Annotated in this window: 55 protein-coding genes and 6 pseudogenes; 48 read left to right on the top strand and 13 right to left on the bottom strand. The window is 59.0% G+C overall.

From position 1 onward, the window contains the following. Positions 1–60 precede the first annotated feature (60 nt). The 5 genes from NKJ23_RS28640 to NKJ23_RS28620 all read left to right on the top strand — a co-directional run bounded on the left by NKJ23_RS28640 (position 61) and on the right by NKJ23_RS28620 (position 2156). Positions 61–258, top strand: coding sequence for a hypothetical protein (locus NKJ23_RS28640; RefSeq protein WP_031257050.1), 198 nt, complete (start codon positions 61–63; stop codon positions 256–258). Then, positions 248–595 (top strand): hypothetical protein, encoded by a 348-nt coding sequence (locus NKJ23_RS28635; protein ID WP_352496145.1) that lies wholly within the window; start codon positions 248–250, stop codon positions 593–595. Before NKJ23_RS28640 ends, NKJ23_RS28635 begins: the two co-directional genes overlap by 11 nt. Further along, entirely contained in the window at positions 568–717 is a 150-nt protein-coding gene (locus NKJ23_RS28630; protein WP_352496144.1) for a recombinase family protein, read from the top strand. The genes NKJ23_RS28635 and NKJ23_RS28630 overlap by 28 nt, the downstream gene beginning before the upstream one ends. Positions 718–825: 108 nt before the next feature. Continuing rightward, positions 826–1731: a recombinase family protein gene (locus NKJ23_RS28625; RefSeq protein ID WP_352496143.1), complete on the top strand. Its 906-nt coding sequence runs from the start codon at positions 826–828 to the stop codon at positions 1729–1731. An 11-nt stretch (positions 1732–1742) separates the two neighbouring features. Then, positions 1743–2156, top strand: coding sequence for a hypothetical protein (locus tag NKJ23_RS28620; RefSeq protein WP_352496142.1), 414 nt, complete (start codon positions 1743–1745; stop codon positions 2154–2156). Here NKJ23_RS28620 and NKJ23_RS28615 read toward each other — a convergent pair. From NKJ23_RS28615 to NKJ23_RS28605, 3 genes and pseudogenes are all read right to left on the bottom strand, one after another. Beyond that, on the bottom strand, positions 2074–2685 hold the full coding sequence (locus NKJ23_RS28615; protein WP_352496141.1) for a MoeA family protein: 612 nt from the start codon (positions 2683–2685) through the stop codon (positions 2074–2076). The two genes, NKJ23_RS28620 and NKJ23_RS28615, sit on opposite strands and share 83 nt — an antisense overlap. 246 nt (positions 2686–2931) lie before the next feature. Beyond that, complete coding sequence (locus tag NKJ23_RS28610) at positions 2932–3282, bottom strand: c-type cytochrome (protein ID WP_352496153.1); 351 nt, start codon at positions 3280–3282, stop codon at positions 2932–2934. Between the two features lie 252 nt (positions 3283–3534). After that, positions 3535–3801 (bottom strand): annotated as a pseudogene (locus NKJ23_RS28605) (IS6 family transposase); the annotation flags it as partial. Here NKJ23_RS28605 and NKJ23_RS28600 point away from each other — a divergent pair. The 3 genes and pseudogenes from NKJ23_RS28600 to NKJ23_RS28590 all read left to right on the top strand — a co-directional run. Continuing rightward, positions 3784–3981, top strand: coding sequence for a hypothetical protein (locus NKJ23_RS28600; RefSeq protein ID WP_352517406.1), 198 nt, complete (start codon positions 3784–3786; stop codon positions 3979–3981). The pseudogene NKJ23_RS28605 and the gene NKJ23_RS28600 sit on opposite strands and share 18 nt — an antisense overlap. Before the next feature lie 7 nt (positions 3982–3988). After that, positions 3989–4453, top strand: a complete 465-nt coding sequence (locus NKJ23_RS28595) for a hypothetical protein (protein ID WP_352496139.1) — start codon at positions 3989–3991, stop codon at positions 4451–4453. An 80-nt stretch (positions 4454–4533) separates the two neighbouring features. Further along, positions 4534–5714 (top strand): annotated as a pseudogene (locus NKJ23_RS28590) (IS1380 family transposase); the annotation flags it as partial. Between the two features lie 297 nt (positions 5715–6011). Here the strand turns inward: NKJ23_RS28590 and NKJ23_RS28585 are convergent. Then, positions 6012–6536: a GNAT family N-acetyltransferase gene (locus NKJ23_RS28585; RefSeq protein WP_352496138.1), complete on the bottom strand. Its 525-nt coding sequence runs from the start codon at positions 6534–6536 to the stop codon at positions 6012–6014. After that, on the bottom strand, positions 6533–7315 hold the full coding sequence (locus NKJ23_RS28580; RefSeq protein WP_352496152.1) for a phosphotransferase: 783 nt from the start codon (positions 7313–7315) through the stop codon (positions 6533–6535). The genes NKJ23_RS28585 and NKJ23_RS28580 overlap by 4 nt, the downstream gene beginning before the upstream one ends. Positions 7316–7492: 177 nt before the next feature. Between NKJ23_RS28580 and NKJ23_RS28575 the strand changes: the two genes are divergently transcribed. The 18 genes and pseudogenes from NKJ23_RS28575 (at position 7493) to phnF (NKJ23_RS28490) (ending at position 27457) form a co-directional block, all read left to right on the top strand. After that, on the top strand, positions 7493–9094 hold the full coding sequence (locus NKJ23_RS28575; RefSeq protein ID WP_352496137.1) for a TnsB C-terminal domain-containing protein: 1602 nt from the start codon (positions 7493–7495) through the stop codon (positions 9092–9094). A 6-nt stretch (positions 9095–9100) separates the two neighbouring features. Next, entirely contained in the window at positions 9101–9982 is an 882-nt protein-coding gene (locus NKJ23_RS28570; protein WP_352496136.1) for a TniB family NTP-binding protein, read from the top strand. Between the two features lie 39 nt (positions 9983–10021). Further along, positions 10022–10864, top strand: coding sequence for a TniQ family protein (locus NKJ23_RS28565; protein WP_352496151.1), 843 nt, complete (start codon positions 10022–10024; stop codon positions 10862–10864). Positions 10865–10946: 82 nt separating this feature from the next. Beyond that, positions 10947–11090: pseudogene (trbK, locus tag NKJ23_RS28560) on the top strand (entry exclusion protein TrbK); the annotation flags it as partial. Beyond that, positions 11084–12295: a P-type conjugative transfer protein TrbL gene (gene trbL, locus NKJ23_RS28555; RefSeq protein WP_352496135.1), complete on the top strand. Its 1212-nt coding sequence runs from the start codon at positions 11084–11086 to the stop codon at positions 12293–12295. The pseudogene trbK and the gene trbL, both read left to right, overlap by 7 nt. Positions 12296–12310: 15 nt before the next feature. Beyond that, a complete protein-coding gene (locus NKJ23_RS28550; RefSeq protein WP_352496134.1) occupies positions 12311–12973 on the top strand; it encodes a conjugal transfer protein TrbF in 663 nt (220 codons plus the stop codon). A gap of 68 nt (positions 12974–13041) precedes the next feature. Beyond that, positions 13042–13839 carry a P-type conjugative transfer protein TrbG gene (gene trbG, locus NKJ23_RS28545; protein WP_502902581.1) on the top strand — a complete coding sequence of 266 codons (798 nt, stop codon included), beginning with the start codon at positions 13042–13044 and terminating at the stop codon, positions 13837–13839. After that, positions 13839–14294: a conjugal transfer protein TrbH gene (gene trbH / locus NKJ23_RS28540; RefSeq protein ID WP_502902578.1), complete on the top strand. Its 456-nt coding sequence runs from the start codon at positions 13839–13841 to the stop codon at positions 14292–14294. The genes trbG and trbH overlap by 1 nt, the downstream gene beginning before the upstream one ends. A gap of 9 nt (positions 14295–14303) precedes the next feature. Further along, the gene (gene trbI / locus NKJ23_RS28535; RefSeq protein WP_352496132.1) at positions 14304–15620 is read left to right on the top strand and encodes an IncP-type conjugal transfer protein TrbI; all 1317 of its coding nucleotides are present in this window, start codon (positions 14304–14306) and stop codon (positions 15618–15620) included. A gap of 596 nt (positions 15621–16216) precedes the next feature. Continuing rightward, the gene (gene aepX / locus NKJ23_RS28530) at positions 16217–17179 is read left to right on the top strand and encodes a phosphoenolpyruvate mutase (RefSeq protein ID WP_352496131.1); all 963 of its coding nucleotides are present in this window, start codon (positions 16217–16219) and stop codon (positions 17177–17179) included. A 51-nt stretch (positions 17180–17230) separates the two neighbouring features. Then, the gene (locus tag NKJ23_RS28525) at positions 17231–18421 is read left to right on the top strand and encodes an aminotransferase class I/II-fold pyridoxal phosphate-dependent enzyme (RefSeq protein ID WP_352496130.1); all 1191 of its coding nucleotides are present in this window, start codon (positions 17231–17233) and stop codon (positions 18419–18421) included. Between the two features lie 36 nt (positions 18422–18457). After that, positions 18458–19270, top strand: a complete 813-nt coding sequence (locus NKJ23_RS28520; RefSeq protein ID WP_352496129.1) for a phosphocholine cytidylyltransferase family protein — start codon at positions 18458–18460, stop codon at positions 19268–19270. Positions 19271–19274: 4 nt separating this feature from the next. Then, a complete protein-coding gene (locus NKJ23_RS28515; RefSeq protein ID WP_352496128.1) occupies positions 19275–19874 on the top strand; it encodes a CDP-alcohol phosphatidyltransferase family protein in 600 nt (199 codons plus the stop codon). A 29-nt stretch (positions 19875–19903) separates the two neighbouring features. After that, a complete protein-coding gene (locus NKJ23_RS28510; protein ID WP_352496127.1) occupies positions 19904–20818 on the top strand; it encodes a class I SAM-dependent methyltransferase in 915 nt (304 codons plus the stop codon). Between the two features lie 32 nt (positions 20819–20850). Then, the gene (gene asnB / locus NKJ23_RS28505; RefSeq protein ID WP_352496126.1) at positions 20851–22740 is read left to right on the top strand and encodes an asparagine synthase (glutamine-hydrolyzing); all 1890 of its coding nucleotides are present in this window, start codon (positions 20851–20853) and stop codon (positions 22738–22740) included. A 564-nt stretch (positions 22741–23304) separates the two neighbouring features. Further along, complete coding sequence (locus tag NKJ23_RS28500) at positions 23305–25008, top strand: pyridoxal phosphate-dependent aminotransferase (RefSeq protein ID WP_352496125.1); 1704 nt, start codon at positions 23305–23307, stop codon at positions 25006–25008. Between the two features lie 399 nt (positions 25009–25407). After that, complete coding sequence (locus NKJ23_RS28495) at positions 25408–26184, top strand: class I SAM-dependent DNA methyltransferase (protein WP_352496124.1); 777 nt, start codon at positions 25408–25410, stop codon at positions 26182–26184. 571 nt (positions 26185–26755) lie between these two features. Next, positions 26756–27457 carry a phosphonate metabolism transcriptional regulator PhnF gene (phnF, locus tag NKJ23_RS28490; protein ID WP_352496123.1) on the top strand — a complete coding sequence of 234 codons (702 nt, stop codon included), beginning with the start codon at positions 26756–26758 and terminating at the stop codon, positions 27455–27457. A 92-nt stretch (positions 27458–27549) separates the two neighbouring features. Here the strand turns inward: phnF (NKJ23_RS28490) and tnpC (NKJ23_RS28485) are convergent, their stop codons facing one another. The 4 genes from tnpC (NKJ23_RS28485) to NKJ23_RS28470 all read right to left on the bottom strand — a co-directional run bounded on the left by tnpC (NKJ23_RS28485) (position 27550) and on the right by NKJ23_RS28470 (position 30447). Beyond that, positions 27550–29247 carry an IS66 family transposase gene (gene tnpC / locus NKJ23_RS28485; protein ID WP_352496122.1) on the bottom strand — a complete coding sequence of 566 codons (1698 nt, stop codon included), beginning with the start codon at positions 29245–29247 and terminating at the stop codon, positions 27550–27552. 45 nt (positions 29248–29292) lie between these two features. Next, positions 29293–29628, bottom strand: coding sequence for an IS66 family insertion sequence element accessory protein TnpB (gene tnpB, locus NKJ23_RS28480; protein WP_352496121.1), 336 nt, complete (start codon positions 29626–29628; stop codon positions 29293–29295). Beyond that, entirely contained in the window at positions 29625–30017 is a 393-nt protein-coding gene (gene tnpA / locus NKJ23_RS28475) for an IS66-like element accessory protein TnpA (protein ID WP_352496120.1), read from the bottom strand. The genes tnpB (NKJ23_RS28480) and tnpA overlap by 4 nt, the downstream gene beginning before the upstream one ends. A 145-nt stretch (positions 30018–30162) precedes the next feature. Beyond that, positions 30163–30447 (bottom strand): LexA family protein, encoded by a 285-nt coding sequence (locus NKJ23_RS28470; RefSeq protein ID WP_352496149.1) that lies wholly within the window; start codon positions 30445–30447, stop codon positions 30163–30165. A gap of 28 nt (positions 30448–30475) precedes the next feature. On the opposite strand from NKJ23_RS28470, the pseudogene NKJ23_RS28465 reads away from it, so the two are divergent. Next, a pseudogene (locus tag NKJ23_RS28465) lies at positions 30476–30862 on the top strand (helix-turn-helix domain-containing protein); the annotation flags it as partial. A gap of 7 nt (positions 30863–30869) precedes the next feature. Here the strand turns inward: NKJ23_RS28465 and tnpC (NKJ23_RS28460) are convergent. Then, entirely contained in the window at positions 30870–32453 is a 1584-nt protein-coding gene (gene tnpC / locus NKJ23_RS28460) for an IS66 family transposase (RefSeq protein WP_352496119.1), read from the bottom strand. Between the two features lie 256 nt (positions 32454–32709). Between tnpC (NKJ23_RS28460) and NKJ23_RS28455 the strand changes: the two genes are divergently transcribed. The 3 genes from NKJ23_RS28455 (at position 32710) to NKJ23_RS28445 (ending at position 36007) form a co-directional block, all read left to right on the top strand. Next, positions 32710–32985, top strand: a complete 276-nt coding sequence (locus NKJ23_RS28455; protein WP_352496118.1) for a DUF5372 family protein — start codon at positions 32710–32712, stop codon at positions 32983–32985. 177 nt (positions 32986–33162) lie between these two features. Continuing rightward, entirely contained in the window at positions 33163–33615 is a 453-nt protein-coding gene (locus tag NKJ23_RS28450; RefSeq protein WP_352496117.1) for a helix-turn-helix domain-containing protein, read from the top strand. 295 nt (positions 33616–33910) lie between these two features. Continuing rightward, positions 33911–36007, top strand: a complete 2097-nt coding sequence (locus NKJ23_RS28445) for a recombinase family protein (protein ID WP_352458900.1) — start codon at positions 33911–33913, stop codon at positions 36005–36007. On the opposite strand, the gene tnpB (NKJ23_RS28440) is transcribed toward NKJ23_RS28445, so the two are convergent. Further along, a complete protein-coding gene (gene tnpB / locus NKJ23_RS28440; RefSeq protein ID WP_352496116.1) occupies positions 36000–36236 on the bottom strand; it encodes an IS66 family insertion sequence element accessory protein TnpB in 237 nt (78 codons plus the stop codon). The two genes, NKJ23_RS28445 and tnpB (NKJ23_RS28440), sit on opposite strands and share 8 nt — an antisense overlap. Further along, positions 36184–36612 carry a transposase gene (locus NKJ23_RS28435; protein WP_352496115.1) on the bottom strand — a complete coding sequence of 143 codons (429 nt, stop codon included), beginning with the start codon at positions 36610–36612 and terminating at the stop codon, positions 36184–36186. The genes tnpB (NKJ23_RS28440) and NKJ23_RS28435 overlap by 53 nt, the downstream gene beginning before the upstream one ends. A gap of 113 nt (positions 36613–36725) precedes the next feature. Here NKJ23_RS28435 and NKJ23_RS28430 point away from each other — a divergent pair. From NKJ23_RS28430 to NKJ23_RS28355, 16 genes and pseudogenes are all read left to right on the top strand, one after another. Beyond that, positions 36726–37475: pseudogene (locus NKJ23_RS28430) on the top strand (IS630 family transposase); the annotation flags it as partial. Between the two features lie 673 nt (positions 37476–38148). Then, on the top strand, positions 38149–39060 hold the full coding sequence (locus NKJ23_RS28425; protein WP_352496114.1) for an ABC transporter permease: 912 nt from the start codon (positions 38149–38151) through the stop codon (positions 39058–39060). A 2-nt stretch (positions 39061–39062) separates the two neighbouring features. Further along, positions 39063–39968 carry an ABC transporter permease gene (locus NKJ23_RS28420; RefSeq protein ID WP_352496113.1) on the top strand — a complete coding sequence of 302 codons (906 nt, stop codon included), beginning with the start codon at positions 39063–39065 and terminating at the stop codon, positions 39966–39968. 93 nt (positions 39969–40061) lie between these two features. Then, the gene (locus NKJ23_RS28415) at positions 40062–41549 is read left to right on the top strand and encodes an ABC transporter substrate-binding protein (protein ID WP_352496112.1); all 1488 of its coding nucleotides are present in this window, start codon (positions 40062–40064) and stop codon (positions 41547–41549) included. 34 nt (positions 41550–41583) lie between these two features. After that, the gene (locus NKJ23_RS28410; RefSeq protein WP_352496111.1) at positions 41584–42600 is read left to right on the top strand and encodes an ABC transporter ATP-binding protein; all 1017 of its coding nucleotides are present in this window, start codon (positions 41584–41586) and stop codon (positions 42598–42600) included. A 53-nt stretch (positions 42601–42653) separates the two neighbouring features. After that, the gene (locus NKJ23_RS28405; RefSeq protein ID WP_502902580.1) at positions 42654–43625 is read left to right on the top strand and encodes an ABC transporter ATP-binding protein; all 972 of its coding nucleotides are present in this window, start codon (positions 42654–42656) and stop codon (positions 43623–43625) included. Between the two features lie 25 nt (positions 43626–43650). Next, entirely contained in the window at positions 43651–44889 is a 1239-nt protein-coding gene (locus tag NKJ23_RS28400; protein ID WP_352496109.1) for an alkaline phosphatase family protein, read from the top strand. Positions 44890–44947: 58 nt separating this feature from the next. Continuing rightward, positions 44948–45649, top strand: coding sequence for a phosphonate metabolism transcriptional regulator PhnF (phnF, locus tag NKJ23_RS28395; RefSeq protein ID WP_352496108.1), 702 nt, complete (start codon positions 44948–44950; stop codon positions 45647–45649). A gap of 238 nt (positions 45650–45887) precedes the next feature. Next, positions 45888–46310, top strand: coding sequence for a phosphonate C-P lyase system protein PhnG (gene phnG, locus NKJ23_RS28390; RefSeq protein ID WP_502902577.1), 423 nt, complete (start codon positions 45888–45890; stop codon positions 46308–46310). After that, positions 46307–46912 (top strand): phosphonate C-P lyase system protein PhnH, encoded by a 606-nt coding sequence (gene phnH, locus NKJ23_RS28385; protein WP_352683914.1) that lies wholly within the window; start codon positions 46307–46309, stop codon positions 46910–46912. The genes phnG and phnH overlap by 4 nt, the downstream gene beginning before the upstream one ends. Then, the gene (locus tag NKJ23_RS28380) at positions 46913–48019 is read left to right on the top strand and encodes a carbon-phosphorus lyase complex subunit (RefSeq protein WP_352496106.1); all 1107 of its coding nucleotides are present in this window, start codon (positions 46913–46915) and stop codon (positions 48017–48019) included. It begins immediately after the preceding gene. After that, positions 48016–48957 carry an alpha-D-ribose 1-methylphosphonate 5-phosphate C-P-lyase PhnJ gene (locus tag NKJ23_RS28375; RefSeq protein ID WP_352496105.1) on the top strand — a complete coding sequence of 314 codons (942 nt, stop codon included), beginning with the start codon at positions 48016–48018 and terminating at the stop codon, positions 48955–48957. The genes NKJ23_RS28380 and NKJ23_RS28375 overlap by 4 nt, the downstream gene beginning before the upstream one ends. Beyond that, the gene (gene phnK, locus NKJ23_RS28370; RefSeq protein ID WP_502902579.1) at positions 48957–49754 is read left to right on the top strand and encodes a phosphonate C-P lyase system protein PhnK; all 798 of its coding nucleotides are present in this window, start codon (positions 48957–48959) and stop codon (positions 49752–49754) included. The genes NKJ23_RS28375 and phnK overlap by 1 nt, the downstream gene beginning before the upstream one ends. Then, the gene (gene phnM, locus NKJ23_RS28365; RefSeq protein ID WP_352496104.1) at positions 49754–50959 is read left to right on the top strand and encodes a phosphonate metabolism protein PhnM; all 1206 of its coding nucleotides are present in this window, start codon (positions 49754–49756) and stop codon (positions 50957–50959) included. Before phnK ends, phnM begins: the two co-directional genes overlap by 1 nt. A gap of 38 nt (positions 50960–50997) precedes the next feature. Then, positions 50998–51765 carry a phosphonate C-P lyase system protein PhnL gene (gene phnL, locus NKJ23_RS28360; protein WP_352496103.1) on the top strand — a complete coding sequence of 256 codons (768 nt, stop codon included), beginning with the start codon at positions 50998–51000 and terminating at the stop codon, positions 51763–51765. A 380-nt stretch (positions 51766–52145) separates the two neighbouring features. Next, a pseudogene (locus tag NKJ23_RS28355) lies at positions 52146–52424 on the top strand (transposase); the annotation flags it as partial. A 215-nt stretch (positions 52425–52639) separates the two neighbouring features. Here NKJ23_RS28355 and NKJ23_RS28350 read toward each other — a convergent pair. Then, positions 52640–53185: a VOC family protein gene (locus NKJ23_RS28350; RefSeq protein ID WP_352496102.1), complete on the bottom strand. Its 546-nt coding sequence runs from the start codon at positions 53183–53185 to the stop codon at positions 52640–52642. Between the two features lie 1214 nt (positions 53186–54399). On the opposite strand from NKJ23_RS28350, the gene NKJ23_RS28345 reads away from it, so the two are divergent. Both NKJ23_RS28345 and NKJ23_RS28340 read left to right on the top strand, forming a co-directional pair. Beyond that, complete coding sequence (locus NKJ23_RS28345) at positions 54400–55668, top strand: aminotransferase-like domain-containing protein (protein ID WP_352496101.1); 1269 nt, start codon at positions 54400–54402, stop codon at positions 55666–55668. A 257-nt stretch (positions 55669–55925) separates the two neighbouring features. Continuing rightward, a partial coding sequence (locus NKJ23_RS28340) for a formyltransferase family protein (protein WP_352683910.1) occupies positions 55926–56739 on the top strand: 814 nt, incomplete at its 3' end.

The following is a 56739-nucleotide window of genomic DNA, read 5'->3' as shown; positions in this document are numbered from 1 at the left end:
CGCAATCTGCGGTAATGGGCGCAGCATTGGTCTCTCACGAAACGAGTCGGAGAGATGTCCATGCCTCGCCAGTCCATGACATACCAGTTCGATCTGTTTTCGGCTCCGCAGAGGGGGATGACCGCAGGCATGCCGCAATGGCCGGAGTTGCCGGAGGAAACCCGCCAGGCGCTGACGGTTCTCATCGTGCGGCTGTTCGTCGATCACGCAAACTGCGGGCGCGCCTCCCAGCAGAAGGAGGCCGGTCATGATGCATGAAAAGATCGGGCCGCACCATCTGCAGCGGAAGGCTATTCTCTATGTTCGGCAGTCCTCGGCTCACCAGGTTCTGCACAATCGCGAAAGCAGTACCCTTCAATACGCCATGCGCGATCGCCTGACAGCACTTGGTTGGTCGCGCATTGAGACGGTGGATGACGATCTTGGTCGTTCGGCCGCCGGTGGTGTAACCCGCGCTGGTTTTGACCGGATGGTCGCCGAGGTCTGCCTTGGCAAGGTGGGGGCGGTAGCGGCACGCGAGTATCGCGTTTTGCCCGCAACAGCCGCGATTGGCAGCAGCTCATCGAGATGTGCCGCGTCGTTGATACCGTTCTGATCGACCAGGAAGCGGTCTACGCACCACGCCAGGGCAATGACCGGCTGCTCTTGGGTTTGAAGGGCAGCCTCAACGAGTATGAGCTCGATCTCTTACGTCAGCGTTCCCTTTCCGCCCGGTAAGAGAAGGCACGCCGCGGAGAGCTTGTCGTCACGGTCCCGGTCGGCTTTTTTAAGGTCGGTGACAGGATCGAGAAAGATCCCGACCGGCGCATCCAGGACGCCATTGCGTTGGTCTTCAACAAAGTCGCCGAACTTGGCAGTGCACGGCAGGCGCTCCTATGGTTCCTCGAACACGGGTTGGAGTTGCCGGTCAGGCGCGCGGACGGTGATGTCATCTGGCGCAGACCCAACTATGCAACCATACACCGGATGATTGCGAACCCGATCTACGGCGGCGCTTATGCTTATGGTAAGAGTCGCTCCGTACCGGGATACGGTGGCCGATCTGGAATTCGCCGCAAGGCGCGTGATGAATGGTTGGCGCTGATCCCGGATGCACCCGAAGGTTATGTCAGTTGGGAACGGGCGGAGGAGATCCGCAAGATGGTCAGCGACAATGTACCGGCCAGTCGCCATCATGGAGCGCCGAAGCATGGCGACGCTCTGCTTGCCGGCCTTTTCCGCTGCAAAAGGTGCGGCCGGAAGCTGACGGTTCGTTACACAGGAGCCAACCATAACATCCCGCGCTATTCCTGTTGGCGAGGGTTGCTCGACAACGGCGAACCACGTTCCATCGCCTTCGGCGGTCTGCGGGTCGATGATGCGATCGAGGAGGCGCTGCTCGGGGTGGTCGAACCAGGAGCCATTGCCGCCGCCATCGAGGCGGAACGCCGCATGGCCAACCAACGCGACCAGGTTCAGGATGCCCTGCTGCGCGACCTCGAGGCAGCGCGCTATGCCGCCGACCGGGCATTCCGGCAATACGACGCGGCTGATCCGGAGAACAGGCTGGTGACGTCGCAGCTCGAAGCACGCTGGAACAAGGCGCTCGCTCGCGCCGGCGAGATCGAAGCCAAGATTGCCAAACATCTGACGGTTGCGCCGCAGCCGATCCCCATGTCCGCATCCCAGGTAACCGCACTTGCGGGGAACTCCGCGCCGTCTGGACGGCGCCGACAACCGATGCAAGGCTGAAGAAGCGGATCGTGCGAACGCTCATCAATGAAGTGGTTGCCGATCTCGATGATGGAACCTCCGAGATCGTCCTCGTCATCCATTGGGTTGGTGGTGTCCACACCGAGCTGCGCCTGCCGAAGCGGCGCCGCGGGCAAAGAAACGCGACGCCTGACGATATTGTCGACGCCGTACGACAGCTCGTCCTTATCGCCAATGACGATGTGATTGCCGGTGTCCTCAATCGCAACGGACTGACGACCGGCAATGGCAATCGGTGGACACGGGAGCGGGTCACCGCACTGAGGTCATATCGCAAGATTCCGGTCTTCCGTCCCCAGGTCGACGGGGTCGAGCCGTGGCTTAATCTGTCTTCCCCGCTTGCCGAGACCCCGCCTGTGGTAACCAGGGCATCACAGGACGTAACGGCGCGAAAACGTCTGTAAGGAGACCCAGGCTGTCAGGGACCATACCGAAGTCGACGATCTCCGCCCAAGGACAAGCCGCCAGCAACGAGCTCAGCATGATCTGATTGGAGTTGTAAATCTGACCGTGTTCGAGGGGTTCACCCGGTTCTTTTAACTCGGTTCCGGTGAAGAGCAGTCCTATCCGGATCTTTCGAAGCACCTGGACGTTGACGATCCCCACCGCTGCCAACAAGGTTTGATCCATGGCGGACAGGCCCTTGCCCCGCCTTACAAGTTCCGTGCCGGCGCTGACGTCCTCGCCAGCAAAACGGATGTGACGACCACGACGGGGCCGCTCGTCAATCGCGACGGTGTCGCCAATTCGCTCGCAGCGCTCTTGCATGACCACGGCATCGAAGCTCCACGGGACGGGTGCTCCCGTCAACATCCTGAGTGCAGTTCGTGGGTCGAGGTTCTCAAGAGCGCGCACATCGCCGGCGACCACTCGTTCAGCCAGACAAGGCCCTTCCCCGTCGAAATCCGCCGTTCGAACGGCAAACCTGTGCATGGCCGAATTATCGAACGCAGGCAGCGAAATAGGCGAGCATATATCGGCAGCGAAACCCTCCTTAATGCACCGACGAGTGAGACTGTTCCCTATGTCAAACAGGTTTGGCGAGCGCGATGGCTTTGGCTGCCGCCGTCTCGAACGGGATAGTTTCGCCGCTCTGCCCGGCAGAACAGTCGGCTTTCAAAACGTGAAACACAGTCAGTCCTCCCTTGCGTTGTTCTCGAAACGCCAAGGCCAAAGGTTCTAACCTGACACACTCTTGAGATAGGCGATGACGTTTTTGGCGTCGTCGGGATTCTTGAGGCCAGGGAACCCCATTTTGTTCGCCGGCACTTTCGCCTTGGGATCTGCCAGATATTCCATCAGGTTCGGCTCATCCCACACGAGGCCCACAGCGCCTACATCCTTCATGGCTTTCGAATAAGAATAGCCAAGGACGGTCCCCGCTGTCCGGCCCACGACGCCTTTCAAGGATGGCCCGACTCTGTTTGCTTCGGTAGCAGCGCTGTGGCAGGCGGCGCACTTTTTGAAGACCGCCTTGCCTCCCTCGATATCCTGGGCCCGGGCGACCGGAGGCAGTAACGCCAAAACCATTGTGGCACCGACGAACAGATATTGCACGCAGGAACTCCCCCCTCCTCCCCTTAGACATTGACGGTGGCTGACGTCGACCAGCTTGCTCCAGCGACTCATGCGTTTCTCCCATTTGTCGAAATGTCGTCGAAAACAACTCTGCAACGGTTGTGCCAACCGGAAAGCCGGCGATTTCATTACAAGATGCGAATGGACCCCACCTCCAAGTGCCCACCACGTCCCGAAATACGGCCCAAGGTCCCGCTCATTCTCACGATAGAGATACATCCATTGGCCTCGAACCTTGATGTAGGTTTCGTCCATGTGCCATTTTCCAGTGACGCTCCGCTTGCGCCGGTTGAAGCGTTCAAGCAGTAGAGGCGAAAAATGCACGACCCAGCGGTGGACAGTGGAATGGTCGACGTGAATGCCGCGCTCGGCCATCATCTCTTCCAGATCGCGCAGGCTGAGATTGTAGGCAAGATACCAGCGAACGCACAGCAGGATCACGGATCGATCAAAATGGCGGCCTTTGAACATGACAAACTCCCGGAAAAAAGAGCAAGCGTCATGCAGCAAATGACCTTTCCGAAAGTTTGCGACAGAACCTTCCAGAATGCTTCCGAGATGAACAATGTCGGCAAGCTGGCGCTGACCAGCGGCAGCAGCCAGCCGCAATTCCTGCTGGCGCCGGGCTGGCTTTGCAGCCCACCATCCTGATCAACAATTGGCGGGCAACAATCTGAACCTCACCAACGTCAGCGTGAACACCAACACGCCGATCTGGATCGCGGTCTATGGACCGGGCATGGGGGCGGCGCCAACGCCTTTGCCGACCACCGGCGACGCCGGCCCGGTCGCTGTCGACACCACGCTGAAGGCGGCCACGCTGCCGCAGTACATGCAGCTGGGCTTCCAGGCGAATTCAGCCGGTCTTTGCCTGTTCGCTTTCATCGGCGGCCCGCAGGACACCAAAGGCAACAATGCCTATGCGATCGCGCTGAATTCCCAGTATGGCGATACCGGGCCGGGCCACCCGACAGCGGCCCCAGCCGGTTACTACGCGACGGCCGGCGGCAACAGCTACACATTCGAGTTCAACTGGGGAACCTCGGTGCTGTTCGTGGCCGACTTTGGCAGCGGCTCCGTCCTGAGCAACACCCAAGAGGAGGTGACTGACGACCCACGGTGACACTGCGGGCGCTATGATCATTGGCGGTATGGCGAATTCCGCTCGCGCTTTCTCTCGCGCAAGCTACGGGCTTGATCGAGCATGCGGTGAAGACGCTGGTCGGGCAGCGGATCTTCGCGCTTGCGCTCGGCTATGAAGACCTCAACGACCACGACGAACTGCGCCATGATCCGGTGCTGGCGGTGCTGGCCGGCAAGCTCAAGGCGCGCCGTCACAAGAAATGCGCGGCCGTCGCCGGCAAGTCGACGCTCAACCGGCTGGAGCTGAGCCGGCCGCAGCCTTCGCGCTATCACAAGATCAGCCACGATCCGGCGGCGATCGAGGCGCTGTTCGTCGAGCTGTTCATGGGCGCGCACGCGACTGCGCCCGAAGAGATCGTGCTGGATCTGGACGCCACCGGCGATCCCCTGCACGGCAACCAGGAGGGGCGCTTCTTCCACGGCTACTACACTGCTACCTGCCGCTCTACGTCTTCTGCGGCGATCACCTGTTGTGTGCCAAGCTGCGGCCCGCCAACATCGACGCCGCCGCCGGCGCGGTTCAGGAGATCGAGCGCATCGTGCACCAGCTGCGCCAGCGCTGGCCCAAGGTTCGCATCGTGCTGCGCGCCGATTCCGGCTTCGCTCGTGAGGAGCTGATGGCCTGGTGCGAGCAGAACGCCGTCGACTACCTGTTCGGTCTGGCCCGCAATGTTCGGTTGGCCCGCCACATCGCGGCTGAACTGGACGCGGCCAGGGTGGAAAGTGCCCTCACCAGCCGGCCGGCCCGCCGCTTCAAGGACTTCCTGTGGACCACCCGGAAGTGCTGGAGCGGCCGGCGCCGGGTCGTGGCCAAGGCCGAGTGGACGCAAGGCGAGGCCAACCCGCGCTTTGTCGTCACCTCGCTCGCCGCCGAGGCCTGGCCGGCGCAATGCCTCTACGAGGACCTCTACTGCGCCCGCGGCGAGATGGAAAACCGCATCAAGGAATGTCAGCTCGACCTGTTCGCCGACCGCACCTCGGCGGCCACCCTGCGGGCCAACCAGCTCAGGCTCTGGTTTGCCTCGATGGCCTATGTGCTGATCTGCGCGCTGCGCCGCATCGGCCTGGTGGACACACGGCTCGCCAGGGCAAGCTGCGCAACCATCCGTCTCAAGCTGTTCAAGATCGGCGCCCTGGTCAGCGTCTCGGTGCGCCGCATCAGGCTGGCCATGAACTCGGCCTGCCCCTTCCAGCGCGAGTGGGCCCTGACCTACGCCAGACTATCGGCAGCCGCCGCCTGAGCGCGCCCATCACCCTCCCGTCAATAGCAAGGAAACAGCGCCGAACCACAACCACCGCTTCGCGCGGCGACAGCCCTTGCCTGCAACTCACGCGCTCGCAAAATCCCCGCTTCAGACCTACGCCAAAAGACAGTGTGAGATATCCGGGCTAGCGCGGTGCACCGCCCCCAGCCGCCCGAGACCTCAAATATCAGAGGGGATGTGGGAAGCGATGGGCGAGTTGTGGACGGCTGCCGACCGCTGCAATGGTTTCGCCGGCTGGCAGAATCGACCCGACCACCCTGTAACCACCTTGATTCACGAGTTAGGCGAAAAGTCTAACCATGCGGCGCCCGGCACCATTCGTGCCGGCCGGGATCTAGTTTCCGGCGTCTTGCACCAACGCAACGAGACCGGCCTCGGCGCCGTCTCCACCTCGCGGAAACCGCGCAAGCGTAGCAGGGTCAGGCACGCTTTGTTGCGGACATCCACGACCGCCTCCAGCCGCTCCAAGGATACCGTTCGCTTGTACGCAATTAGCGCGTCCACGATCGCGGTACCGATCCCTTTGCGGAAATGGTCAGGGTCCACCCCAACCTCGACGTGAGCCCGCCGCTGGCATCGGGTCAGGTAGGCTGCGCCATAGCCGGCGGGCTTTCCCGCCCAACGGGCCACAATGTAGCGGCCGCGCCCGGCCGCCATATCCACCAGCTTCCCCTTGATTTCCGTCCGAAGCTCCGCAACCGGCGGCGGACTGGAGATCCACCGGTTGAATGCCGCCCCGGCCTGAAGCTCGGCCAGCGACGGCACGTCCGACAGGCTGGCGTCGAAGATGGTTATCACGCGCCCGCCAAGAAGCCTAAGGAACTGCTGCCAGCCCGCTCGAGCATACTGGCAGCGCTCTCCATGGCATCAGCCCAGGTTTCGGCATCCAACTGGCAGTAGTCCTGCAAGAAACGCAGCGACCGCAGGTGCTGGACTGCCACAAGCCACCGCAGGGAATTGCCCAGCTCGGCGTCGCCGTCCGCATGGCCATAGCCAGCAAGGAACGATTGCCACAACTTGGCGGCCCCGTCACCCGCAGCCAGTTCCAGCCACCACCCGATGGTAGCCAGATCGAGCCGCTGTGGACCGATGCCGCAATCGTCAAAATCGAACATCACGATCCGATCGCCAGCCCTGTGCAGGTTGGCCATCCGGAAATCGCCGTGGCAGAACCCTGCAGGCCCAACCGCCCGGCTCACACCTTGACCCCGCAAATCGGCCACCGCAGCCATCAGCCTGGCGCGCTCGGTAGCGAAGCCGTCCTCAATCCGGGCGATGGTGCGATCAATCTCCGTCTCGGCGACCAGCTCCCGTTGGGGCGCGAGCGCGGCCAGCTGTCTCTGACCATGAAGGTCGGCCAGCGCCGCGCCGGCAGCCCGCAGATCATCGGGCCGCGCGCGCACTGGCTCGCCGGCCGCGACCTGAAACACGGCCATTGGCCGGGCGCCGGACCCCGGCACCTGCAGCTGCGTCAGCAAACGCCCCTTCTGATTCGCCACGGCCCTTGCCACGTCCAGCTGATAGGTAGCCGCTACAGCATCGAGCACCGCAAGCTCGGCCGCTATGTCGGCCTCCAGCCGACCTTCGGGTGTCGCGCTGTATTTAAAGGTGAGACTGCTCGCCTAATGATTGCAAGCCCTTAGCCTTGTACTTAACTTGAGAATTTGCATTTAATTTGAGATTCGCGCTTGGCTCGCTGCAGTTAATGTGAGATTCTGACGGTCTAACGTTAGTTTGAATTGTTCGCGGGCAGCATGGACGACGACACCAATGATTACGGGGAGCGAACCCGTTGGAACGAGGCGTGCCGGCGCGAAGAGGCAATCCGCAAGCTCGTGGAGCGCTATCCAAAAAGCCTGAGCGGTCAGGCTGTAGCGGATCTGGCGTGGGAACTGGACCTGAGCCGGGCCACTCTCTACAGGATGATCAAGCTGTTTCGAGCAGGTGGCACTGTAAGTTCGCTGATGGACCGCAAGCGCGGTCGGCGCCAGGGACATCGTGCCCTCGACAAAGATCGAGAAGCTCTCGTGCGACGAACGATTGAAGGCTTTTATCTCAAGCCGACACGCCCGTCCTTCGCGCAGTTGGTTCGCCAGGTCCAAATCGCCTGCGCAGCGGCCGGCCTTGCTCCACCAAACTGGCGCACCATCAAATCCCGGGTTGAAGAAGTCGATCTACGGGTGAGGGGGCGTAAGCGCGGCGAGAGCGAGGTCGTCAAAGCTACAACGGCCACGCCAGGTGCCCTTTCGGCGTCGCGGCCGCTCGAATTTGTGCAAATCGATCATACCAAAGTTGACGTATTCGTTGTCGACGAAGAAACGCGTCTGCCGCTCGGACGGCCCTGGCTGACACTTGCGTTGGACATCTTTTCTCGGATGGTGACGGGCCTCTATCTGACCATTGAGGCGCCGTCGCGATTATCGACAAGCCTATGCATACTGCACTCAGTATTCGACAAAACCCAATGGTTGCAGGAGAGGGGTATCCATGAAGCGTGGCCAGTGGCCGGTTTGCCGGGAACGATACATGTCGACAACGGCGCGGACTTTCGAAGTCATGCATTCGAACGTGCTTGCCGGGACAACGGCATAAAGATCGATTGGCGTCCGCCGGGGACGCCTCATTTCGGCGGCCACATCGAACGGTTGATCGGCACGCAGATGGGCGCGGTTCATCTGCTGCCAGGATCGACCTCAAGCAACATCGAGGAACGGCGCCAGTATGATGCCAAACGCCATGCGACACTGACGCTTCGAGAGCTTGAGCGCTACATCGCACTCGAGATCGTTGGGCAATACCATCATGCTATCGATGGCGCACTCCGTCGGCCACCGATTGCGGTCTGGCGACAGCAGGAGAGTGAGTTGGTGTTGCGCCTGCCGAACGATCGTATGCAGTTCTGGATCTCCTTCCTGCCGGAGGCAGAGAGAACGTTGCGCCCGACCGGCATCCATCTTTTCAACATCCGCTACTGGTCGCCCGCCCTGGCCACCGATATTGGACGAACCAAGGCCCGCCTGATTGTGAAATACGATCCCCGCGATCTGTCGCGCATCTTTGTTAAGCGGTCCTCAGGCAGCTTTGTTGAGGCTCGCTATGCCGATGTGACACTCGCACCCATTACGTTGTGGGAGGCGCAGGCTGCCCGACGCAAACTTAACGCTCAGGGCAAACGCGAAATTGACATGCACGTCCTTATTCGCACTGCGCTCTCGCAGCGCGAACTGATCGAGCAGGCGAAAAACAAGACACAAGGGCGCCGGCTTGCGAAAACGAATGTGGATGACGATGAAGTGGGCTCGCTTCGTGGCGTCGATTCAAGCAAACCTGTTCCCTCCGTCGAAGATTTGGATTGAGCCCCTTTGAGCACGGATAACGTCCATCTGACGCAGGCGGCCAAAGACCTCCTCGGCGAGCCCGATATTGTCCGAGTTCGCGCGCTTCAGGCTCGCCGATGGCTTTTTTATCCGCGCGCCAAGCAGGCACTCGATCGTCTCAACCTGCTGGTCGGCCATCCGCGCGGCACGCGCATGCCCTCGGTCGCCATCTACGGCGACAGTGGCATGGGCAAGACGATGATCATGGAAAAATTCTGCGACAATAACCCCTCCCGCTTTGATCCGACGACCGGCGTTCAGGCTATGCCGGTTCTGGCAATCGAGATGACGGGGAAGCCAGGTGAGCGCCGTCTATATGCCGAGATCCTGGCTGCACTTGGCGCGCCACAGGCACCCCGCGCCGCCATCGTGCAGATGGAGCAGGCGGCGTTGCGGCTTCTGAAAACGGTTGGCGTCCAGGTCCTGGTGATCGATGAAGTACATAACATTCTCGCCGGCTCGTACCGCGAGCAGCGGGGCGTGCTGAACACGCTGCGATTTCTCAGCAATCGGCTTCAGATCTCCCTCGTTTGCTTCGGCGTAATTCAAGCCCGCGAAGCGATAAGTGGCGACGTACAGCTTGCCCGCCGATTCGGCGAGCTGACCTTGAATAGGTGGGCGGCCAACGAACAGTTCGAAGCACTAGTCTCGTCCATTTTGCGGAATATGCCGCTTCGCCGACCGACGGTGCTGACGCCGAAATCTCTACGTCAAATTCTGCAGATCAGCGGCGGCATCACTGCAAATATTTTTCACGCGATCACGAGCCTGGCAGCCGAGTCGATCGAGAGCGGCATAGAGCACATCACCGATGAAGCGGTGGAAAGTTGGCGCCCGCCAGTTAGCGCCGAAACAGCCTACGCATGATCCGCGAGCTCAGCGGCACAAGGCCACTTACTTCCTGTCATTCTCAAACCCGTCCCAGATGAGCTCCTGTCGTCGTGGATCACGCGCCATGCCGATTTCTACGGCGTCGCCCCGCTCACAATGCTTCGCCATGCCATTCCGGAGGCAACATCTTTGCGGCAAACTGATACAAACCTGGGGCCAACCGCCGCCGTTGACATTGCGAGGCTGTTTCGAACCCAACCTTCGACAATCTTGGCGATGACCACGTCCGGGTTCCCGAAATCGGCAGCGCAGCTCGTCGCGCCACGCGCCATTCAATGCTGCATCCCCTGCTGTGAGCAAAACAGATCGCGAGGAGCCGCAACTGCGGTACAGCGAGGCTGGACCGAGGGTTGGCGTATAACCTGTCCCGTTTGCAGGCAACGGCAGCAAGAGACGAGGGAGGGGTCATCTGCCCTCGCAAGCACGTCCTTGCCATTCGAGGATCTTTGGGTAGATGCCGTCCAGGGCGAGCGGCTCATCGATCAGTCGCTGACGGGAGCATCTGTCGGTTGGGTGTCGCCAATCGATATCGTCCGTTTACTCCTCATCAGACGATGCCCGAAGCCAGTCCGCCATCACTCATCGATAGGCCGCTGCACCATCCTTGGCGCCGTCGTTCCGGGTTTCGATGAGCTTGTAGCCGAACAGAGACTCCCAAGACCTACGATTGCAACACCGATCTTGCCTATTGGGCTCCGCATGGCGCTGCTCGCTGGTGTCTCAATCGTCTATCAGGCTGGTCCGACGTACGTCTCCGGACTCAAGCGCCAAACGCTTGGGGCTTACTATACGCGGTTCGCTGCGATCGACGCCGGCATATCGGTTTCAAGAAACTCTCAGTCGCTGCAGGTGAATTGAGACTCAGGGCTATTGAATCTCATGATTAGGTGCAGCGGTTGAGCGAGCTGGGCGCAATCTCACATTTAAGTGCAGTGCGACAGTCGTGCAACCGAACGCCACGACCGAAACGCCGGCGGTGGCGTCGGGCTCCGGGCCGGCGCGTCAAGAGCACCGGGAGCGCTTTTTCGGCGGCGATCCGGATCGCAAAGTGCGCGGCGGACAGGAGATGAAGCCCCGATGGTGATTGCCCGCCCCTCCCGCGCGCTCGAGACGCTGTTCATCGTGATCGCGATCGTGCTGCTCGCGAGCGCGCCGGCGCTTGCACAGCAAGGTTCGGTACTGACAACACTGGAGAACCAGGTCGTCACCGCCGCAAAGGGCTGGGAGACGACGGTGATGAACGCTGCACGCTCGCTGTTCTGGATTCTCGCCGGCATCGAAGTCGGGATCGCCGCGGTCTGGCTGGCGATCAATGCGGCGAGCCTCGACGCATGGTTCGCCGAGCTGGTGCGCAGGATCATGTTCATCGGCCTTTTCGCCTTCATCCTCGACCAGGGACCGGCCTTCGCCAAGGCCGTGGTCGACAGCCTGTTCCAGATCGGCGCCGGCGGCGGCTCGGCTTCGCCCGCCAACATTTTTGATGCCGGCATTCGGGTCGCATCCAAGATGTCCGAACAGGCGAAGTTCGGCCTGTTCGAAGACAACGCGCTCGCCATTGCCGCCGTCTTCGCGATGGTCGTGGTCGTGATCTCCTTCTCCCTGGTCGCCGCGATCTTCGTGGCCGTCATGGTGGAGATGTATGTCGGGCTCCTGGCCGGGATGATCATGCTTGGACTAGGAGGCTCCTCCTACACCAAGGACTTCGCGGTCCGCTATCTGGTCTACGCCTTTTCCGTTGGCATGAAGTTGATGGCGCTCGTGATGATCGCCAAGATCGGCTCGGACGTCCTGCTCGCCCTGGCCGAGGCGCCGACCGCGACCTCCGACCAGTTCATCACCACGCTCGCCATTGCAGGCATATCGGTCGTCGTGTTCGTCATCGCCATGTACGTCCCTCCGATCATGCAGGGCGTGGTCCAGGGGGCGTCGATCGCCGGCGGCATGGAAGCGATCCGGCACGGGACGCAGGCTGCGACCTTTACCGCCGGCGGTGCATTCCTCGGCGCGAGCGCCGCGTCCAGGGGCGCACAGACGGCGAGCGACGCAAGAGCCGGCGGGGCGTCGATGGCGGGTGCTGCACTTGGAGGCATGGCCTCAAGCATCGGCAGCGCCGGATGGGCCGCCGGCTCGGCCGCAAAGGAAAAGGCGATCGCGTCGCCCGGCGCCTATGCAGGGTCTCTCCTGGGGCTTGCCAACGCCAAGCTCGAACAAAGCCGGCAATCGGGCCGGCAATCGGGCGGGCGTACATCCTCCCGGCCTGTGCCGCCGCCGATCGACGACAGTAAATGAGGAGACCGATCTAGCATGGCCTCAGGCAACCCACCCGAAAACCCCTATCTTGCCGCCCGACAGGAGTGGAACGAACGCTATGGCTCCTATGTCAAGGCCGCAGCCGCCTGGCGCCTTGTCGGCATCGCCGGCATGAGCATGGCGGTGATCGGCTTTTCCTATGCGCTTTTTCAGAGCACGCAGGTCAAGCTGGTGCCGTACATCGTCGAGGTCGATAAGCTCGGCACGGCCTCGAGCGCCGGCTTCCCCGAACAGATCGAGTATGCCGATCCGCGCGTCGTCAGGGCAACGCTCGGCAGCTTCGTCTCGAACTTCCGGAGCGTGACGCCGGATGCTGTCGTGCAGAAGCAGTACATCGATCGCACCTATGCGCATCTGAGAACCTCCGACCCTGCCACCGAAAAGGTCAACGCCTGGTTCCGCTCCTCATCGCCGTTCGAGAAGGCGAAGACCGCAACGGTCGCTATCGAGGTGAACAACATCGTCGCGCTGTCCAACCAGAGCTACCAGATCGACTGGACCGAGTTCGAACGCGACCGCAAGGGCAAGGAGACCGCCGTCCGGCGCTTCCGCGGCGTCGCCACCGTCACGCTTACGCCTCCGCAGGACGAGGCCATCATCCGTTTCAACGCGATCGGTCTTTATCTCCGCGATTTCGACTGGACGGCCCAGCTCTGAGAGGCATGCACCCGCACATGAAGAATAGATAGACAGCATTTCGGGCGGCCGGGCCTGCCGCAATCACTCTGGCGATCGCTCTTTCGCCGCTGATGGGGGCGCCACCGGCGGCAGCTCAGAGCCTCAGCACCAACGAAGCGAAAGGGACGGGTATTTCCGGACGCTGGCGCGGGAGCCAGGGCCTTGTCACGAAAGGCGTGGACGGAAAGGTCGTCTTTCTCTACGGCGAGATCCAGCCCTCGGTCGTATGCTCACCGCTGCAGGTGTGCGACATCGAGCTGCAGGCCGGTGAAGTTGTGCGCGACGTTCTCGTCGGCGACACGGTACGCTGGAAGGTCGAACCCGCAACCTCCGGGGCCGCCGGCACCCAGGCGATCCACCTGATCGTCAAGCCCTCCGAACCCGGCCTGGTGACCTCGATGGTGGTGACGACCTCTCGACGCACCTATCACATCCAGCTCAAGTCGCATCAGACGCAGTACATGGCCCGCGTCGGTTTTGAATACCCCGAGGACGTGTCGACAAAACTCGCCGACGTCAACGCCCGCATGGAAGCGAGCCCGATCCCTGGCGCTGGGGTTCCGGTCGAGCAGTTGCAGTTCGGCTATTCGATTTCGGGTCACGCCGGATGGCGGCCCAGTCGCGTTTATAGCGATGGCGCCAAGACCTACATCCAGTTCCCACGCTCGATCTCCGGCCAGGACGCGCCGGTCCTGTTTGTCGTCTCCGGCGGCCAGAACCGCATCGTCAATTACCGCATGAAGAACGATATGATGATCGTCGACTATTATGTCGATAAGGCCGTGCTCGTCTCGGGCGTTGGCTGGAAACAGGAGAAGGTCACGATCCGGCGGGGAGGGCGATGATGTCGATTTCCCGCTCGTTTCGCTCCCTCGCCATCGTGGCTACGCTCGCCGCCCTTCTTTCCGGTTGCCTGAGCCTTGGCCCGGGCGGCCTCGTCTCCAGCAACGCGCCGGCCGACATCTCCGGCCCGGCCGCAAGTTCGATCGCCAGCGATATGGTGAGCCGCCTTACCGAGCACGTCGGGCCAGGCACCGGCACCATCGCGTTGAAGCAGGATGGTTCGCCCTTCGGGCAAGCTCTGGAGGCGGCCCTCAAAGGGTCAGGATACGCTGTCGTCACCGACCAGAAGACCGACACCAGCACGACGATCGTCCCTCTTGCCTATGTTGTCGAGCCGTTCGAGGGCCAGGTCCTCGCGCGGCTGTCGACGCGCGGCGTCGAGCTTGGTCGTGCCTATGAGGTAACTACGACGGGCGCAATGCCGGCGAGCCCGCTCTCCGTGATGCGTCGCGGATAGGAGGGAGCCATGGTGCAATTTCTCAAACTCGGCGATGCCCCGAACGAAGCGCCCGAGGCCGGCATCAGGCGTATCAATCGACTGCCGATCATCATCGTGATCGTGCTCGTCATCGCCTTGCTCGGCGTGATCTTCTACGGTATCACCTCGCGCGGCCTGCTCGGCCAGAATTCCGGTCTGGGCGACGGTTCTGGCAATCCGGCCTCGACTTTCGCGGATCAGCTCAAGCGAGGTGTAGGGGACGCCATCATCGGAGAACCGCAGCAAACGACGACGCTGCAGCCGACGCCTGTGGAGACGCAAGGTGAGAAGCGACCCGTCAATCCGTTCACGCCACAGCCGGGCGGCAGGGAAGAGGCACAGCCGGCACAGGAGCTGGAATCCGAACAGGTCTGGCGAGCCCGCCTGCAGCGAGAGCAGGAAGAACAATACCTCCGGGAGCGGCATCGCCAGAGGATGGCCCGGCTTCAGGCTCATGACGCGGCTTATGACGCGCCGATCACGGTCGACCGCGGCAAGTTCGACGGGCGGGGAGGAGATACGACCGCTGCGGCCGCCACGACGACGAACGGTATTTCCACCGCGACGACGCTTGGTGCAGCATCCGACCTGTACGCGGCTGCTCTGCGTGCTGGTCTCGGCGGCGTCAACGCCGACCCGAACGCCCAGCGCTCCAAGGAGGACTTCTTCAATGCCGACCTCAAGGAGCTCGGCTACCTTCCGAACCGTGTTGTCCCGCAGCAGTCGCCTTACGAGCTCAAGCGTGGCTCGGTCATTCCCGCGACGCTGATCACCGGCATCAATTCCGACCTTTCCGGTCGCATCACCGCCCAGGTAAGCCAGAACGTCTATGATTCAGCAACTGGACACCGTCTCCTGATTCCGCAGGGAACGAAGCTGTTCGGACGCTACGACAGCAAGGTGTCGTTCGGCCAAAGCCGCGTCCTCGTCGTCTGGACGGACATCATCTTCCCGAACGGCTCCACGCTTCAGATTGGTGGCATGGCCGGCACTGACGCTCAAGGTTATAGCGGCTTCCGCGACAAAGTCGACCGGAAGTGGCTTCAGACCTTCGGTTCGGCCATCCTCATTGCTGTGATCGGCACCGGCATGGACATGGCGATCCCGCAGAGCTCCACACTCGCGACGCAAGACACGGCCTCGGATGCCGTAAGACGAAATTTCGCCGAGAGTTTCGGGCGTGTCGCCGATCGAACCATTCAGAGAAACATGGACGTGCAGCCGACGCTCGAGATCCGCCCTGGCTACGGGTTCAATGTGCTCGTCGATCAGGACATCGTTTTCCCGGGCATCTACAAAGGTTGACGACGGCCAGGTGACGGGAATTGCTGAGGTTGCAGGCGGCCAACCCGGTCGGCCACCGCAGACATTGCGATTGCGACACTGGAACATGGCACTTTCTTAGACTTCGTCACGGCGGTCGAGTTCGACCCGATTGGCGAAGCAAAGGTTCAGCGGCGGGAGTGCTGCAGGGGCGGAGAAAATTTCAAGCTGGTAGGGAGGCGATGGTTGCTTCCCACCAGCACCCGACGCTCTTTACCTATGGTGTCATCGAAGCGCTCGAGATTGGTTGGACCCCACTGGTGAAACGCTCACCTCACGGCTACTGCCGAAATTCGCGACCCCATTGGCCATCCATATGCCCGACGCGATGACTTTACGATGTCGTTTCTTTTAGCTCCTTCGGCACATCACCAGTCGGATCCGCGACACCGGCTTATTTAGCCAATCCTTGTTGAGCCTCAGGCTAAATAGCTGAAAAGCAATCACATCATTTCTTTTTCGGCTCGATCAGCCAAATTGGCACGAGTTTTGAACTGCTTCGTAGCGAGGCGGCAGGAACTGCCGACCTCATGTTGTGGGTGATATCGCGATCAATGGAACGACGGGAGGAAAGCACCATGTCAGGTCTGCGTCGGATCCGCATACTATCGGAAAAGGGGCATCGCCTGTGGAATCCCGCCGGCAATGCAAGCGAAGGTGTAACTACCCTTCGTGACCTCATTCGCATCCACGACGGCCCGTCATTCCTCATGGAAGCCCACGATGCACTCTCCGCAGCAATTGCCGAAAAGGCCGGCTTCAAGGCACTGTGGGCTTCTGGGCTCTCGATCTGCTCGAGCCTCGGCTATCGCGATGCAAGCGAAGCATCCTGGTCCGAAGTCGTCGATGTCGTCGAGCGTATGGCGGACGCGACGAGCATACCGATTCTCGTCGACGGGGACAGCGGGTTCGGGAATTTCAACAATGCGCGCTTGGTCGCCCGCAAGCTACGCCAGCACGGTGCGTGCGGCGTCTGCCTCGAGGACCAGGCTTTCCCGAAAATGAACTCGTTCGTCGGCGACCGCCACCCGCTGGCTGACATTGGTGAGTTCTGTGGCCGGCTCAAGGCCGTGAAGGACCAGGTTCCGGATCCGGAGTTCGTGCTCGTCGCCCGGATCGAGGCGCTCATCGCCGGCCACGGTCAGGACGAGGCGTTGGTGCGGGCGCACGCCTACGCAGAGGCCGGTGCCGACGCCATCCTCATCCATTCCCGCAAGTCCGATGCCGAGGAAATTTTCGCCTTCACGCGCGCCTGGCAGAACCGCCTTCCGGTCGTGATCGTGCCTACGAAATATTACCGCACGCCCGTCTCCGAGTATCGCGAGGCCGGAATCTCTACTGTGATCTGGGCGAACCACAACATGCGCGCGGCGATGTCGGCCATGCGCCAGGTTTGCGATCGTATCATCCGGGAAGAGAGCATCGCCGGGATCGAGAGCGAGGTCGAGACGCTCGACGAGCTCTTTGATCTGCTGAAATACCAAGAACTCTCCGAGGCCGAAGAGAGATATCTGCCGCAGACGGCGAGGGGCGACCGGTAGCAGGTGCCCAGCCCGTCCCTTGAAAAGCAAAACGAACACAATGAGGCGCGCATGCTTGCGCAACGGACAAGCTTGTTCGGTTTATCGGGTACCGCCGCGGCTCGCGCTGCCGCAAAAGTGGCGGCCGATGCCGGCAAGGAGATCATTGATCTGACGGCCGGTGAGATCTGGAGCGAACTTGCCCCGACCATTCGTGAAGGCGCGATCGACGCCATTAACAAGGGCGTCAATCGCTATACCGATACCGTCGGGATGATAGAGCTGCGCGAGGCGCTGGCCCGGAAGGTCTCCCTCGATACAGGGGACACCTGGACGGCCGAGGAAGTCGCCGTGACGTCCGGAGCGAAGCAGGCGTTGTTCAATGCCGCAATGGTGCTGCTTAACCCGGGCGACGAGGTCATCATCCCGGCGCCTTACTGGACAACGTTTCCGGCCCAGGTGCTGATCGCCGGCGGCAGACCGGTCTTCGTCGACTCTCGCTCCAACGGTTACGTCGCGCGCATCGAGCAGATCAAGGGGGCGGTCACCGAACGCACGCGGGCAATCGTCGTCAACACCCCCAGCAATCCAGCGGGTGCGGTCTACGATGTTCAGACGCTGATGGCCATCGCTCAACTCGCGATCAACCGTAGCCTCTGGATCATTTTCGACGAGTGCTACGGCGACTTCGTGCATGGGCATCACGCCCACCACCCGATCGTCTCGGTCGCTCCCGAACTTCGAGCGCGCACGCTAATCGTCAACACCTTCAGCAAATCGCTGGCACTGACCGGCTGGAGGATCGGCTATCTGGCGGGGCCAAAAGAAGTGATAAGCGCCGTCAAGGCCCTACAATCTCACACCAGTTCGAACCCCAACGTAATCGCCCAACACGCGGTGCTCGCACATCTGCAGCGGGGTGACGGGGTCTATGAAAGCAAGCTGCGCTCGCGGCTGGCAAACGCCAGACGGCTCGGCCTTAACGTCCTTTCCTCCCTGACACGGATCCGCGTGCCCCAGGCGCAAGGTGGTTTCTATTTCTATCTCGACCTTTCCGATCTGCTGCGACGGAAATTGGAAGACGGTGCCTCAACGACCGCCGACGACATCGCGAACACTCTGCTCGCCGAAGCGGGCGTCGCGGCAGTGTCGGGCACCGCGTTCGGCGATCCCGTTGGCCTTCGCCTGTCCTATGGAATTCCACCTGACAAGCTCGAGACCGGTCTGAGCCGGCTCGTCGAACTCCTCAACGCTTGGGAATGACACCGCGACATTGCGCAACGAAGAAGGAGGAATGAAATGCCTGCCAATGCTCCCAAGAAAGCTGTCATTCTCGCCGCCGGGTTCGGCTCACGCTTGCGCCCGCTGACCGATCTGCGACCTAAGCCCCTGGTTGAGGTCAATGGCACACCCATACTCTACAACGCCCTGCGCAATCTCGAGGCGGTCGGCGTCGACGAGGTGACGATCGTCGTCGGCTATCGCAAGGACGACATTCACCACGCCTGCGGCAGCCGCTTCGGCAGGCTCAAGATCAACTATGTCGAATCAACGGTCTTCGACCGTACCGGCAGCGCCTACTCGCTCTGGTTAGCTCGGGACGCTCTGCTTGGCGGAGACTGCTACCTGCTCGAGGGTGACGTATTTTTCGAGGAGGATGCGCTTCGCCACCTGATGATGGGTGACGCGGCAAATACCGCCGCCGTCGCGCCGTTCGATCCATCTATGGAAGGGTCCGCAGTCATTCTTTCCAGCAACGGCCTCATATCCGAAGTGCGGCTAAAGCAGACGTTTGCGAATCTGGCATCAGGCGGGCCGGCGCTCTTCAAGACGATGAACCTCATCCGGTTCTCTGATGCCGACCTCCGAACGATGGTCGTCCCGGTCCTCCACGACCTGATCAGCTCAGGCGCGATCAAAGCCTATACCGAGGAGCTGCTCGCCCATCTTATCGATCGATACGGATTACAGCTCACCGCGGCCCGATGTGACGATCTGCGCTGGTTCGAAATCGACAGTGTAGAAGACCTGCTCGTGGCCGAAAGGATTTTCACATTAGAGCCGTCTCGGAGATACAATGCCGGCCCCGTGGCGGCAGTCGCCGGGGAGTAGGAGGATGATCCGCTATCTCTTCGATGCTGCAAACGCCATTACCGCGCTTGGGCTGACCTTCGCCACTACGGCGATTTATTTTGCTATGGTCGGACGTTTCGAGGTTGGCATCTGTTTCGCCTTGTGGGCTCTTTTGGCGGATGACGCGGATGGCATAGTCGCGAAGAGTTCCCCGAACCGGTCCGCTTTGACGGCACAGGTGGGGGGCGCGTTCGACGGACTAGCTGATTTGGTCTACGCAGCCGTCTTTCCAGCAGTTCTAATCTTGTCTTTTAACGCGTTCTCCGTTCCCGCACTATTGGCTGCGATCTGCCTTGTCCTGTCAGGGGCTCTCCGGCTCAGCTATTTTTCGACGTTCGGGCTGGACGCTGACGGATTCGGCAGAGGATTGCCGTTGAACAATGACCTCTTCGTGTTGGCGGCACTCTTTGCGACAAACCGCTACTGGCCGATCCCCCAGCTTGGCTCTCTCTTGATAGGCGCGGCGTTTCTTCTATCCGCACTACATCTCTCAAGTTTCAACTTTCCTGGGACCGGCAATGCCTTGCGCCTAGCCAACCTCACACTCGCTGCAGCCGGGTCTATCGCGCTTCTCGCAAGTTAATTGGCATCGTAGCTATGGGGATGAGAGACATGGAAACTTCTTTCGAAGCCGAAACGCGCGCTGTCTTCGATCGCTATCAGCGCCAGCAGGAGAATGACGACCACATATTTGAGAGGTTAGTCTCTCTAATCGAGGAGGAATATTTCGGCCTGCCAACGGGCAGCTTCCACGGCCTTGATGTCTTGGATGCGGGCTGCGGCTCGAACGCCAATGCGTCCTATGCGTTTCTTGGCAAGGGGGCACGTAGCGTTGTTTCTCTTGATTTGAGCAATGATTGGATGGATTGCGCGCGCAAACGGCTTAGCCGATTTGGGCCGCGTTCGGCACTGGTCACTGGTAGTGTGCTTGATCTGCCGTTTGACGACGAAAATTTTGATTTCGTTCATTGCGCAGGGGTTCTGCCGCACACAAGAGATCCAAAAAAAGGCTTCGAAGAGCTTGCCCGCGTAACTCGTCCCGGCGGCAGCTTCTTTTTGACGATCATGGGCACTGCCAACGGTGTCATTTACCGATGCATTAATCACTTGCGAGAACTCTACAAAACCGACGACCAATTCCGCACGGCAATCGACAATCTTAATGCGTACACGGCGCGTGAAGCCATCGACTGGCTGTTGAAAACCAAAGCGAGCGAAGAAAAAGAATATATCGCTGGGGAGAATGAGTTCTTTCGAAGTCTTTTCGATGATGATCTGTTCGTAACGATACGAGACCGCTTCCAGGCGCCCACCTACCACGAGTTCTCCTTCACCGAGGTTCAGATCAGAGGCTGGTATGCCGAGTGCGGCTTCGAGAACATTCGTAGAATCTCAAGGTATACGAGGGATTTCCACAACCTTCGGCGCTTTCTCGCTCCGATGTATCGTCATTATGACCATCCGCTGGCCCGATTTTGGTTCGGCGATGGCTGCATCCAGATGATCGGCGACAAACCAGGCAACTAGCCGGTGTCAGTCATATAAAGAGAGCGACCCCAATGTGCGGAATCTTTGGGATAGTCCTTAAAAACGAAGATACGCCGATCTCTGCTGAGGCGGTAGAACGTTGCGCTGACGCTCTCGCTCATCGCGGACCTGATGCGAGCGGTCTTTACATTGATGGTTCGGTCGCATTCGCACATCGACGACTATCGATTATCGACCTTCATTCTCGATCCAATCAGCCTTTTCGCGACAGCGATACCGGAGTTGTTGTAACGTACAACGGTGAGATATATAACTACCGTGAAATAAAAAATGAATTGAGCAAACTGGGTTTCTCCTTTTCGACGATGTCCGACACCGAGGTACTAATTGTCAGTTACCTTGCTTGGGGAAAATCGTTTCTAAATCACCTGGACGGAATATTTGCCTTTGCGCTCTTTGATCCGCGGAAGTCGCTTGTCATAATCGCCCGAGATCGGTTGGGCGTAAAACCCCTTTACTACACGATTTGCGATGTTGGGCTTCTGTTTGCGTCGCAAGCGAATGCTCTCATTCGCTGGCCGGGGATCATGCGCGGGCCCGACATGATCGGCGCGCTCAGTTTTCTATCCTATCGCGCGGTTATCGGCTCCAGAACGCTGTTCGCCGGGATCTCCAAATTAGAGCCCGGTTATCTCCTGGAAATAAAAAATGGGCGATACACAGCCGAACGGTGGTGGAATCTGTCTGAGCGGATTTCGCGATCAAGGCCGGACCACTCTGACGTACGGGAGCTACTCGGAAGCGCCGTTCAGCGCCAGCTGGTAGCCGACGTATCGGTCGCCGCCTTGTTGTCCGGCGGTCTTGACTCAAGCATCCTCGCCTATGAGCTGTCCGCTCGCTCGATGCAGCCCATCTGCTATACCGGCAAGGTCGAGACCCCCGATTATGACGAGACGGGCTATGCGATAGAGGTTGCCGCTGAATTCGGGCTCACTCACCGGGTCGTCCCAATCGGAGAACCTACGGATATCAACGCTGTAGCAGAACTGGTTCGCATGCGGGGACATCCACTTGGAATGCATAACGAAACTGCCATGTTTACGCTCGCAAAGGCGATTTCGAAGGAGCATAAAGTCGTATTCACCGGCGAGGGTGCCGATGAGATTTTTGCTGGCTACAGCCGATTGTTCCGCACGCCGTATGATTACAATCGAAGCAAATTCATCGACGCATTGCCGCCTCCTCTCGCTCAGTTCGCGCGCCGGCGCCTTGGGCTCGGAGTCCATGGCAGTCAGCTGCAGTTCTTCTTGGAGCGTTATACTTACTTTCCGGTCGATGAGATCCGTTCGCTTGTCATCGATGACCAGATCCGAACAGAGCACGAGATGGAGCTCTTCGATCACTTCTCGACTCAATTTGCCGAGGCGGGCGGAGATTTCTTTAGCAAGATCTCATATGTTTTTGTCTCTACGCACTTGCCCGCGTTGCTGGAAATGGTTGACAACACCACAATGGCAGCTGGACTCGAAGCTCGCGTCCCTTACACCGATCACCAGCTTGTAACTGCCGCCATGGCCATGCCCGGCTCCCAGCGGTTAAGGTGGAGATCACCGATCGCCTCTGCCCAGGCGCTTTGGTACCCGGTTGCTTCTTTCAGCGAACGCCTCGACGTCTCAAAATACCCCTTGCGAAGGGAATACCGGAGCGTCTTGCCCAAGTCTGTTCTATCTCGGAAAAAGATGGGATTTCCGCTACCACTGGGTCAGTGGGCCGTAGGGGAGGGAGCAGCGGAATATAGAAGGCTGCTCTTTCACAAGGACTCTCCGCTGGGAGATTTGTTCGACCCTACTGCTTTGAGGCGTTGGTTTGAGGCTGGACGACGTAACCCCTCAGATTCATTTGGTCGAAAATTCTGGCTTCTGGCCAACCTCGGGATATTCTTCAGGGAGGTGTTCTCATGACGAATATGTGGGCCCGAAGTGGATCTGCGGGCATTCACGGCGGGGTTCACCAACCCGGCGCCGATCGACGTGACATCAAGTCCGCTATCTTTGGCAAGCATTGGTCGGAACCCTCAAATCATTCGCGTCGGCCCATACAAAGGAGCCATCTCGTACAATGTTATTTCCCTAGATCCCGTTCGTTTGAGGCGCCGCGCCGGTTAACATTCCTTGCGCGACCCGGCATCGACGTGCCGGCACTGTTGGGCGCACGCGACTGATAGACTGGCCGTCTCCAGCCAAGCGAAGATTGGTGCTTTCGAATAGGTCGGGCTGACGCCGTCCATTGAGAATCAGAATCGCCTTCTAAAGGAAGCGCGGCTTTATGGAGGGAGGCGTCTGAAAACGACAGAGAGGCCTGGATGTTTGGGGCATTTAGCCACCGGGAGAAACCGATCGAAGCATCGCCCGAAACCAAGCCCCCTACAGGTTCCGGATGACACCCATGTGAATGCGTCATGAGGATACGTTGATCGCTATTGGTTTCATTCACGCTTTGCTTCTTGCAAAAAGAGGAGCCTGGAAATGGCAAATGTAACTCGCGCTCTTTTTATCCTCGATTTCAGAGTGCCCAAAATACATCTGTGGAGTGGCAGTTTCGATGCACCATTAGTCCCGATCAACGGACAGCCGCTCTTGGACCGTCTCGTCAAGGCATGTTTCGAAAGCGGCATTGAAGATGTCGCACTCATCGCAAACGCGGGCACCGGCACACTCGATAGATTTTGCCTACAGTTCAGCATAACTATCCTTTCGTGGCGGGACGCGCCTGACAGCGACCTCATTAGGAGACTCCGGGATCATGAGGGGGATACTCTCCTAATATGGGGAACACCGCTTTTCGACAGTGAGGTTCTTCACCGAATCGATACGGACAGCGGATTGCATGGCTCTGCTTGGCGACCCGACGCACCGAGTGGTATTTATCGATTGAGTGCTGATGTTCTATGGTATCTTTTGCTTGAAAGCCACGCCGCCGCTTCTGAGGTTCCACATCAGGCCTTAAGCAAGTTAGCCTTGGGTCTGTCCGGGCTGGAGATTGCGTTCCCTGAGAATGCTGGCGCCGAACTGCTCGACGTTTGCGACGGTGTCGATGTATCCATAGCGGAATTTCGGTGTGACAAGGAGAACCTGGAGCGGCGTCTGGAGAACAGCGTCGGAGGATATTGGCGCAAGCCAATCGCTGAGCACATGCTTCTTTGCAACACCCGATTCCCTCCGAAGACTTTTTACGACCGGCTAGCGACGAGGCTCGAAGGCGTGTTAACATGCTATCCATCTCAGCAGATTGATATTGCTTCAATTGTTGGCGCGATGACCTCGCAGCAACCGGAATTCATTGCAGTCGGAAACGGGGTGACCGATCTCATACAGGCGCTTTATTCAACGCTGAACCCCACAATTGCGATTCCCACCCCGACATTCGCCGGCTTTCAAACGCCGCTCGATACCAAGCGAACGAAGAACTTCGTTCTCAGTCCTCCCTATTTCGATCTCGATGTTCGCGCTTTCTTCGAATTCGCAATAGCGACAGGCGCAGATACGGCAGTCGTTGTAAATCCTAACAATCCGACCGGCCGGCTTGTTGATTATGCTGACATGGCATGGTTGACCGAGGCTCTCGGTTCTCGCGGACGGCGACTGATTGTGGATGAATCGTTTATTGATTTTCCTGCTGACGGCCGTTTAAACAGCGTTGAGAATCTAGTGCCGTCCTTTGACAATCTGATCGTGATGAAGAGCCTTGGAAAGGTCTTCGGGCTCGGCGGAATTCGGCTCGGCTATCTCATGGCTGGCGATACCGACCTCGTTGCTGCCGTGCGCCGGAACTTGCCGTTGTGGAACGTCAACGGTATCGCGGAATACTCACTGTTCTTGCTGCCCGAATTCGCAGAGGAATTGGAGGCCAGTCTAAGAGCGTTGCGAGAGGATCGAGAGCACTTCATCCAGGAGCTAGGGACGGTACCAGGGCTCGACGTCGTGCCTTCGCAAACGAATTTCATCTTATGCCGGCTGCCTGAAAATTCTTTATCCGCTGCAGAGCTCAAGCGGCATCTTATTCTGTTCGAATCCGTCCTTGTAAGAGAATGCGGCTACCAAGCTATGAAGGATTCAGATCGATATCTTCGGCTGACGGTTCGAAGTCGGACAGAGAACGAAGAGCTGGCAAAAATTCTGCGGCGCACTTTCAGGCACCATGCTACCGCCTCCAAAGGCTTTGTCACATAGGGGATGAGCACAAGCGCGGAAAATTTCTGCGCCCATTGACAGCTGACCACGGCCAAGATCGTTCGCCAGCCGGCTCTCCGGTGAGGTCAACTTATAGCGGTCTGAAGCAACGCTATTTGACATCTCTTGTCGAGTTGGTTGGGTCTGCGACACAGATTTGTTCAGTCAATCTTTTGTTTGCCAGCCTAAATAGCTGAAAAGTAAGCACAACTTCTTTGTCCAGGTTGATCAGCCAAATTGGCATGAGTATTGCAGCTTTTCATTGCGAGGCGCGGTATCTGCAGACCGGCATTCATGCCGCGGGCAACCGCGATGCCGGAACGAAAGAAAGGAGGATAGGCGGGAGGTCCGGAAGGCCCCTATGAACATATTGGTTGGGCAAAGTAAGTGGGAAAAGTCATGAAAGACCATGTGCAAATGAATGATGCTTATACTGCGTATGGCGAAATATGGGGCGATGTCTATGATGAATATGTGGAAGCGCTCAATGAGTCCGTCGAGAACGCGCGGGCAGTCAGTTTTCTCGCGCCCATCGCAAGTAACGGAACCGCCCTTGAATTGGGCGTCGGAACCGGCCACATCGCACTGCCCCTTTCAGAGACAGGAGCTTCTGTTCACGGTCTCGATAACTCGGCGAAGATGCTTGCCTCGCTTCGCGCAAAAAACGGCGGCGATTCAGTCACGACACACCTTGGCGACATGGCAGAGTTTGATCTGGGTACTCAATATGATCTTGTGTACTGCATGAACAGCACATTCTCACTTATGGTGACCGTCGGGCAACAAATCAGCTGTTTTGGCTCTGTCGCGAAATCATTAAAGCCGGATGGGCGCTTCGCGGTGCATTTGTACTATCCATATACTGCTGATTTTTCAGGCGCGGGCGTCTACGGTGACCAACGAACGACAGTTCTCCATGTCGATGAGCAGAGAACGATGGTACGCTTTGCCAGACATGACCGTAATCAACAGCTTTTTATTTCTCAAAACCTTTGGCTCACACCGGCCGGAAGCCGGACGATGCCGCTCAAGATGCGATATGTTTATCCAACGGAGCTTGACTTACTCGCAAAGATCAGCGGACTTGAGCTTATCGAGCGTTACGGAGACTGGCAGAGGGGCCCGTTTGAGAACGCATCTTGGCAATACATGTCGGTGTTCCGCAAAGCACCATGAGAGTTGGGTGTTGCGATCGAAGACTCGTGCCTGGCTGCGCACCGACCGTCAGCGGATATTTTTGGGCTGAGCGCGATCGAGGGTTGCTTGTCGCCGTCATCGCCGGGCCGGCTGCCATTCCATCGACCCGATGGTTGCCTTGGCGACAGATGCACTAAAGAAAGCCTAGATCGTTGGAAGAACCAATCGTCAATGCGATTCTCAATCGCCACGGCGGTCGAGGCTTTGCTGAGCGACGCCCCGGCAACTATGCCCCGATCTTCATGCACAATAAAAGCAAGGCCACACGCGGCGACTCGGCCGAGGGTTCACGCTCGGGCTTGGAATGGGCAGCCAGGCTTGGGTCGCGTGCTCATTCGGATGTCTGGCGAGCGCACAACGATGACTGCGAGCACCGGCCCGTCAGCCATTGGTCCAGCTTTCCTCCAGCTTTACGCCATGACGAGGATTGCCCGCGCAAACCATTGCACGTCAACCGCCGGATCCCGGCGGTCCGCTCGTCGCGGTTACGCTGTATTTCATCCTTGGGGAGAAGGTTATTGACCCGAGTCGAGAATGAAAGTCGTGAGCAATGAAGCGTTGGGAAGCAGTTCGCTCTGCTATCCTCAGCGATATCGATGCGGGTGCTTTCGAGGATGGGCGCTTGCCTGGCGATCTCGTGTTGGCAGAACGATTTGGAGTTAATCGCCACACGGTGCGCAACGCGATCAAGGCCCTGGAATCTGAAGGGGCTTTGCGGGTTCAGCACGGTGTCGGGACCTTTGTTGCGGATGATTTCGTTTCACACAGGTTGAACTGCGATCCCAGGTTCACTTATAAGCTCCTCAGTCAGAACAAGTCCCTGCAGCGGGAGATACTGTCGATTAACGAAATTTCCGTCGAAACTGATATCGCAAAGCGTTTGAACATCGCTCCGCTAGCGTTAGTTACTGAGGTCAGGTGGGTCTCGTTCATCAACGACCAGCCTTTGGCTACCGGATCGAGCTACTTCCCAATCGACCGAGTTCCGGATCTTGCAGCTACTTTCGGAAGGGTAAAATCCTTCACTGCCGCCTTGAAGCGCTGCGGCATCCCCGAATACAAGCGCAAATGGATACGGATAACGGCACGAAGGCCCACCCAACAGGAGGCCCAACGCCTACGGATATCCTCGTCTAGCCCGGTACTGTTCGAGACCAATGTCGATGTAACCCCCGCTGGGTTGCCGATCAAATACGCTTTCAACGTCATACGAAGCGACAGATACGAATATCTTATCGAAACCAACGAGTAAGCACGGAGATTTCGGGTACGCATACGACGAAGGCCGCATGATTGGCACACGCGCGTGGGCGCGGCGGGCTCTATGATGGCGTTGCGTGAAGGTCAGGCGGCCTGCTGATCGGCGGGCTTGTCGGCTTCGCGCAGGCGCTTCCATTCCCAGGGCAGTAGTTCGTGCAGACGCGAGGCGGGAAGATCGGCAATGCGGGCCAGGACGTGGGCGAGCCAGGCTTTCGGGTCGACGTCGTTGAGGCGTGCCGTGGTGATGAGGGTAAGCATAACGGCGGCGCGGTCGGCGCCGCGCTGGGAACCGGCGAAGGTCCAGTTGCGCCTTCCCAGAGCAATGCCGCGCAGCGCTCTTTCGGCCGCGTTGTTGCTGAGGCAGATTCTGCCGTCGTCGATGAAGCGGGCGAAGTCGGCCCAGCGCCTGAGCATGTAGTTGATCGGCTTCAGGACCTCGGAAGAGCGCGAGAGGGTATCGCGCTCGCGGAGCAACCAGGCGTGCGTGTCGTCGAGAAGTGGTTTGCTCTTCTCCTGGCGCACGGCATACCGCTCGTCAGCGCTGCGGCCGTTGATGGCGCGCTCGATCTCGAACAGCGCGTCGATGCGCCTGACCGCCTCCAGCGCGATCGGGGAGACGGGTTTGCCATTCCTCTTGCCCTCGCGGGCATTCTTCTCGATGTCGGCCAGTTCGAAGAAGCCCCGCCGCGCATGGGCGAAGCAAAATGCCGGCGTGATCGGCAGCACCTTCTTCTGCGGGTCGAACAGCGGTTCGAAGCCATTGTAGCAGTCGGCCTGCAAGATGCCGGCGAAGGCGGCCAGATGCTTCTGTGGGTGCTCGCCACGTCGGTCGCTCGAGGCGTAGTAGACTGCCGCCGGTGGTGCATGCCCACTGAAGGGCCGATCGTCCCGTACGTAAGTCCAGATGCGCCCGGTCGTGCACTTGCTCTTCGCCAGGATGCGGATGGTGGTGTCGTCGCCATGAAGGCGCTCGGCCGCGAGCACATGGCGCTCGATCAGCTGGAAGAGCGGCATGACGGCGAAGGTTCCGTGGCCGACCTGATCGGCCAGCGTCGACAGCGGCAGGTCGATCCCCTCGGCCTTGAAGCGCGTGCTCTGACGGTTGAGTGGAGTGTGCATGCCGAACTTGTCGAACAGGATCGTCGCCAGCAGCTGCGGACCGATGAAGCCGCGTGGCGTGACATGGAACGGCGCCGGCGGCTGGCTGATCTTCTCGCAATCGCGGCAGGTGAACTTTTCGCGCACCGTCTCGATCAGCTTGAAGCGGCGTGGGATCTCTTCCAGCGTCTCGGTCACGTCCTCGCCCAGCTTCGACAGCCGCGATCCGCCGCAGCAGGCGCAGGTGGTGGGAGGCTCGATGACGACGCGCTCGCGCTCGATATTTTCTGGCCAGGGTTTACGCACTGGCCGCTTGCGCGTGAAGGAACGCACGCTCTGGGTCCTCGCCGCCGCAGCGGCCGCGGCAAGCTCGTCCTCGCTCGCCGCGGTCACGAGGTCTTCGAGTTGCAATTCCAACTGCTCGATCAGCCGCGCCGTGCGCTCGGAGCGCTGCCCGTACAGTTCGCGTTTCAGCTTCTCGATGCGCAGCTCGAGATGCGCAATCCGCGCCTCGGTGTCGGATAGCATGGCTTGCGCGTTGGCCGCTTCGGCCTGCCAGTTGAAGGCCTCCGTCTGCGCCACGTCGCGCTCGGCTTCGACCCGCAGCCGTGCTTCGCGTTCAGCCCGCAGCGCCGCCAGGGCACTCGCGAGGTCCGAAGGAAGATCATCCGGCGTCAACGTCATGAGGCCAGTGAATCAGATTTTGCCTGCAATTTCAAAATGTAAATGCTAGCCGACCCGCGTCGGCCGCCATGTTTCCTGAGGGTTGCGCCAATCGATCCCGGACAGGAGATAGCTCAACTGCGCCGTCGAGATCGTAACGCTTCCGTCTGCCAGAGATGGCCAGATGTAGCGGCCGCGCTCAAGACGCCTGGTAAACAGACACGATCCTTGCCCATCATGCCAAATGACCTTCAGGAGATCGCCTCTTTTTCCGCGAAAGCAAAAAATATGGCCGTTCTTCAAGATCTCCTGCACGCGTAGAGCAAGGCTGGGAAAGCCGCAGCGCATGTCGGTGTGTCCCGTCGCCAGCCACACCCGCACCCCCGTCGGAATCGGGATCATCGCAGCGTTTCCAGGCCGCGCATGATCCGAAGCAGCGCTTCCACGTCCACGTCGGGCTCGATGATGACCCTGCGGCCATTCACGCTCACCACTTCCATGCGCCCGCCAGCCGGTTCTGGACCCTTCTTTGGCTGCTCCGGTACAATCATCGCCGGCACGAAACCGCAGACGCCACCTTCGCCGAGCCGACCCTCGCGATGCGCCTTGCGCCAAGCAAACAGCAGTGGATTGGAAATCCCGTGACGCCGCGCTGTCGCGGATGCTTGCCGCGGAGCCGAATAGCTCTCCTCGACGATCCGCAGCTTCTCCTCCTCCGACCAGCGGCGCCGGCGGCCAGTGTCAACAATCTCGAGACGAGTGACTTGGCGACTGTCAGTAGCGATATCCATACCGACAGTCAGCTACACCCTCCCTTCTCCGGCAAGGCGGCCCTCCTCGGAGGCGTACGATTTCGGCGCGAGATGGTGGCTCATTCGCCGATGCCACCTCCCGCAGCGGACTAGTACCGTTCCACAGAGATTATGACGGGTTATTTTAGCGCAAGATAGGAAGCGCTTCCGGAGGAACCAGAAGTTGGATGCTTCGGGCAGCTCCGGGCACCCGTGTGATGAGCCCGGCTTTTTCCAAGGTCAGCACCATCTGGTGGACGGTTGGAGCGGTGACGTCGAAATGGCGCCGCATGTCGGCTTCGGCCGGGGGCTGTTTGAAGATCCGGCTATAGGCGTAGATGAAGGCCAAATACTGGCCTTGAAGCTGCGTAAAGCGCGGCTGTGGCGCGGCTTGTCGTTCGCCAAGTGACTGACTCATTTCCGGATTCATCTGCATCCACACGCTGAAGGAGGTGCAGGTGAGTATAAAGTTTCGTGTGGACCTTAGCCAATCGGAACGTGATCAACTTGACGCGCTGTTGAGCGGGGGGCGCCACGCGACGCGCAAAATAAAACGCGCGCAGATCCTCTTGGCCGCGAACGAAGACGTGAGCGACGAGGTGATCGCCGCAACCTTGAAGGTCTCAGGATCGACGATTTATCGGACCCGGCGCCGCTTTGTGGAAGCGAACCTTGAGGGAGCGCTCACCGACGAGCCGCGCCCCGGCGTTGAGCGCAAACTATCGAGCAAGGAGGAGGCGCTTTTGGTGGCGACCGCCTGCTCAAAGCCGCCACCGGGACGGGCCCGCTGGACCCTTGAGCTCCTGGCCGGTGAGATGGTCCGGCTCACCGTAAGCGGGCAGCTGAGGCCGTTCAGCGCTGGTAATTCCATGGCATGAGGGCGTCGATATCGCTGTTTGGCCAGCCATTGGCAATGCGCTCGAGGGTCAGGGTGAGCCAGGCGTGTGGATCGACCTGATTCATCTTGGCGGTGGTCAGCAGGGTTGCGATGGTGGCCCATGTCCGTCCGCCGCCGTCGCTGCCCGCGAAGAGGCTGTTCCGGATGGCGCGCTCGACGGTGTTGGAGTCGATTTCGATGCGGCCGTCGGTGAGGAAGCGCTCCAGCGCGGCACGCCGGCCGAGCGCATAGCGGATCGCCTCGGCGGGCTTCGATTTTCCCGACAGCTTCGGCAGCTCCTTTTCCCACAGCGCAAAGAGAGCGGCAACGACGGCGGCGGATTTCTCCTGACGCGCCGTCACCCGGGCTGCGGGGTCGTGACCGCGGACGGTTTCCTCAGTCGCCCAGAGCGGAGCCATCTGCGCCACCGTCTGCGAGGCGATGACGGACGAGCCCGCGACATGCAGTTCGTAGAACTTCCTCCGCACGTGCGACCAGCACGCCGCCAGCGTCACGCCGTCATTGCCCCGATCGGGCTTGGCCAGCCGGTTATAGGCGGCATAGCCATCAACCTGCAGGATGCGGCAATGGCCTTCCAGATGGCGGGCGACGCATTCGCCTGCGCGACTGTCCTCGAAGCGGTAGGCGACGATGGGCGGTCCGCTGCCCCCGAACGGCCGGTCGTCGCGGACATAAGTCCACAAATAGGCTGTCTTGGCCTTGCCCGATCCCGGCGCCAGCGTTGGCAGCGTGGTCTCATCGGCAAAGATGCGCTCGCCCTGCTTGATGCGGGCCAGTGCGTAATCGGCCAGCGGCTCAAGCTCGAAGCCGACCTTGCCCATCCACTGCGCCATCTGCGAGCGGTCGATCTCGACCTGATCGCGGGCATAGATCGCTTCCTGGCGGTAGAGCGGCAGGCCATCGGCGTATTTCGACACCGCGATCTGCGCCAGCAGCGCTTCGGTCGGAATGCCGCTTTCGATGATGCGGGCGGGCGCGGCTGCCTGGATGACGCCGTCCCAGCCCTTGTAGGCATATTTGGGGCGACGCGTGACGATCACCCGGAACTTCGCCGGGGTGACATCGAGCCGCTCGGAGACGTCCTCGCCGATCAGGATCTTTTCCAGTCCTTCGCAGCCAGCAGGCGTTTCGGGCTCAATCACCACCTCGACCCGTTCGAGATGGGCCGCAAAGCCTTTGCGCGGGCGCGGGGCGCGCTTCGCTTTCGGGCCGCCCGCAGACTTCTCCATCTGCGCTTGGATGGCCGCCACGCCGGTTTCGATCTCGTCGAAGACCAGAGCGTACTGCTCCTCGCTCAGCGCACCGGCCCGCAACCTTTCGGAGCGGCTGCCGAAGCGCGACCGCTCCAGCATCTTCACCACCGCCGTCAGTCGTGCGATCCGCTCCTCGGCGCTCTTGTTGACCAACTCGAGATGCGTATTGTGGGCTTCGAGATCGGCATTACGCTCTTCCAGACCGGCGGCTTTTTCGGCCATGGCAACAACCATCGCCTTGAGCGCGTCAACGTCGTCCGGGAGCGCGAGATCGGGTGCCGACATGGCCAAAATCAGAGCATATTCGCGGACAATTTTCCCGCTTTTTCAGGCCCCTGATTCATCATGCCGCAGGATTCTACCCAGCCGATTGCGGTCGCCTCACGGTCTTCGTCCGAACCCGTTTCCAGTCCATTCATGAGCTGAGCATGATTGAGCTGGACCCGGTGGTGGCCGATCCGCGGCCAGCAGAACTTCGCCTCATCCAGCCGCTTGTACCTCACTTGGGAATGCAGACTCTACGAACGCAGTTACGCAATTAGTGCGGATCACGCATCCGTTTCATCCTCTGTTCTCGCGGCTGCTGCCATGTGTCGGCAGGCGATACAATCGGCATGGCGAACGCCTTTTGCTGCAGGCCGACGATACTGCCGTGTGGTCTGTTCCCCCGCAATGGACTGATCTTGCGAACCCGGATCCAGAAGTTGTCATGGGGAATGGGCGGGCGCTCTTGCGTACTGTCGACTTGCTGGAGCTGGCCAGTCTGGTCGGGCGCCTTTCTGGTAAATCGGCTTCGCGATCACTCGACAAGTTGTAAGGATAATTATGCCGCATCTGTAAGGCGGATTATGCCGCAGGAGGGTTTGTATGATGAGCATATCCCAGCATTTCGGCTACACGTTCAGCATTGATCGCACAAGCCGCCTTGACATCGATGCTAATAGCGGCATAAATATCTTTACGATTATGCTTCTTTCCACACTCGGAGCCGGCGATGTCCGACAGCAAGCGCTCGAAGACGGAGGCCCTCATCGAACAAGGCACCTTCAATCCAAACCCCGAGAAGGTGGGCGATCCGAAGTTCAGCGACAGCGAGTTCTTCGATCCGCACGACGCCGTGCAGGTCAGATACGAGATGCTGCGGCGCGTCTCCGTCGACAACATGTCGGTGACGGTGGCGTCCGACGAGTATGGCGTTTCCAGGCCGACCTATTACCAGGCAAGGGCGAGCTTCGACGCAGCCGGGATTGCGGGACTGGTACCAAAGAAGCCGGGCCCCCGCGGTCCCCACAAAATCGACGACGAAGTCCTGGCGTTTCTTCAGGCGCAGTTGGGCCCGGGCGAACCCGTTCGTGCTCGGGAGCTGGCGAAGCTGGTCCGCCGCGAACTCGATGTCGAGCTTCATCCCAGGATGATCGAGCGGGTATTAAAAAAAACCGGCAGGTGAACATTGCCGCGGCATCGGTGCGTTCGTCGATCCTGTCGTCGGCCATTGCGGCCCAGTATGAGGTGCTGCGCGGGGCAGCCCTCGGCGAAGCTCTGCCTCTCAAGGCTCGTAGCGGCCTCATGCTCTTTCTGCGCCGGGGCATGTGGGGATGGGCACAGACGCTGGCCGCAGCAGCAAATCCCCTGCAAGAACAAAGTCATCCACCGTCGACCGCCTGGCCGACGCACGGCGGGCACGCAGCCGTCGTTCACGTCCTTGCGACAATAGCCATGAGCATCCACGACCGGAGGTCACCATGAATGCGCACCTTAAAGTCCAGCCTCATCACGTCGAACGCAGCGCCTACCTGTACATCCGCCAATCCTCGATGCGGCAAGTCATCGAGAACACCGAGAGCGCCAGGCGGCAATATGCGCTTCGTGGACGTGCGGTCGCCCTCGGCTGGCGGGACGAGCAGATTATCGTCGTCGACAATGATCAGGGTGAATCCGGTGCTTCGGCGGCCTGGCGCGAGGGGTTTCAGCGTTTGGTCAGCGACGTCGGCATGGGGCGCGCCGGGATCGTGATGGGGCTGGAAGTCTCCCGGCTGGCGCGGAACAATGCCGATTGGCAGCGCCTGCTGGAGATCTGCGCTCTTGCCGACACCCTGATCCTCGATGAAGACGGCGTCTATGACCCCGCAGGCTTCAACGACCGGCTCCTGCTCGGTCTCAAGGGCACCATGAGCGAAGCAGAGTTGCATGTGATCAAGGCACGGCTGCGCGGAGGCATTCTCAACAAGGCAAGGCGCGGCGAGTTTCGCTGTCCCCTGCCAACCGGGCTGGTCTATGACCATTCCGGCAATGTGGTGCTCGATCCGGACACGCAAGTCAGGGAGACGATCATCCATTTCTTCGAGACGTTCGCTCGCGTCGGATCCGCCTCCCAGACCGTCAAGGCCTTTCGCACGGAAGGCCTTTTGTTCCCGTCACGCCTGCACAACAGTCAGACGGTGTTTCGGCCGCTGACCGCATCGACCGCGGTGCGCGTCCTGAACAATCCGCGTTACGCCGGCGCCTATGCCTATGGGCGGCGACACTATCGGCGCACCATCGACGGCAAGAAGACTGTGCGTGCGCGAACCAATGATGATTGGCCGGCCTGCATTCCCGATGCGCATCCCGGGTATATCAGCTGGGAACAACATCAGGAGAACCTGAAGATTCTCAAGGCGAACGGCCAAGGATATGACGCGGCACGAGCGTCAATCCCAAGAGAAGGCCCGGCGCTGCTGCAAGGTCGGGCGGTATGTGGGCAATGCGGCCGGCATTTCCGGGTTCGCTACGCTGCCCGGCGCGGCCGACAGGAAGCCTGGTACATCTGCGATCGCGCCCATACCTATCGCGGTGACCCCTTGTGCCAGTCGATCGCCGGGCCTCCCGTCGATGAAGCCATCGGCAGGCTGATTGCCGAGCAGATGACGCCGGCCGCCGTCGAACTGGCGCTCGACGTCCGTAAGGAGATCCAAGCCCGGCATGAAGAAGCAGATCGGCTGCGCTGTCGCGCGGTCGAGCGCGCCCAGATCGAGGCCGATCTCGCCCAGCGCCGTTTCATGCTGGTCGATCCCGACAATCGTCTCGTCGCCGACACGCTCGAAGGCGAATGGAACGAGAAGCTCCGTATTTTGGCCAAGGCCCGCGAAGAGCGTGAGCGTGCCCGGGAGCACGATCAATTCATCCTTGATGAAGCTGTCCGCGAGCGGCTGGTCGCAATGACGGTGGATTTCAACAAGCTCTGGGCGGATCCCGACACACCAAACCGCGAACGCAAGCGACTCCTTGCCCACATCATCGAGGATGTCACTCTCGTCAAGCTGCCGGCGGAAGGAACCACCAAGGTTCACGTGCGATTCAAAGGCGGCAAGATCCAGACGCTCACAACCTTGAGCCCAAAATCTTCCGCCCAGCAGGTCAAGACGCAGCCCGGCATCGTCGAACTGGTCGATAAACTCCTCGACGACCACATCTATTCCGAGATCGCAGAACTGCTCAACCAGCAAGGATACCGTCCCGGCGAGGCCGCACGCCGCGGTCACCACACCGCCCGCTTCACGGCCTTGCGAGTTGCCTATCTCGTTCACCAATACAAGCTGCGCTCTCGCTATGACCGCCTGCGGGAACGTGGAATGCTGACAAAACAGGAAGCGGCCGCGCGTCTCAATATCCACGAGCACACCGTCACCCGATGGGCCAAACATGGCCTCATCGCCAGCCACGCCTACAACGGGCACTATTGCCTGTACGAACTTCCCGTTTCGGATCTACCGCAAAAACAATGCAGCCGATGGAACCGGCTCGTCGATCGCGCTGCCGCACGAAGGCAAAATGCCAGCCAGGCAAAAACTCTCAACTGAAGACGAAAGGGACGTAGTATGAATGCAGATCGTTGGCATAAAGACACACGCCGCTGCCGTCCCACCAGACGATCTTGATCCTGTCCGCTCTTTTGGCGCGGAATACATAAAGTGCGCCGTTGAATGGATCCGAGCCGGCATCGCGCATCAGTGCCAAAAGGCCGTCCGGACCTTTTCTAAAATCGACGGGATGACTGGCGAGCAACACCTTCACGCCAGCCGGGATCATGCCTGGCGAACCGCCCGGATAATCCGCACCAGCTGCTCCTCATTGATATCGGCACCGGCGCGAATGACCACGCCACCCAGCTCGATCTCCACCGACGCAGACGCTGTCGGCGTGACCTCGACAAAGCCGAGCCGCTCCGCATCCTGTGTGGCGTGACCGCACCGCTCTTGATCGCCTTGCTCCGCCAGCCGAACAGCTGGGCCGGCGCCATCCCCGCTTGTCTGGCAATGGCCGATACATTCGCGCCCGGCTTCAGTGTCGCCTCGATCAGCCGCGACTTCGCTTCCGCCGACCAGCGCCGGCGCGGACGCTGCGGGCTTGCCTCCAGTCGGTTGGCAACCGCTTCAAGAACATGGAAACTTCTATCATCAGGCATAGGCGCAGACATAGAAATTGACACTGCAAGCTCCTCGGCTCCTTGCTTCAGTGTCAGTATGTCTCGCTCATCACCTCAAGCCGCGCCAGATGGGGTCAGCTTGGCGCTTACGGCTCACCGACCATGAAGAGCTGTCTTCTGAGACCGTCCGTCGACGGCTGGCGGAGAACCATCTGAAGCCCTGGCGCAAAGACATGTGGTGCATCCCCAAGGCCGACGGGGAATACGTCGCCCGCGTGGAGGATGTGCTCGACCTCTATGCCGAGGCGCCCGATCCCCAAAGACCTGTGGTCTGCTTCGACGAGAGCCCGACCCAACTCATCGGCGAGGTGCGTGAGCCCATTCCCGCCAAGCCGGGCCAGCTTGAGCGCTACGACTGCGAATATCGCCGCAACGGTACCGTCAATCTGTTCGTCTTCCTCGACGCCCACCGTCCCTGGCGCCGGGTGAAAGTCACCGACCGGCGTACCAACCAAGATTTCGCCGAGTGCATGCGCGAGTTGGTCGACGTCGACTATCCCGACGCCCCGATCATCCGGGTGGTGATGGACAACCTCTCCACCCACTCAGCTGGGGCGCTTTACGACGCCTTCCCCGCACCGGAGGCTCGCCGGGTGCTGAAGCGGCTTCAGTTCCATCACACCCCAAAACACGCCAGCTGGCTGAACATGGTGGAAATCGAAATCGGCGTCCTGCGCAGCCAATGCTTGGACCGCCGCATCGATGACAAGGAAACGATCCTCGCCGAGGTCGCCGCTTGGGAACAGCGGCGCAACGCCGAAGGCGCTCAGATCCAGTGGATGTTCACCACCGAGAAGGCTCGCGAAAAACTCCGCAAAGCCTATCCCGTCAAGGAGTCATAATCTCTGTGGAACGGTACTAGGCTGCCTCTGCCGGTCGGTTCCGAGCATATTTCACCTTGATTCGTCGCGCCGCAACCGAGCAGGGCCACGGGATTTTTTCGCGTGTGCGTAATGCCGGGATGGTAGGTCGTTTCGACCAGCTTTCGGCACTATCGCAACCTGCGTAATCTCAGGACGCCGGTCGTTGCGCAAACGCCAACCATGAAGGATGCGCACTTTTTTCTGGATCCCGTCCTTGCAATTTCGGCCGTGTCTTCCTTGGATAGTTTGTCGTCAACCCATGACGAGGCTGGCCAGAACAAGTAGCTTTTCCAGCGCAGGCCCTGCCTTCGCGTCGCCAAAGAGCCGTCGACCAGCTTTCGAGTTTATGGCGGCTTCCAAGCCGCGGTTCGTGATCAAGAAGCCGACCCTCGTCTTCGATCCGAGCGGCACACCGATACCTGGAATGAGCGAGGCCTCGACAAGAACGGGCTCTACGATCAGCGATCGTTCAAGCCCCCAAGGACCTGAGGATATCCGCTACAGCTCGTCCGGCACCATCCCCTGCGCGGCGCGTAAGAACTAGTCACAAAGACGTAACAAAGGAGCTTTATGGAGATACCTAGACATCTGGTCATCTAAAAGGCAGATGGCTTCTCCAGGCCAACTGATACTGCTGCGACAAGGAACTTCGATGTTTTTCCTATCAAGAGCCCTGCGTAACGCTTTCACGTTGTGGGCCATTCTTACGGTCGTTTTTGTCGCGACGCGCCTCACAGGCGATCCGACCTCCTACCTCATTCCACCGGAAATGCCGGAAGCGCAACGTGTCGAGCTTAGAACAAAGCTTGGACTCGATGATGACATTCCCACGCAATATCTGCGCTATGGTGAAGCCCTCCTTCGGGGCGATTTCGGACGGAGCTTCTTTTCAAACCGGCCGGTGGTCGAGCTGTTCACGGAGCGGGTTCCGAACACCCTCCTTTTGACCATTCCCGCTTTCGTCTTGTCCATCGCCATTGGTTTAGGCGGCGGCCTTTGGGCTGCACTTCATCACAACGCCCTTTTCGACCGTTCGATCACGACTGCAACGGTCGTGATGCAGGCCATTCCCAATTTTGTGGTCGGCATTGCAGCAATCCTGATTTTCAGCCTGTCTTTAAAGCTCCTGCCAAGTGGCGGCATGGGCAGCTGGAAGCACATGATTCTTCCCGTCATCACGCTTGCAGTCGCGGCATCCGCGAATATATCGCGGCTCGTCCGCAGCAGCATGCTCGAAGTCTTATCACAGGACTACATCCGCTACGCCCGCAGCAAAGGGTTAAGCCCGGCCGTTGTCGTGCTGAAACACGGGTTAAGGAACGCCATTCTGCCCGTACTGACGATCCTTGGGCTGCAACTCGGGGGCCTGATCGCGGGCGCGGTGGTGACGGAATCGGTTTTTGCGTGGCCGGGCGTGGGACGGCTGGTGATTGAGGCCGTGATGAAGCGTGATTTCGCGATGCTTCAATTCGGGATCCTCGTTTTTTCTGCAACAGTCATCTTGGCCAATCTTCTCGTTGATCTTGCCTATGGTTTGCTGGATCCGAGGGTGCGTGGGAGGTGATCATGACCAACACAATCACTGACGCTTCAGAATTGGCTGCTGACGGTTTCGGAGATGAACGCGTGTCCGTTCCGAGGCGACGTGACCGCTTGCCAACAGTGACAATCATATCGCTCTTGTTCCTTTTCGTCATCGTGCTGTTGGCTGCTGCAGCACCCGCAATCGCTCCGCATGACGTTGCCACGCAGAGCCTCTTGAGTCGGCTTCGACTGCCGATATTCACCGGCGGTGCAAGTGATTATCTCCTTGGAACCGATCATCTTGGGCGCGATGTGCTTTCTCGCCTGCTTTTCGCAACGCGCACGACATTGCTTATAGCTGGTGCCGGCGTTCTCATCGGGGTCATCGCAGGGACATCAAGTGGACTGGTCGCGGGGACCGCGGGAGGGTGGACCGACCAGTGCATCGCCGCTGTTGTCGACGCACAGGCCGCGGTGCCGACGACGTTGATCGCCCTTACAGCGGTCGCCCTTGTTGGCACGCATCCACTGGCTTTGGTGCTGATCGTTGGCTTTTCCGATTACTACAAGTACGCCCGGGTGGTCCGTGGAGAGGTGCACGCCTTGCAAGGGCGCAGCTTCATCGAAGCCGCTCGCTGCTCCGGTGCGTCGCCTTGGCGAATTGCCATACGTCACATACTTCCCAACACATTCTCACCCATCATCGTCCTAGCCAGCTTGAGCTTTGCCGAAATGGTGGTTCTAGAGTCCTCCCTTTCGTTCCTTGGCGTCGGCGTTCAGCCGCCAAATGTTTCTCTCGGCTCGCTGCTTGGCGAGGCAAGAAACTACCTGATCTCGTCCCCTTGGCTCGCCATCATGCCATGTGTCGTGATCGTCATGATCACGGTCGCAGCATCCATCATCGGTGATTGGCTGCGCGATGTTCTTGATCCTCGGAGCCGCACGTAATGGTGCAGCCCTCCCTCTATTCCTGCAGGAATGCCTAACATCATCCATCTTTTTTGGAGAACCCGAATGCGATATCTACTTCTAGCAGTTGCTATGCTGCTGCCGACCTTCGCGGTGGCGCAGGACGAGACGAGACCGCCACTTACCGTCGGCGTCAATACGGTCCAGGCCAATTTCGATCCCGGCCTGGCGCTGGGAAACGTGGACTTTCCCATCACCTATAATGTTTTCGACACGCTGGTTGGGAGAGACTTCTCCAAAAGCAAGGACCGGACGGCCTATGAGCTCATTCCGGGCCTCGCACAAAGCTGGAAGCGGATCGATGACCGCACCATGGAGTTTTCTCTTCGGCCAGACGTCCATTTCCATAATGGCCAGGCGCTCACCAGCGCCGACGTAAAGTTTACCTTCGATCGTATCCTCGATCCGGCGTCCGACTATGTCGAAGCGAGGAATCTTCTTAAGGTCATCGAACGGGTCGATGTCGTTGATGCCCTGACCGTGCGGATCACCACCAAGCAACCTAGCCCTGTTCTGCTTCATTTGCTGGCCTATAACTCCAGCGACATCGTACCGAAGGCTTATTTCGAGTCGGTCGGAGAGGCCGGCTTCGGTCAGAAGCCGATTGGTACCGGTCCCTTTTCTTTCGTAAAACTCCAGCCCGACGAAAGTATGGAACTCGCAGCAAATGACTCCTATTTTCGCGGACGCCCCACAATTTCCGCGTTGACCTTCAAGTCGATACCGGAGGTCTCAGCAAGAATAACCGCGCTTGCAAATGGCGAGGTGGATATCATCAACAGCCTTCCGCCGGATCAACTGAAGGCTGTGGAAAGCCTGGGCTGCTGCGAGATTCGCAGCGTGTTGATGAATCATCACTTCATCCAATACAATACCTACAATCCAGTAATGGCTGACAAGAAGTTGCGCCAGGCGCTCAATCTTGCGATCGACCGCCAGTTGCTCGTCAAGTCCCTATGGGATGGGAAAGCCACGGTTCCGCATTCGGCGCAGTACGAGGCATGGGGTCCCGAGCTTTATGATCCCAATCGCCCGACGCTGCCTTTCGATGCGGATCGAGCTCGTCAGTTGCTCAAGGAATCATCTTACAAAGGGCAACCGATCTACTACATTACGCACCCGGTGTATTACACCAATGGCGTTGCTGTTGCGGAAGCTGTCGTGGAGATGTGGAAAGCGATTGGGGTGAATGCCAGTGTTCGCGTGGATGAAGGATGGACCAAACTCACAAAGGATGATCCGGCCCTGACCGTGCGAAACAGCTCGGACTGGGTCGTACCGACAGATCCTGCAGTCACGCTCTACATGACCTGGACGAAGGATCTTTGGAAGGACGAGGCGCGCTTCGACGAACTGGCCGAACAGGGCGAGACGACACTCGATGTAAAGCGTCGGCACGACATCTACCAGAAGATGATCGACATCTTCGAGGAAGAAGCGCCCGGCACGTATCTGTATCGTGCGCCGGAGTTCTATGGGGTCAAATCCAATATTCAGTGGCTCCCGAACACTGACTACACGATGGATTTTCGCCCAGACAACATTCACTTCACGAAGTGAACCGCGAGAGCCTCAGCAATCAGGTGAGTCCAGGATGAACGAGAACGAGCTCTTGCGCGTCGAAAAACTGCGCACCCATTTCCACACTCAAGGTCGCACTGTCAAAGCAGTCGAAGATGTTTCGTTCTCGGTTCAAAAGGGAAGTACGGTCTGCCTAGTCGGTGAATCTGGATCGGGCAAATCGGCGACTGCTTTTTCCATCCTGAATCTCATTCCAAAATCGCTGGGGCGCATTGTTGCGGGGAAGGTCCTTTATCAAGGAGAGGACCTTCTCCAATTCTCCCCTCGTCGTCAGCGCGGCATCCTGGGCAACGAGATTGCCATGATATTTCAGGAACCCGCGACGGCGCTCAATCCGGTGTACACGATCGGCGAGCAGATCACCGAGGTTCTCCGAACGCATCGACGATGCAGTGCTACTGCGGCGCGACGCCAGGCCAGGACGATGCTCGATCACGTGGGCATCCCGGACGCTGGACGGCGCCTGGACGATTACTCGCACCAGCTTTCGGGCGGCATGCGGCAAAGAGCGATGATCGCGATCGCGCTTGCATGCGGTCCCAAGATGCTGATCGCCGATGAGCCGACCACCGCGCTCGATGCGACCGTGCAATCGCAAATTCTCGCTCTTATTCACGACATTCAGCGGGAGACCGGCATGGCACTGCTGTTCATTACGCACGACCTGAGCGTCGTCGCCGAGATCGCCGACCGAGTTTTGGTGATGTATGCCGGCCGGATTGTCGAGGAAGGGGATGTCACCGAGATCTTCGACAATCCGCGGATGCCCTACACTCAGGGCCTCATGAAGGCGCGCCCGCAGATGCGCTTGCAGGAAGGGGTCTCACGGCGGCTTTCAGCTTTGCCCGGCAGCCCGCCGGATCTCGCGGATCTGCCCGCCGGCTGCTCGTTTCGCCCCCGCTGCAGCCATGCACGAAGCGATTGTGCCAGCCGAATTCCAGGTCTCGAAGACACACAAGGCCATCGCGTGCGCTGTCTGCATTGGCGCCAAATCCCACAGGCTGCTGACAAGTGGGAGACTGTCGCATGAATGCTCATACTGGCCACATTGACCGGGCGAACGGCGGCGCGGCATCAGGCCCGATCAGAGGAAATCCGCTGGTTGAGGTCGACGATCTGCGCGTGCATCTTCCGCTTCGCACCGTCTTACCATTCGGTCCGAGACGATCGATCAAGGCGGTTGATGGAATTTCGCTTTCCATTGATCGTGGTGAGATAGTCGGCCTGATCGGGGAATCCGGTTCAGGCAAGACAACATTCGGTCGAAGCCTGCTGCGGCTCGTCGAGCCAACATCCGGACAGGTCCTATTCAATGGGGCCGATCTTGCGCATTTGCCGGCGGCCGAGATGCGTACGTTTCGCCGACACATGCAGATGGTGTTCCAGGACCCGTATAGCAGCTTGAACCCTCGGATGACCGTAGGGCAAGCCATTGGTGAACCGCTGTCCATCCACCACGGTCATATGACAAAGCGGATGCGGACCGATCGGATCGGCGAACTCTTGTCGCAAGTTGGACTAGCTCCAGCACATGCCTCGCGTCACCCCCACGCGTTCAGCGGCGGGCAACGCCAGCGGATTGCCATCGCCAGGGCATTGGCCACTGAGCCGGACTTCATTGTCGCCGATGAGCCGGTATCGGCGCTCGATGTTTCGGTTCAGGCCCAAATTGTCAATCTGCTCCTTGATCTAAAGGATAGGCTTGGGCTGACGATGCTTTTCATCTCCCATGATCTGCGCGTTGTGAGCCACATCGCCGACCGGGTCGTCGTCATGTATCTAGGAAAAGTGGTGGAGATTGCACCTCCTGCGATTTTTCGGGACGCGCCCGCTCATCCTTACACTGAAGCCCTGGTCTCGGCGCTACCGGTCGACCATCCAAGGCTTCGCAAAACACGGATCGTACTGGAAGGCGAAGTCCCGAGCGCTGTGACACCGCCCTCCGGCTGCGTCTTTCGGACGAGATGTCCAATCGCCAGCGCGGAATGCGCGACGGTCACGCCGGATCTTCGGCAACTTTCTCCCGGACACTGGGCAGCCTGTATTAAACGTTAATCCTTCAGAAACGGACCGATTTGAAATGGCAAATCCTAAACTTCTACTCGTCATGATCGACGGTGTGAGCGCCGACTATTTAGAAACCTATCCGAACCGACTGCCGAACCTGGCATCGCTGGCTGAGGACGGATATACCGTACGGCGGATGCGCTCCCCTGTTCCTGGAACCTCCATGCCGGGCCGAGCCTCCATCGTGACTGGCGCCGGAGCCGAAGTGCATGGCATCTTCGGTAATCGCATCCTCGATGGGGGCGCCTTCGTCGCCTCCGAAGTCGAGCACGTTCGCGTTCCCACCGTCGCAACCCTTGCCACACGCGCCGGTCTAGACGTGGCCTGCATCGGACACGCTTTGGTCGAGCCGGAAGACACATCCATCTATGTGCCGCCCTGCTGGCTGCGGGGCCATGGCTTCACTAAGGTTCCCAGCGATGGAAGCGTTTCCACACTCCTGAGGGTCAAGGACCCGCGCGGTCGTCTGGCTTCGGTGCCCCTTCCGTCATACGCGCCCGAGACTGGCGGCGCGGACGCCGTGTCCAAAATCACAGGGATGCTCATCGGCGACCAACTTACGGTTGGAGCTGCGGCGGCACTGCTTAAGTCGCAAGAGCCGCCCGACCTCCTGATCACGGAGATCAACGTCACGGATACATTCCAACATGATTTCGGCTATGGGAGCGACGAAGCGCATTTCGCGATGACCTTCGCGGACTCGCTTGTCGGTATTTGTCTCGACAGTCTTCGTCGCACGAGCCGGCTCAGGGACTATGCGATCTGCGTCGTAAGCGATCACGGCCACGGAAACATCAACAGCTCAATCTTTCCGGGTCTGATTATTCCAGAAAAGGTGTGGCAGGCGGAAGGTGCCACCCTCCATGTTCTCGTAGCAGACGAACAGGAACGTCAGGAGATAGCCGACAGACTGTCACAATATGGTGCCGAGCCTTGGAGCAGCGACCACCTGCCGATCGAATTGCGTGAGAAGATCGCGACCTTCGTGGCACCCGAAGGCTATGACTTTGAGGACGCTCCGACTGGCCATCCCGAAGACCAACCGCTGGGGAGCCCGAAATACAAATCCACCCACGGTTTTCGGCCGGGCAAGCCAGCAGATGATCGTGTCTGCATCATTTCGGGTGTCGGCGTACCAAAGGGTGTAGCAGCAGAAGCAGGAGCGACCCGGCTCGCACCAACGGTTTCTTCGATTCTCGGCCTTCCGCTTGAGATATTCCCCGATCGCCCGCTTTTCGAGAGACAATATTGATGACTTATGTCCTGGTCTTCGGCACAAAGTCACGGATCGGCGAGGAAAGCGATGAGCAATGAAGCGTTGGGAAGTGGTTCGCAGTGGGATCCTCAGTGATATCGATGCGGGTGCGTTCGAGGACGGACGATTGCCTGGCGACTTAATCCTCGCGGAACGTTTTGGCGTCAACCGCCATACCGTTCGAAACGCCATCAAGGCGTTGGAAACCGAGGGCGCCCTGCGGGTCCAGCACGGGGTTGGAACTTTTGTGGCCGAAGATTTCGTTTCACACAGGTTGAACAGTGATCCCAGATTCACGTACAAGCTCCTCGGCCAGAACAAGTCGGTAAGGCGAGAGATCCTGGCAATCAATCAGGTCTCCGTCGACGCTGAGATTGCGCAGCATCTGAACATCGCTCCATCGGCACTGGTGACTGAAGTCAAAACGGTTTCGTTCATCAACGACTGGCCCTTGGCGACGGGATCGAGTTTCCACCCAGTGGACAGGGTGCCCGGTCTAGCGGCAGCATTCGAGGGGCTGAACTCTTTCACTGCGGCATTGAAGCGCTGCGGCATCAAGGAGTACAAGCGGAAATGGACCCGCATAACGGCACGTAGGCCGACGGCGCAGGAAGCTCAACTGCTGCGCATATCGTCGTCGAGCCCAGTCCTCTTCGAGACCAATGTCGACATCACTCCCGATGGCCTGCCGATCAAATACGCCTTCAGTGTCATCCGAAGCGACAGATACGAGTATCTTATCGAGCCCGAGGGCTGAGTGGCCACGCTTTGTGGCAAGGCGCCTTCTGAGTCTGCAGCGGCGAAGGGTGCGGCAGAATTCCTGTGACTGTTCGAAAGAGCACCTTGTCATAAAACCGTAGCACTCGACCTTTAAGAAACTTTGAGATACCTAGATATCTAGGTGTCGTGTAATAGAAGCGAAGCAACCACGACCTAGTGGTGGATAGAAGCGGTGAACGGCCGTGGGATGTCACATTGAAAAACGGCAGCGGTGGATGGCGATCGTTGCCCGTGCGAGCCGCGCGGAACTTGAACAGGCTTTTGCCGATCTTGCCGTCGCTCCGCAATTCAAATGGCTGCGCAGGCCGGAGAATGGTCTGGTGCTTGTGCGAGGTCGCGCCGGCGGAACGGGCTCACCTTTCAATCTTGGTGAGGTCACGATGACACGATGTGCGCTCAAGCTCGCAGACGGCACGACGGGTTTCGCATTTGTCATGGGTCGAGACCAGCGTCACGCGGAACTGGCGGCCGTTTTCGATGCGCTTCTTCAAAAGAGTGATGACACCGCGGCCCGCGCTTTTCAATTCGTCGCCCAGTTTTCGCAAGCGCAGGCGACGAGCGGCGATCTCAAAAGCCGCAAAGCGGCTTCGACTAGGGTCAATTTCTTTGCAATGGCGCGAGGCACGGATCCCGGATGATCGACGTAATGGACACTGCTGGCATCGAGCCTGGGTTCCCAAATCCCGTTTTCGACAGCCAGGACACTTTTCGGCGCATCCTGGATGCGTACGCGTATGTAGGTCGCCCGCAGACATTGTCCTGCGCAACGACTGCGATCGGACCACTTGGCCCGGCTTCGGCCTCGATTTGCCTGACGCTGGCAGACTTTGAGACGCCGATCTGGCTCGATCCTGCGTCCAATCTGAAGCCTGTTCGCGACTATCTCGGCTTTCACTGCGGTGTGCCCTTCACAGGCACGGCTGTGACCGCGACATTCGCCGTGGTGGCTGATCCTGCCGCGATGCCGCCTTTGGCGGCATTCGCTCTTGGAACGGAGTTGGTGCCCCAGGGATCGACCACTGTCATCATCCAGGTGCCGTCCTTCTCCAAAGGGCCATCAGTTCGTTGGTCAGGCCCAGGTATCCCCGATGAAATCTCCCCGGCAATTGAAGGGCTTCCGACATGGTTTTGGGACGAGTGGGGAGCTAACCATGAGCTGTATCCCATCGGCGTCGATATCCTCTTCACATGTGAGAGATCCATCGTCGCTCTTCCTCGCAGCATCTCGGTGGAGAATTAGATGGCATATGTTGCCGTAAAGGGCGGCGAGCAGGCAATCCTGAACTCGCACCGTTTGATCGCAGAAGACCGACGCGGGGATACTTCGCTCCCCGATCTGAGCGTTCGCCAGATATCCGAGCAGATGGGTCTGGCAGTGGACCGGGTTATGTGCGAAGGCTCTGTCTACGACAAAGAACTCGCCGCTCTTGCCCTGAAACAGGCGCAGGGCGATGCCATCGAGGCAATTTTTCTCCTCAGGGCGTTTCGCACAACCATGCCGCGCTTTGCGGTTTCGGACGCACTCGACACCGCCCGCATGGCGGTCCAGCGCCGCGTCTCAGCGACATTCAAGGACATTCCCGGCGGGCAGGTTCTCGGCTCAACCTACGAATACACCCATCGGCTTCTCGATTTCGATCTTCTCGACGCTGCTGAGGATGCGCAGATCAAGGCAAACGTCTCAGACGAACCTCTCGATGATTACGTTCCTCGTGCGTTTGACAGCATCTCTCAGGAGGGCTTGATCGACTCGGAAGCGCCAGAATCCGAAAGCCAAATCGCTTTCGACCTGACGCGTGAACCCCCGACCCTGCCTGCCGGGCGTGATCAGCGACTGCAGAACCTTGCGCGAGGCGATGAGGGCTTTGTGGTGGGCCTGGCTTACTCCGCATTGCGGGGCTACGGCTCGGCTCATCCCTATGTAGGTGAAACCCGCGTCGGCGAAGTCGCTGTTGTGATAACGCCGGAGGAACTCGGCTTTTCCATATCCATCGGCGACATCATGGTCACGGAGTGCCAGATGCTCGATTTGTTTGGCGGCTCCGAAGATCAGCCCGCGCGCTTCACGCGCGGATATGGGCTTTCGTTCGGAAACAGCGAGCGCAAGGCGATGGGAATGGCGATCGTCGATCGGGCGTTGCGTTGCCGGGAATATGGGGAAGAGGTGCAATTCCCCGCCCAGGATGAAGAATTCGTTCTTTCCCATACTGACAATCTCGAGGCGGTCGGTTTCGTCTCGCACCTTACATTGCCGCACTACGTTGATTTCCAAGCCGACCTTCAGTTCATACGACAGTTGCGTGAAGAACAAAGCGGCAGCTCGTCACAGAAGGAAGCTGCGGAATGACTGCCAATCAAGACAAAGCCACCGAGGCGCCTCGCCCGAACGGGTACAATTTCGCTTACCTTGACGAGCAGTCTAAGCGGATGATCCGGCGATGCATTCTCAAAGCGATGGCCGTTCCCGGCCTTCAGGTTCCATTTGGCGGCCGCGAAATGCCTCTCGCCTATGGATGGGGGACGGGTGGCATCCAACTGACGGCCAGTGTCATAGGGCCTGACGACACACTAAAGGTGATCGACCAGGGTGCCGACGATGCGACGAACGCCGTGTCGATCCGTCGATTTTTCAAGCGAGTCGCTGGCATCGCAACAACGGAACAGACCCGTGCGGCCACGATTATCCAGACCCGTCATCGCGTGCCCGAGACATCTCTCAAAGAAGGACAAATAGTTGTCTATCAGGTGCCGTCGCCCGAGCCATTGCGCCGATTGGAACCGAGGGAAGCGGAAACGCGTAAAATGCATGCTTATTCGGAATACGGTCTGATGAGCGTTCAGCTTTACGAGGACATCGCCCGTTTTGGCCATATTGCCACAACGAACAGCTACCCCGTGATGACGAATAAGCGATACCTGATGTCGCCATCACCCATTCCCAAGTTTGACAATCCAAAGATATGTAACAATCCAGCCATTCAGCTTTTCGGTGCCGGTCGCGAAAAGCGGATTTACGCCGTCCCGCCTTATACCGAGGTTCGGAGCCTCGATTTTGATGACCATCCCTTCCGTGCGCAGCGATGGACACAAACCTGCGCGTTGTGCGGAGCGACCGAAAGCTATCTCGACGAGATCGTGATGAATGACAAGGGGCATCGGATGTTCGTCTGCTCGGACACCGACTACTGCTCGGCGCGACGGGAACACGGGCATGAGGGCCCTGCCCTCGGCGACACAAGCGGACCGCTCTCCTCCCCGAACAATTCGAAGGTATCCCAGTCATGATGGGAGCAACAACCACGATGACGCCCGCTCGTCGCCAGCCGCTTCTTTCCGTTCGCCATCTTTCGAAAGCCTACGGGAAGACATTGGGTTGTGACAACATCTCCTTCGAACTGTTCCCAGGTGAGATCATCGCCATCGTCGGAGAGTCGGGGTCCGGGAAATCGACTTTGCTCAACTGCCTTTCCGGAGGAATGGCGCCGGACAAAGGCTCTGTCTTGTATGAAATGCACGACAAGGGACCAACGGATGTTCTGTCCCTCACAGAGCCGGAGCGGCGCAAGCTGATGCGAACCGACTGGGGGCTGGTCCATCAAAACCCGCGGGATGGACTGAGAATGAACGTCAGCGCCGGTGGCAATATTGGAGAGCGGCCGATGGGCATCGGTGCAAGGCACTACGGTCACATACGAAAGGAGGCTCAAGAGTGGCTGGGCAGGGTCGAGATTGATCTTTCGCGCACCGATCACCGTCCAAAGACCTTTTCCGGCGGCATGCAGCAACGTCTGCAGATCGCCAGAATCCTGGTAACTAAGCCGCGCCTTGTTTTCATGGACGAACCAACGGGCGGCCTCGATGTGTCCGTTCAAGCGCGGCTTCTCGATCTGTTGCGAGGGTTGGTCATGAACATCGGTGTTGCAGTCGTTCTAGTCACGCATGATCTTTCCGTCGCCCGCCTGTTAGCACACCGCATCATCGTGATGCGGCGGGGTAACATTGTCGAGACTGGCCTCACAGACCAAGTTCTCGACGATCCACACCATCCTTACACGCAACTTCTCGTCTCTTCGGTGCTCTGATGTTCGTTGAAAGCAGCATCGCTTCTAATGGTGAAGCGAAGAAACATGGCATGAATGAACTGACATTGACCGGCGCAAGGTTAGTCTTGCCCAACGAGACCTATGACGGCACCATCCACATCGTGGACGGCAGCATCGAAGACATTAGCCCTGGGCGAAGTGCAGTCCCCGGAGCGATCGACCTTAACGGCGGTTACTTGACGCCTGGGCTTATTGATCTCCACACCGATAATCTGGAAAAACATGCCCTGCCTCGCCCCGATGTGATCTGGAACCGCCTTGCGGCAGTGGCGGCCCATGACGCCCTGGTGACCGCAGCGGGCGTTACGACGGTTTTTGACTCGCTTTGCATAGGATCGACAACCCGCGATAACTCCAAGAAGGATGACCGGGCTCGCATTCTGCCACTTCTCATCGACGGCATCAGGCACGCCCAGGATCTGGGCCTGCTCCGCGTGGGTCACTTCCTGCATCTGCGTTGTGAGGTTACGGACGAAGAAGTGGTCTCGAGCCTCGAACCACTGGCCGATAATCCGCTGCTCAAACTTGTCTCGGTGATGGACCATGCACCAGGTCATCGCCAGTCGCCTCAACTCAGCCGATTCCGGGAGACGCAGATCAAACAGTACGGCTGGTCGGAAGAAGATGCTGATCGACGAATAGCCGAATGGATCGATGCGTCCCGGACGATCGGCCCCCAAAATCAACAGAAGATCATCGCTCTTGCCCGCGCTCGGCAACTTCCTGTCGCCAGCCACGACGATGAGACACCCGATCATGTGTACAAAGCAGACGCCGCTGGTGTGTTGATTTCTGAATTCCCGACGACGCGGGCTGCCGCTGAGGCGGCTCAATCAGTTGGCGTTCGTGTTCTGATGGGAGCGCCGAATGTCGTGCGAGGAACCTCTCATTCGGGAAATGTGAGCGCTCGGGAGCTGGCTTCGACGGGTCACCTCGACATTCTTGCCTCCGACTACGTTCCGGCGAGCTTGATGCATGCAGCCTTCCAACTCACTCGAGATCCAATTGGCATGAGTCTGTCGAATGCGATCTCGACCGCGAGTTTGACTCCGGCCTCAGCTGTAGGATTTGCCGATCGCGGCGCCATCAAAATCGGGACGCGGGCTGATCTCTGCCACGTGATCGAGATTACGGACACCCCCATCGTTCGAAGAGTCTGGAACAAGGGCCGACAGGTCTTTTGACTTGAATAGAAACTTACGTTTCCTCAAGAGGACATCCAATGGAACCAGCACCTAAGCACCCTGCTCTTCGCGCCGTCGGTCTTTTTAAGTCCTTCACATTGCATGCGCAGGGCGGAATCGTGCTTCCCGTCTTCAACAATATCGGCCTTGCGGTGAATGCCGGCGAATGCGTCTGCCTGCGCGGGCCGTCCGGCGCCGGCAAGTCGACGCTGCTGCGCTCGCTCTATGCCAACTACAAGCCGGACGCCGGGCAGATTCTATTGGAGCACCTTGGCCAGCCTGTCGACCTTGTGGCCGCAGAGCCTTGGGAGGTCGTTGAGATCCGCCGCAGCACCATCGGCTATGTCAGCCAATTCCTTCGTGTCATTCCGCGCGTCACTGCTCTTGACGTTGTCACTGAGCCGGCAGTCGCCAACGGGATGCCGGTCGACGAGGCCAAGGCACGCGTCAAAAACCTGCTCACCCGGCTGCGCATCCCGGAACGCCTCTGGTCCCTGGCGCCCGCCACCTTTTCCGGCGGCGAACAGCAGCGCGTCAACATCGCCCGTGGCTTCATCGTCGACTATCCGATCCTGCTTCTCGATGAGCCGACTGCGTCTCTCGATGCCGCCAACCGGCAAACGGTGGTTGAATTGATCTGCGAGGCCAAGGCACGCGGCACAGCCGTCGTTGGCATCTTCCATGACGAGGAGGTGCGCGACGCCGTCGCCGATCGCTTGTTTGACGTTGGGAGATCCGCGGAACTCGCTGCCACGTCGTCGCTCAGTTCCGAAAACCGTGCACGAATCGGAGCGTTGGTGGAATGACCCACCAAGCCGGCGAGCGACGCTACGCGCGCTACTATACCCCGGTCCCGACCCATCCCTTGAACCAGGCAGCGGCATCTTGGTTGGGTTCACGACGCGACCGTTGTTAGATTTACGCGAAGTTCCTGACAGGAACCTGACATCAAGGGGGTGATTGCATGGTTTGCCTTATCTTGAAATCAAAGAAACGATTTGCTGTTTAGGAGGCGGTGGAACGCGGTCATACGAGCTGTGCAATGTCTCCTACGCCGGAACGACGACAGTGTCCTGAAGGTTCTGCAAAAAGTTTTGGAGAGAGAACGGCGCTTGCTCTGAGGGGCGAGCGGCCATGGCACGGTGGTGACGTTGCGATCACCGATTCCCGTGGAAGGGGAAGTGCCATGACCAATCGAGAAGTTAGACTGAGCAGAGGCGAGTTGAAAGCGTTGCTGTTGTCGGATGAGGACGGCTTTCGCCAGGCATTGCAGAGTGTCGTGCAGGAGGTTCTTGAAGCCGAGATGACGGAGGCGATCGGGGCCGAGAAAGGCGAGCGGACGGCGGAGCGGACGAGTTACCGGTCCGGCTATTACGAGCGCAAGCTGGTGACGCGGGTCGGGGTGCTGGAGCTTCGCGTTCCGCAGGATCGGGCGGGCCGGTTCTCGACGGAGTTGTTTGAGCGCTAACGGTCGAGAGCGATGTCTCGCCGCTTGCAGATTTTTGGCAGTCTGTTGAGAGTGAGGTGATCGGCGCATTTGGAGACGGCGACTAGGCTACGATCGCTTTTGTCGGAATGCCACCTTCGATCAGTCTTTTGGGACCCTGGTAGGCCGGCGGGCGCGCCTGAAGTCGGATCACCAGCATCGCTATAGAAACCGAGGGGACCACACCTCGTCGATCAGTATTTTCCAGCCTGCTCAAGCTGCTCGAAAAGCTCTTGTACGTTGTTTTCAAGAAATGCTTCCTCTCCGTTCCGATGGATGAGTTCAAAGCTTATCCCCGTATTAGGGCATCGAGAAGAGAATGCTTGTGTTAGGCCAGGTCCCTCAATAATGGTCGTGTCGAACGACAATCCCCGCGCTCTAAGCGTATTGACCGCCGCCGACACATCGTCGACAGCTAATGCAACATGAGCTAGACCTACCCCGTAATTTTGGACAAGTTGAGACACCTGCGACTCTGGCTCTGTGCCTTGGCAAAGTACAAAGCACATGTCGTTCCGAACCATGTCCGCACACACCATCCCAGTCTCCTTACCCTTTATATGCAAACGCCGCCTAAGCTTAAAGCCAAGGACATCTTGAAACAGGTGGATAGCGTCATCTAGTTTATGAACCACCAAAGCTATGTGATCAATGCTGTGTAATCGAGGGTCATGATGGCCATTTGCCTCGATAGATACTTTCAGAGAGCCATCACACGGCGAACCCACGGGATAAGTCATTTTTTTGAGTCCTTCTGTTTAGGTGACGCAGCCAATTTAATGATCAAGCCATAAGCTTGCTAACAGCCTGATTACACATGAGTAGCCTCGCGTACGGGAATGGTCCATTTCTGCGTGGTCGTGGGACAATTTCTGCTCAGTGTGAGCGCGTTTGTCGATGACTTGCATTTAACATGCCAACGGAAAAAACAGGCGCTGGCGTCTGGAGCGGTTTCGCCGCTGACAGGGGGCAGGTCAAGCCGGTCAGGTTCACGCGCTTTGAAGCAGTGGGATCCCGATCGTCTGGTCAGGATCATGCGCGCGGAGCGCAAGGTATGATCGCCTCAGGAGTTGTCGTTTACCTGTCGTGCCACCAGATCCGGAGAGCATGAGGAACTGTGGGGCGGTTGGTGGCGGAGGCTTTCTGAACGGGCCGGAACCGCGCCACGGAAAGTGCCCGTTTGGTCGGCCGCAACGTGACTGCCCCACAGTTCCTCATGCTCCCACCTCTATGGGGTCAGAACAAGATTAGTGAGAAATCGTACGCTAACCGAAATTGTGCATGTTTTCCGTAGTTTACCGCCTGTACCGAATATCATTTTTTAGGCAGGGAATGCTACCTAGGGCGCAATTTTGGGAACGAGCACCGATCTGGAGAAGAGTTTCTCAGCTAAACGTACGATTTCGCACTAATCTTGTTCTGCCCCCTTTAGAGCTTCTGGCCTGAACCTGGCAGCGTCCTGTCCGACAACCCGAACGCGCGCGACAAACTCGAGCCTTCCTCAGATGCTTGCGTCCAATGTCCGACAATGTCGGACACTAGTCATCTTAGTAGCGCCACTTAATTGTTTTGGCATGATTTTCCTTTGGCACGGCACTTGCACGGTCATGGTGTATCTGGGTCGCGGTTGAGGAGAAATCGTCTCATGACTACCAAAAATCCGGTCAGCTCTAGGTGTGCGTGGACGCAGTTTGCCAACTTCATAGGGTGCGAGTCCTCTCGCTTTGAGAGGCGGCTCAGCTTCGAAGACATGCACTCAGGCGCGCAGCATGGATTCATCCATCAAACGATGGGTGCCTTTTTGATCAGCTTGATCATTCTGGCGAATAAACCGTGAAAATGCGTGAGCCCTTGGGCCTCAATGATGTCGTCGCTCTGAGACTGGTGTGGTCCTCAGCCCGCCGATAGTCCTACGCAGGGTTCGATGTTGGATCACAGATCGCAATGTTCAGTTATGAAATTTTTGAACGAAGTCTCGAGCACGTTTCCCTCGGCAGTCTCGCTGGCGTCTGGCAGACCGAGTGAGCGGTTCTTCGACAAGCTCGACCCCCAGGTGCTGTTGAATGCGCTAGTGGTATATGAACGCTATTCAGCTGGCGGTCACGGGGGCGGGCAATTATTGTCGCACTTGCTGCAGTATGGACGAACCGCCGGCATTATCGGCGAGCTCGTTGCGCAACAGGTCCGGTCTGATGAGGGGGTTCCCGCGAGGGCGGATCGCGTACTGATCACCTCAGGATGCCAGGAAGCGCTCGCACTCTGCCTCGCCGCGCTGTGCCCTGAAGCTGCGGATGTGCTCCTAGTCTGCAATCCCACGTATATTGGTGCGACCGGTGCAGGTAAGGCCGCAAGGGTCGCCGTTGCAGCATTGTCCAACTCAGCGCCTTGCGTTGCAGAGGCAGTCGAACTCGCCGTCCTACAATTGCGCCGGAATGGTCGGAGGGCCCGCGCTCTATACCTCATTCCCGATTTTGACAATCCGACCGGGCGCGTCCTCGATAAGGCCTCACGATGCGATATCCTTCAAGTGTGCGCAAGAAATCGGATTATCGTTCTGGAGGACAATCCATATCGGCTATTTCGGTATGAAGGTGATGAGATCCCTCCGATGGCCGCTTTGGATGAGGCAGGAAGTGTTATTTACCTGTCCACATTCTCCAAGACCTTGAGCCCAGCTCTCCGCGTGGGAGCTGCGATACTGCCCGATACAATATTTGGAGACGCGCGCGCTTGCCGGGCACTTTGGGAAAACCTGGTCCAGCTCAAGAGTTTCATTACCCTCAATACAAGCCATATTACACAAGCGATTGTAGCGGGACTCTTGATCGAGCAGGCAGTAAGCTTGCGTGGCTGGATTCGCCCCGCGCTGGATTGGTATCGTGCAAATCGCGACGTCATGGTGCGTCAGCTGGACAGTGTGTTTTCGCCTTTCCCCGAGCAGATTCGATGGAATCGACCCTCTGGCGGCTTTTTCCTGTCTCTTGATCTTCCTTTCAGATTTGGCGCGGACAGCGCGGACGAGTGTGCAAGGTGTTACAATGTCATTGTTATGCCGATGAGCTTCTTTGCGTTGGATAACTCTCAAGACTGCCGGATTCGATTAGCATTCAGCGCGGTTACTCCCGAGCAAATCCGAACCAGTGTGACAGGTTTAGGCCGCTATGTGGCGCGGCGGTTGGGGAGGGAACTGCCCAGCTTAGTGGATGGACTGGCCGAGGGATGAAGATGGCACCTCACTCTTCACCGGAGCGCGCAAGCGCTTGCGAACCGGGCGATCGGGATAGGCCACAACCTGCAGCGCGATCAATCTCCTCCAGCGTCTTTGTTGGCAATGGTACGCTTGCTATCAGCTGCGCGCAGCTGGCAATGGAGGTGGGCCACGACATTCGCGCAGTGCTATGTGGCGACGCTATATTCGCAGAGTGGGCGGCTCGCGCCAATATCCCCTGTATTGCGAGTGTTGACGAGCTCTGCTCTCGTTTGAAGGCCGAGCCGGTGGATTGCATTTTCTCCGTTGCCAATCCGCTTATATTGCCACCGGGCGTGTTTGGGCGAGCGCGACAAGGTGCTTTCAATTTCCACGACGGTCCACTGCCACGGTATGCAGGAACTCACGCGACGCACTGGGCGCTGCTGGCCCAGGAGAGCGAGTATGCCATCACGTGGCATCGGCTCGATGATGGTGTTGATACGGGTGACGTCGTGGTTCAGCGCCAGGTGCTGATTGCGCCCACCGATACGGCACTGACCCTGAACCTCAAATGTTATGAGGCCGCGATCGAGGGCTTCCGCGAGCTTCTAACTGGTTTGGCGAAGGGAGAGCTTACCGCCTATCCGCAAGCGCTGGTGAACAGAAGCTATTTTCCAAGACGTCGACGCCCAGATGCGGCAGGCTGTCTGCGATGGGATCGATCCGCGCAAGACCTGTCAGCGATGACGCGTGCCCTAGACTTTGGCCCGTATCATCCCAATCCATTGTGTCTGCCCAAGGCGCTCGTAGGCGATGAGGTTGTCACAGTCAGACGCCTGGAGGTGTTGCCTCGACGCTCGGGCATTCCGGCAGGTTGCCTGCTTGAAATCCACTCCAGCCACTGGCGGGTGGCGACGGGTACGCAGGATGTTGAGGTTTGCTTTGGCAGCTCCGATGGTCAGGCGCTGGACGCGCGAGACCTCGCCAGGCATTCCAATCTGAATGAAGGTGATCGCCTGCCAATTTTGAGCGATGAACAGGCGCAGAGCATAACTGCCGCCCATGAATTGCTGGCGCCTTCAGAGGATTTTTGGCGACAGCGGC

The sequence above is a fragment of the Mesorhizobium sp. M0184 genome, assembly GCF_040322215.1.
In the GTDB taxonomy this organism is placed as follows: domain Bacteria; phylum Pseudomonadota; class Alphaproteobacteria; order Rhizobiales; family Rhizobiaceae; genus Mesorhizobium.
Note: the sequence above shows the minus strand (reverse complement) of the source record. Positions and strands in the feature narration are given on the sequence as shown.

Excerpts from the sequence above, each read along its gene's own strand:
- NKJ23_RS28640 (WP_031257050.1), top strand. The coding sequence starts at position 61 with ATGCCTCGCCAGTCCATGACATACCAGTTCGATCTGTTTTCGGCTCCG.
- NKJ23_RS28635 (WP_352496145.1), top strand. The coding sequence starts at position 248 with ATGATGCATGAAAAGATCGGGCCGCACCATCTGCAGCGGAAGGCTATT.
- NKJ23_RS28630 (WP_352496144.1), top strand. The coding sequence starts at position 568 with ATGTGCCGCGTCGTTGATACCGTTCTGATCGACCAGGAAGCGGTCTAC.
- NKJ23_RS28615 (WP_352496141.1), bottom strand. The coding sequence starts at position 2,685 with ATGCACAGGTTTGCCGTTCGAACGGCGGATTTCGACGGGGAAGGGCCT.
- NKJ23_RS28610 (WP_352496153.1), bottom strand. The coding sequence starts at position 3,282 with ATGGTTTTGGCGTTACTGCCTCCGGTCGCCCGGGCCCAGGATATCGAG.
- NKJ23_RS28600 (WP_352517406.1), top strand. The coding sequence starts at position 3,784 with ATGGCGGCCTTTGAACATGACAAACTCCCGGAAAAAAGAGCAAGCGTC.
- NKJ23_RS28575 (WP_352496137.1), top strand. The coding sequence starts at position 7,493 with ATGGACGACGACACCAATGATTACGGGGAGCGAACCCGTTGGAACGAG.
- trbL (WP_352496135.1), top strand. The coding sequence starts at position 11,084 with ATGGTGATTGCCCGCCCCTCCCGCGCGCTCGAGACGCTGTTCATCGTG.
- NKJ23_RS28550 (WP_352496134.1), top strand. The coding sequence starts at position 12,311 with ATGGCCTCAGGCAACCCACCCGAAAACCCCTATCTTGCCGCCCGACAG.
- trbH (WP_502902578.1), top strand. The coding sequence starts at position 13,839 with ATGTCGATTTCCCGCTCGTTTCGCTCCCTCGCCATCGTGGCTACGCTC.
- trbI (WP_352496132.1), top strand. The coding sequence starts at position 14,304 with ATGGTGCAATTTCTCAAACTCGGCGATGCCCCGAACGAAGCGCCCGAG.
- aepX (WP_352496131.1), top strand. The coding sequence starts at position 16,217 with ATGTCAGGTCTGCGTCGGATCCGCATACTATCGGAAAAGGGGCATCGC.
- NKJ23_RS28525 (WP_352496130.1), top strand. The coding sequence starts at position 17,231 with ATGCTTGCGCAACGGACAAGCTTGTTCGGTTTATCGGGTACCGCCGCG.
- NKJ23_RS28520 (WP_352496129.1), top strand. The coding sequence starts at position 18,458 with ATGCCTGCCAATGCTCCCAAGAAAGCTGTCATTCTCGCCGCCGGGTTC.
- NKJ23_RS28515 (WP_352496128.1), top strand. The coding sequence starts at position 19,275 with ATGATCCGCTATCTCTTCGATGCTGCAAACGCCATTACCGCGCTTGGG.
- NKJ23_RS28510 (WP_352496127.1), top strand. The coding sequence starts at position 19,904 with ATGGAAACTTCTTTCGAAGCCGAAACGCGCGCTGTCTTCGATCGCTAT.
- asnB (WP_352496126.1), top strand. The coding sequence starts at position 20,851 with ATGTGCGGAATCTTTGGGATAGTCCTTAAAAACGAAGATACGCCGATC.
- NKJ23_RS28500 (WP_352496125.1), top strand. The coding sequence starts at position 23,305 with ATGGCAAATGTAACTCGCGCTCTTTTTATCCTCGATTTCAGAGTGCCC.
- NKJ23_RS28495 (WP_352496124.1), top strand. The coding sequence starts at position 25,408 with ATGAAAGACCATGTGCAAATGAATGATGCTTATACTGCGTATGGCGAA.
- phnF (WP_352496123.1), top strand. The coding sequence starts at position 26,756 with ATGAAGCGTTGGGAAGCAGTTCGCTCTGCTATCCTCAGCGATATCGAT.
- tnpC (WP_352496122.1), bottom strand. The coding sequence starts at position 29,247 with ATGACGTTGACGCCGGATGATCTTCCTTCGGACCTCGCGAGTGCCCTG.
- tnpB (WP_352496121.1), bottom strand. The coding sequence starts at position 29,628 with ATGATCCCGATTCCGACGGGGGTGCGGGTGTGGCTGGCGACGGGACAC.
- tnpA (WP_352496120.1), bottom strand. The coding sequence starts at position 30,017 with ATGGATATCGCTACTGACAGTCGCCAAGTCACTCGTCTCGAGATTGTT.
- NKJ23_RS28470 (WP_352496149.1), bottom strand. The coding sequence starts at position 30,447 with ATGAATCCGGAAATGAGTCAGTCACTTGGCGAACGACAAGCCGCGCCA.
- tnpC (WP_352496119.1), bottom strand. The coding sequence starts at position 32,453 with ATGTCGGCACCCGATCTCGCGCTCCCGGACGACGTTGACGCGCTCAAG.
- NKJ23_RS28450 (WP_352496117.1), top strand. The coding sequence starts at position 33,163 with ATGTCCGACAGCAAGCGCTCGAAGACGGAGGCCCTCATCGAACAAGGC.
- NKJ23_RS28445 (WP_352458900.1), top strand. The coding sequence starts at position 33,911 with ATGAATGCGCACCTTAAAGTCCAGCCTCATCACGTCGAACGCAGCGCC.
- tnpB (WP_352496116.1), bottom strand. The coding sequence starts at position 36,236 with ATGATCCCGGCTGGCGTGAAGGTGTTGCTCGCCAGTCATCCCGTCGAT.
- NKJ23_RS28435 (WP_352496115.1), bottom strand. The coding sequence starts at position 36,612 with ATGCCTGATGATAGAAGTTTCCATGTTCTTGAAGCGGTTGCCAACCGA.
- NKJ23_RS28425 (WP_352496114.1), top strand. The coding sequence starts at position 38,149 with ATGTTTTTCCTATCAAGAGCCCTGCGTAACGCTTTCACGTTGTGGGCC.
- NKJ23_RS28420 (WP_352496113.1), top strand. The coding sequence starts at position 39,063 with ATGACCAACACAATCACTGACGCTTCAGAATTGGCTGCTGACGGTTTC.
- NKJ23_RS28415 (WP_352496112.1), top strand. The coding sequence starts at position 40,062 with ATGCTGCTGCCGACCTTCGCGGTGGCGCAGGACGAGACGAGACCGCCA.
- NKJ23_RS28410 (WP_352496111.1), top strand. The coding sequence starts at position 41,584 with ATGAACGAGAACGAGCTCTTGCGCGTCGAAAAACTGCGCACCCATTTC.
- NKJ23_RS28400 (WP_352496109.1), top strand. The coding sequence starts at position 43,651 with ATGGCAAATCCTAAACTTCTACTCGTCATGATCGACGGTGTGAGCGCC.
- phnF (WP_352496108.1), top strand. The coding sequence starts at position 44,948 with ATGAAGCGTTGGGAAGTGGTTCGCAGTGGGATCCTCAGTGATATCGAT.
- phnG (WP_502902577.1), top strand. The coding sequence starts at position 45,888 with ATGGCGATCGTTGCCCGTGCGAGCCGCGCGGAACTTGAACAGGCTTTT.
- phnH (WP_352683914.1), top strand. The coding sequence starts at position 46,307 with ATGATCGACGTAATGGACACTGCTGGCATCGAGCCTGGGTTCCCAAAT.
- NKJ23_RS28380 (WP_352496106.1), top strand. The coding sequence starts at position 46,913 with ATGGCATATGTTGCCGTAAAGGGCGGCGAGCAGGCAATCCTGAACTCG.
- NKJ23_RS28375 (WP_352496105.1), top strand. The coding sequence starts at position 48,016 with ATGACTGCCAATCAAGACAAAGCCACCGAGGCGCCTCGCCCGAACGGG.
- phnK (WP_502902579.1), top strand. The coding sequence starts at position 48,957 with ATGGGAGCAACAACCACGATGACGCCCGCTCGTCGCCAGCCGCTTCTT.
- phnM (WP_352496104.1), top strand. The coding sequence starts at position 49,754 with ATGTTCGTTGAAAGCAGCATCGCTTCTAATGGTGAAGCGAAGAAACAT.
- phnL (WP_352496103.1), top strand. The coding sequence starts at position 50,998 with ATGGAACCAGCACCTAAGCACCCTGCTCTTCGCGCCGTCGGTCTTTTT.
- NKJ23_RS28350 (WP_352496102.1), bottom strand. The coding sequence starts at position 53,185 with ATGACTTATCCCGTGGGTTCGCCGTGTGATGGCTCTCTGAAAGTATCT.
- NKJ23_RS28345 (WP_352496101.1), top strand. The coding sequence starts at position 54,400 with ATGAAATTTTTGAACGAAGTCTCGAGCACGTTTCCCTCGGCAGTCTCG.